Source organism: Arthrobacter sp. NPDC058192, assembly GCF_042883665.1.
Classification (GTDB): Bacteria; Actinomycetota; Actinomycetes; order Actinomycetales; family Micrococcaceae; genus Arthrobacter.
Genome location: NZ_JBHVVJ010000018.1, coordinates 56,022 through 113,692, shown reverse-complemented (window position 1 = coordinate 113,692; position 57,671 = coordinate 56,022). Strand labels below are relative to the sequence as shown.

General features: G+C 64.0%; 44 protein-coding genes, 2 tRNA genes and 1 pseudogene (1 of these 47 only partly in view). 16 read left to right on the top strand and 31 right to left on the bottom strand.

Going from position 1 to position 57,671, the window contains the following annotated elements:
* Positions 1 to 165: 165 nt before the first annotated feature.
* A tRNA-Ala gene (locus ACFVVK_RS17545) sits at positions 166 to 238 on the top strand.
* A 177-nt stretch (positions 239 to 415) separates the two neighbouring features.
* On the opposite strand, the gene ACFVVK_RS17540 is transcribed toward ACFVVK_RS17545, so the two are convergent.
* From ACFVVK_RS17540 to mobF, 3 genes are all read right to left on the bottom strand, one after another.
* Entirely contained in the window at positions 416 to 1,435 is a 1,020-nt protein-coding gene (locus tag ACFVVK_RS17540) for a tyrosine-type recombinase/integrase (protein ID WP_390269747.1), read from the bottom strand.
* Positions 1,436 to 1,603: 168 nt separating this feature from the next.
* Complete coding sequence (locus ACFVVK_RS17535) at positions 1,604 to 1,816, bottom strand: helix-turn-helix domain-containing protein (RefSeq protein WP_390269744.1); 213 nt, start codon at positions 1,814 to 1,816, stop codon at positions 1,604 to 1,606.
* 114 nt (positions 1,817 to 1,930) lie between these two features.
* A complete protein-coding gene (gene mobF / locus ACFVVK_RS17530) occupies positions 1,931 to 5,242 on the bottom strand; it encodes a MobF family relaxase (protein ID WP_390269741.1) in 3,312 nt (1,103 codons plus the stop codon).
* Positions 5,243 to 6,770: 1,528 nt separating this feature from the next.
* Between mobF and ACFVVK_RS17525 the strand changes: the two genes are divergently transcribed.
* The 4 genes from ACFVVK_RS17525 to ACFVVK_RS17510 all read left to right on the top strand — a co-directional run bounded on the left by ACFVVK_RS17525 (position 6,771) and on the right by ACFVVK_RS17510 (position 10,735).
* Entirely contained in the window at positions 6,771 to 7,022 is a 252-nt protein-coding gene (locus ACFVVK_RS17525) for a hypothetical protein (protein WP_390269738.1), read from the top strand.
* Between the two features lie 36 nt (positions 7,023 to 7,058).
* Complete coding sequence (locus ACFVVK_RS17520) at positions 7,059 to 7,592, top strand: flavin reductase family protein (protein ID WP_390269735.1); 534 nt, start codon at positions 7,059 to 7,061, stop codon at positions 7,590 to 7,592.
* 591 nt (positions 7,593 to 8,183) lie between these two features.
* The gene (locus ACFVVK_RS17515; protein WP_390269732.1) at positions 8,184 to 10,100 is read left to right on the top strand and encodes an ATP-binding protein; all 1,917 of its coding nucleotides are present in this window, start codon (positions 8,184 to 8,186) and stop codon (positions 10,098 to 10,100) included.
* The gene (locus ACFVVK_RS17510; protein ID WP_390269729.1) at positions 10,097 to 10,735 is read left to right on the top strand and encodes a response regulator; all 639 of its coding nucleotides are present in this window, start codon (positions 10,097 to 10,099) and stop codon (positions 10,733 to 10,735) included. Before ACFVVK_RS17515 ends, ACFVVK_RS17510 begins: the two co-directional genes overlap by 4 nt.
* Before the next feature lie 390 nt (positions 10,736 to 11,125).
* On the opposite strand, the gene ACFVVK_RS17505 is transcribed toward ACFVVK_RS17510, so the two are convergent.
* From ACFVVK_RS17505 to ACFVVK_RS17470, 8 genes are all read right to left on the bottom strand, one after another.
* Positions 11,126 to 11,857 (bottom strand): fumarylacetoacetate hydrolase family protein, encoded by a 732-nt coding sequence (locus ACFVVK_RS17505; RefSeq protein ID WP_390269726.1) that lies wholly within the window; start codon positions 11,855 to 11,857, stop codon positions 11,126 to 11,128.
* Between the two features lie 348 nt (positions 11,858 to 12,205).
* Positions 12,206 to 12,739 carry an NADPH-dependent FMN reductase gene (locus ACFVVK_RS17500; RefSeq protein WP_390269723.1) on the bottom strand — a complete coding sequence of 178 codons (534 nt, stop codon included), beginning with the start codon at positions 12,737 to 12,739 and terminating at the stop codon, positions 12,206 to 12,208.
* Between the two features lie 35 nt (positions 12,740 to 12,774).
* Positions 12,775 to 13,587: a carbon-nitrogen hydrolase family protein gene (locus tag ACFVVK_RS17495; protein WP_390269720.1), complete on the bottom strand. Its 813-nt coding sequence runs from the start codon at positions 13,585 to 13,587 to the stop codon at positions 12,775 to 12,777.
* A gap of 60 nt (positions 13,588 to 13,647) precedes the next feature.
* Positions 13,648 to 14,304, bottom strand: a complete 657-nt coding sequence (locus ACFVVK_RS17490) for a GntR family transcriptional regulator (protein WP_390269717.1) — start codon at positions 14,302 to 14,304, stop codon at positions 13,648 to 13,650.
* A gap of 140 nt (positions 14,305 to 14,444) precedes the next feature.
* The gene (locus tag ACFVVK_RS17485; RefSeq protein WP_390269714.1) at positions 14,445 to 15,563 is read right to left on the bottom strand and encodes an LLM class flavin-dependent oxidoreductase; all 1,119 of its coding nucleotides are present in this window, start codon (positions 15,561 to 15,563) and stop codon (positions 14,445 to 14,447) included.
* Positions 15,564 to 15,668: 105 nt separating this feature from the next.
* The gene (locus ACFVVK_RS17480; RefSeq protein ID WP_390269711.1) at positions 15,669 to 17,045 is read right to left on the bottom strand and encodes a purine-cytosine permease family protein; all 1,377 of its coding nucleotides are present in this window, start codon (positions 17,043 to 17,045) and stop codon (positions 15,669 to 15,671) included.
* Positions 17,046 to 17,239: 194 nt separating this feature from the next.
* Entirely contained in the window at positions 17,240 to 18,178 is a 939-nt protein-coding gene (locus tag ACFVVK_RS17475) for a cyclase family protein (protein ID WP_390269709.1), read from the bottom strand.
* 2 nt (positions 18,179 to 18,180) lie between these two features.
* Positions 18,181 to 18,480, bottom strand: a complete 300-nt coding sequence (locus tag ACFVVK_RS17470; protein WP_390269706.1) for a Dabb family protein — start codon at positions 18,478 to 18,480, stop codon at positions 18,181 to 18,183.
* A 127-nt stretch (positions 18,481 to 18,607) separates the two neighbouring features.
* Here ACFVVK_RS17470 and ACFVVK_RS17465 point away from each other — a divergent pair, with 127 nt between their 5' ends.
* Entirely contained in the window at positions 18,608 to 19,522 is a 915-nt protein-coding gene (locus tag ACFVVK_RS17465) for a LysR family transcriptional regulator (RefSeq protein ID WP_390269703.1), read from the top strand.
* 854 nt (positions 19,523 to 20,376) lie between these two features.
* Here ACFVVK_RS17465 and ACFVVK_RS17460 read toward each other — a convergent pair.
* Positions 20,377 to 22,383 (bottom strand): hydantoinase B/oxoprolinase family protein, encoded by a 2,007-nt coding sequence (locus ACFVVK_RS17460; protein ID WP_390269700.1) that lies wholly within the window; start codon positions 22,381 to 22,383, stop codon positions 20,377 to 20,379.
* A gap of 3 nt (positions 22,384 to 22,386) precedes the next feature.
* Positions 22,387 to 24,441 (bottom strand): hydantoinase/oxoprolinase family protein, encoded by a 2,055-nt coding sequence (locus ACFVVK_RS17455; RefSeq protein WP_390269697.1) that lies wholly within the window; start codon positions 24,439 to 24,441, stop codon positions 22,387 to 22,389.
* A gap of 156 nt (positions 24,442 to 24,597) precedes the next feature.
* On the opposite strand from ACFVVK_RS17455, the gene ACFVVK_RS17450 reads away from it, so the two are divergent.
* Complete coding sequence (locus ACFVVK_RS17450; protein ID WP_390269694.1) at positions 24,598 to 26,205, top strand: helix-turn-helix domain-containing protein; 1,608 nt, start codon at positions 24,598 to 24,600, stop codon at positions 26,203 to 26,205.
* Between the two features lie 325 nt (positions 26,206 to 26,530).
* Here ACFVVK_RS17450 and ACFVVK_RS17445 read toward each other — a convergent pair whose 3' ends face one another.
* The 5 genes from ACFVVK_RS17445 to ACFVVK_RS17425 form a co-directional block, all read right to left on the bottom strand.
* Positions 26,531 to 26,731: a 3-hydroxyacyl-CoA dehydrogenase family protein gene (locus ACFVVK_RS17445; protein WP_390269691.1), complete on the bottom strand. Its 201-nt coding sequence runs from the start codon at positions 26,729 to 26,731 to the stop codon at positions 26,531 to 26,533.
* Entirely contained in the window at positions 26,680 to 27,075 is a 396-nt protein-coding gene (locus ACFVVK_RS17440; RefSeq protein WP_390269688.1) for a 3-hydroxyacyl-CoA dehydrogenase family protein, read from the bottom strand. The genes ACFVVK_RS17445 and ACFVVK_RS17440 overlap by 52 nt, the downstream gene beginning before the upstream one ends.
* A 181-nt stretch (positions 27,076 to 27,256) precedes the next feature.
* Positions 27,257 to 28,741, bottom strand: coding sequence for an aldehyde dehydrogenase family protein (locus ACFVVK_RS17435; protein ID WP_390269685.1), 1,485 nt, complete (start codon positions 28,739 to 28,741; stop codon positions 27,257 to 27,259).
* 62 nt (positions 28,742 to 28,803) lie between these two features.
* Positions 28,804 to 29,979: an acyl-CoA dehydrogenase family protein gene (locus ACFVVK_RS17430; RefSeq protein WP_390269682.1), complete on the bottom strand. Its 1,176-nt coding sequence runs from the start codon at positions 29,977 to 29,979 to the stop codon at positions 28,804 to 28,806.
* A gap of 31 nt (positions 29,980 to 30,010) precedes the next feature.
* Entirely contained in the window at positions 30,011 to 31,399 is a 1,389-nt protein-coding gene (locus tag ACFVVK_RS17425) for an aminotransferase class III-fold pyridoxal phosphate-dependent enzyme (RefSeq protein ID WP_390269679.1), read from the bottom strand.
* Positions 31,400 to 31,511: 112 nt separating this feature from the next.
* On the opposite strand from ACFVVK_RS17425, the gene ACFVVK_RS17420 reads away from it, so the two are divergent.
* The gene (locus ACFVVK_RS17420) at positions 31,512 to 33,041 is read left to right on the top strand and encodes a PucR family transcriptional regulator (RefSeq protein ID WP_390269676.1); all 1,530 of its coding nucleotides are present in this window, start codon (positions 31,512 to 31,514) and stop codon (positions 33,039 to 33,041) included.
* Here the strand turns inward: ACFVVK_RS17420 and ACFVVK_RS17415 are convergent.
* The 6 genes from ACFVVK_RS17415 to ACFVVK_RS17390 form a co-directional block, all read right to left on the bottom strand.
* Positions 33,010 to 34,245: a CaiB/BaiF CoA transferase family protein gene (locus ACFVVK_RS17415; RefSeq protein WP_390269798.1), complete on the bottom strand. Its 1,236-nt coding sequence runs from the start codon at positions 34,243 to 34,245 to the stop codon at positions 33,010 to 33,012. The genes ACFVVK_RS17420 and ACFVVK_RS17415 overlap by 32 nt on opposite strands.
* Before the next feature lie 1,014 nt (positions 34,246 to 35,259).
* Positions 35,260 to 36,018 (bottom strand): hypothetical protein, encoded by a 759-nt coding sequence (locus ACFVVK_RS17410; protein ID WP_390269673.1) that lies wholly within the window; start codon positions 36,016 to 36,018, stop codon positions 35,260 to 35,262.
* A 1,515-nt stretch (positions 36,019 to 37,533) separates the two neighbouring features.
* On the bottom strand, positions 37,534 to 37,944 hold the full coding sequence (locus ACFVVK_RS17405; protein WP_390269670.1) for a cupin domain-containing protein: 411 nt from the start codon (positions 37,942 to 37,944) through the stop codon (positions 37,534 to 37,536).
* Positions 37,945 to 38,069: 125 nt separating this feature from the next.
* A complete protein-coding gene (gene selB / locus ACFVVK_RS17400) occupies positions 38,070 to 39,875 on the bottom strand; it encodes a selenocysteine-specific translation elongation factor (RefSeq protein WP_390269667.1) in 1,806 nt (601 codons plus the stop codon).
* Positions 39,876 to 39,878: 3 nt separating this feature from the next.
* Positions 39,879 to 41,210 (bottom strand): L-seryl-tRNA(Sec) selenium transferase, encoded by a 1,332-nt coding sequence (gene selA, locus ACFVVK_RS17395; protein WP_390269795.1) that lies wholly within the window; start codon positions 41,208 to 41,210, stop codon positions 39,879 to 39,881.
* Between the two features lie 37 nt (positions 41,211 to 41,247).
* Positions 41,248 to 41,342, bottom strand: a tRNA-Sec gene (locus ACFVVK_RS17390).
* A 44-nt stretch (positions 41,343 to 41,386) separates the two neighbouring features.
* Here ACFVVK_RS17390 and selD point away from each other — a divergent pair.
* Positions 41,387 to 42,412, top strand: coding sequence for a selenide, water dikinase SelD (gene selD / locus ACFVVK_RS17385; protein ID WP_390269664.1), 1,026 nt, complete (start codon positions 41,387 to 41,389; stop codon positions 42,410 to 42,412).
* A gap of 15 nt (positions 42,413 to 42,427) precedes the next feature.
* Here the strand turns inward: selD and nrfD are convergent, their stop codons facing one another.
* The 3 genes from nrfD to fdh form a co-directional block, all read right to left on the bottom strand.
* Positions 42,428 to 43,516 carry an NrfD/PsrC family molybdoenzyme membrane anchor subunit gene (gene nrfD, locus ACFVVK_RS17380; protein ID WP_390269661.1) on the bottom strand — a complete coding sequence of 363 codons (1,089 nt, stop codon included), beginning with the start codon at positions 43,514 to 43,516 and terminating at the stop codon, positions 42,428 to 42,430.
* Positions 43,513 to 44,526, bottom strand: a complete 1,014-nt coding sequence (locus ACFVVK_RS17375; RefSeq protein WP_390269658.1) for a 4Fe-4S dicluster domain-containing protein — start codon at positions 44,524 to 44,526, stop codon at positions 43,513 to 43,515. Before ACFVVK_RS17375 ends, nrfD begins: the two co-directional genes overlap by 4 nt.
* A 104-nt stretch (positions 44,527 to 44,630) precedes the next feature.
* Complete coding sequence (gene fdh / locus ACFVVK_RS17370) at positions 44,631 to 47,966, bottom strand: formate dehydrogenase (RefSeq protein ID WP_390269655.1); 3,336 nt, start codon at positions 47,964 to 47,966, stop codon at positions 44,631 to 44,633.
* A gap of 287 nt (positions 47,967 to 48,253) precedes the next feature.
* Between fdh and ACFVVK_RS17365 the strand changes: the two genes are divergently transcribed.
* The 4 genes from ACFVVK_RS17365 (at position 48,254) to ACFVVK_RS17350 (ending at position 50,552) form a co-directional block, all read left to right on the top strand.
* Positions 48,254 to 48,520 (top strand): GlsB/YeaQ/YmgE family stress response membrane protein, encoded by a 267-nt coding sequence (locus tag ACFVVK_RS17365; protein WP_390269652.1) that lies wholly within the window; start codon positions 48,254 to 48,256, stop codon positions 48,518 to 48,520.
* 115 nt (positions 48,521 to 48,635) lie between these two features.
* The gene (locus ACFVVK_RS17360; protein WP_390269650.1) at positions 48,636 to 49,685 is read left to right on the top strand and encodes an NAD-dependent epimerase/dehydratase family protein; all 1,050 of its coding nucleotides are present in this window, start codon (positions 48,636 to 48,638) and stop codon (positions 49,683 to 49,685) included.
* Between the two features lie 27 nt (positions 49,686 to 49,712).
* Positions 49,713 to 50,183, top strand: coding sequence for a GatB/YqeY domain-containing protein (locus ACFVVK_RS17355; RefSeq protein ID WP_390269647.1), 471 nt, complete (start codon positions 49,713 to 49,715; stop codon positions 50,181 to 50,183).
* Positions 50,184 to 50,228: 45 nt separating this feature from the next.
* Positions 50,229 to 50,552 carry a hypothetical protein gene (locus tag ACFVVK_RS17350; RefSeq protein WP_390269644.1) on the top strand — a complete coding sequence of 108 codons (324 nt, stop codon included), beginning with the start codon at positions 50,229 to 50,231 and terminating at the stop codon, positions 50,550 to 50,552.
* Positions 50,553 to 50,576: 24 nt separating this feature from the next.
* On the opposite strand, the gene corA is transcribed toward ACFVVK_RS17350, so the two are convergent.
* Positions 50,577 to 51,572, bottom strand: a complete 996-nt coding sequence (gene corA, locus ACFVVK_RS17345; RefSeq protein WP_390269641.1) for a magnesium/cobalt transporter CorA — start codon at positions 51,570 to 51,572, stop codon at positions 50,577 to 50,579.
* Between the two features lie 7 nt (positions 51,573 to 51,579).
* Positions 51,580 to 52,128, bottom strand: a complete 549-nt coding sequence (locus ACFVVK_RS17340) for an Lrp/AsnC family transcriptional regulator (protein WP_390269638.1) — start codon at positions 52,126 to 52,128, stop codon at positions 51,580 to 51,582.
* Positions 52,129 to 52,302: 174 nt separating this feature from the next.
* On the opposite strand from ACFVVK_RS17340, the gene ACFVVK_RS17335 reads away from it, so the two are divergent.
* Positions 52,303 to 53,544 carry an MFS transporter gene (locus ACFVVK_RS17335; RefSeq protein ID WP_390269635.1) on the top strand — a complete coding sequence of 414 codons (1,242 nt, stop codon included), beginning with the start codon at positions 52,303 to 52,305 and terminating at the stop codon, positions 53,542 to 53,544.
* Between the two features lie 14 nt (positions 53,545 to 53,558).
* On the opposite strand, the gene ACFVVK_RS17330 is transcribed toward ACFVVK_RS17335, so the two are convergent.
* Positions 53,559 to 54,056 (bottom strand): Lrp/AsnC family transcriptional regulator, encoded by a 498-nt coding sequence (locus ACFVVK_RS17330; protein ID WP_390269632.1) that lies wholly within the window; start codon positions 54,054 to 54,056, stop codon positions 53,559 to 53,561.
* Between the two features lie 151 nt (positions 54,057 to 54,207).
* On the opposite strand from ACFVVK_RS17330, the gene ACFVVK_RS17325 reads away from it, so the two are divergent.
* The gene (locus ACFVVK_RS17325) at positions 54,208 to 55,353 is read left to right on the top strand and encodes a trans-sulfuration enzyme family protein (RefSeq protein ID WP_390269793.1); all 1,146 of its coding nucleotides are present in this window, start codon (positions 54,208 to 54,210) and stop codon (positions 55,351 to 55,353) included.
* Here ACFVVK_RS17325 and ACFVVK_RS17320 read toward each other — a convergent pair.
* Positions 55,313 to 56,596 (bottom strand): MFS transporter, encoded by a 1,284-nt coding sequence (locus ACFVVK_RS17320; RefSeq protein ID WP_390269626.1) that lies wholly within the window; start codon positions 56,594 to 56,596, stop codon positions 55,313 to 55,315. The genes ACFVVK_RS17325 and ACFVVK_RS17320 overlap by 41 nt on opposite strands.
* Positions 56,597 to 56,705: 109 nt before the next feature.
* Here ACFVVK_RS17320 and ACFVVK_RS17315 point away from each other — a divergent pair.
* Positions 56,706 to 57,671: pseudogene (locus ACFVVK_RS17315) on the top strand (LysR family transcriptional regulator) (it continues 32 nt past the right edge of the window).

Here is a 57,671-nt window from a genome sequence, read left to right as displayed (position 1 = left end):
GCCCCGGGTTGCGCTGCGGTAGCCTCGTGCTGCTGTCAGGCCAAGATCTGGTGCCCGAGGCGCGACACGGCAACGCGACATTCCGGGGCTGGCTGGAAAACATCGCGGATACTTTGTAGCCTAGGGATACCGGCAACGCCGTTCCGTCAGGACCGGCGTTGCTTCGGGGCTATAGCTCAGTTGGTAGAGCGCTTCGTTCGCATCGAAGAGGTCAGGAGTTCGAATCTCCTTAGCTCCACAGTGAAGGCCCTTTGACCTGCGGAAACGTTGGGCGGAGGGTCTTTTTCAGGCCAAAAATGGGGCCAACCCATCGTTTACTCATCGTTTTCGGGTGAAAAGCATCGGGTGGTGATGGGCCCTCGGGGATGTTGGAATGCGGTTGCGCCGGCACAACGCGCGGCCGACTAACCGGTTTCTACATCGTGGGACCATCGACGACTTCGTGGCCGGCGAACTGCTCAAGCGCCTTGGTGAGGTCTGGGGATTCCGTGGCCCTGGCAATGTAGTGCTTCTCAGTGATGGCTGTGCCGGAGTGACCAAGCTGGGCTGCGGCATCCTTGGAGCTGTACTCTCGGTCGATCAATGTCGCAACTGACTTTCGGAAGACGTGTGGTGTCACCCATTCGTACTCAGACCCGGATCGCGCGTCCCGCCATTGGCGTCGGAAGTTGTTCGGGCTGCGCACCGTTCCTGTTGAGGATGGAAACAGCATGGCGTCGTCTGCTGGCTGCTCGACAATGTACTTGCGCCTGAGGGTTTGCTCGGCGAAGGGAGGCAGCTTCACCGTCCGGAAGCCGGCCTTGGTCTTGGGTTTGGCTTGCCGGTAGGTGTCTCGTTCCCTTTCCATGACGACTGTCCCCGAGATGGTGATGGTGGCGGGGCTCGCCTGGAGGTCGACATCTTGCCAGCGGATTGCAAGGACCTCGCCAATTCGGGCGCCGGTTGCAAGGAAGATGTTCACAACATCCAACAGGTCGGATGCTCGTGGCCGTCCTCGATGGTCAGAGTCGTCCTGCCATTGACGGATCACAGCGCGAAGCTTTAGAACATCCTCTACGGACAGCGCCTGCACGTCCTTCGTGGCGACTTTGATCCGCGCGACCTCGCGGATCGGATTACTGTGTATGGCGTCGTGGCGCACGGCAAGTCCGAGAATTCCTGTGAGGACGACCTTTGAGTGGCGTGCAGTCGCTGGGTGGTCTGCAGCAACATTCTTCAAGAACCGGTCGAGCCTGCCTGTGCTGAGCTCGTTCAACCGTAGTCCAGCCAACGCTGGCGAAATCACGCGACGGTACGTGTCCTTGTAGCCGTCAATGGTCCGGCGGCCGGCGCGGCCGTTGCTTTCGATTTCCTCAAACCACAGGGTGCTTAGCTCGGACAACCGCATGCTGGGTGACACTTCGGATTCCAAGGGCGACTGGCGGTCCTTCAGCATCGTCACGAGGCTGCGCTCGGCCGCTGCTCCTGTGTCGCCCCAAACTTCAACGAGGCGAGTTATTCCGTCGGTGTCCCTGAATCGCGCCCGGGCACGCCACCGCCCGCCTGGCTCCTTGATCCGGAGAATCTTGCCCCAGGTCCCAAGAGGAAGCGGCTGTCTGGGCATCTAGGACTCCATGTGGGAAGACAGCCAGGAATTGAAGTCACTCCGGCTGATGCGGAGATGCCGGCCGATCCGGTAAGCGCGGGGGCCGAGGTGCTTCACGCGCCACTGGTAGAAGGTCTGCTCAGGAATCCGAAGCTCGGCACAGATCTCCTTTGGGGTCAGCCACTCTTCCCCGACACTCTCCGCTGCCCCCACCTTTGACGCGTTGTTCATCAGAGTCTCCCTTGTAACCGCCGTTTTATCGTGGTTGACATACCAGTTTTTCCTTGTTCATGGGAATGGAAGAGTTGCACGGCATGACGGGCAGGAACCGCGTCAATATTCGGTTCATAATTGCCAACCCGTGCTGACTGGGCCGGGGAGACCCGCAACCGCTGCTTCGGGCCACGACCCAGGCTGCTGTTGTTGGGCGGGGCGAGAAGCGGTCTGGTGGATGAGGTCTTGAATGTTGTGGTGCTGCGCTTTCCGTTCCCACTCGTGATCCGCTGGTGTAGGTCCCAGTGGGAGGGGGGAATCGTCAATGCCCCACCTGTCCCTGTAGATAGCGATCCTTCCGATGAGGTAGCTGGTGTCTTCCGCGCTCGCAGGCGGTGGCAGAGCATCCACGAGGTTTCGTTTCCAATCAGGGTCCTGCGTAAGCGCAGCGTTGATGACGGAAACCGCCCTGTGTTTGATCCGGGCTGTTGCTTGTTTGATCATGTTGGCGAGGTCCGGTCGATCCGTGTGAATGGGGTTGGCGGCGGCGATCTGCGCCAGATAGTCGTATTCGGCATACAGCCGTTCCAGGCTATCCGCGCTGAGGCGCTCGGACGCCTGGAATTCGTGGGCGGTTCTTTCTGCACCTTCGGACGCTAGGACTTCACCCAGGATTTCTCGCCACGAGGGCTGCACGGTCGGGTCAAGGGGCTCGTCAACGCGAGGATCATTTTCGCTGACGTATGCATAGTTGCCTCCGCGGCCCCGGGTCATGCTCACATACAGCAGCTCACGCGCGAGCCCGCCCTGCGTGACCACGGTGTGTCCGGCGTCGACCGTGATCCCCTGGGAGCGGTGGGCTGTCGTCGCATAACCCAGCTCGACCGCGGACTCAACATAGTCGCGCCGCAGCATGACGGTCGCCCCGGTGTTCCGGCGTACCGCTTCGAGGGAACCATCACGCCTTCCGCCGCGGACGATGTCGAGCAGGGTGCCATTGCGGACGAAGTCACCGTTGCTGTCCGCAACAGTGCGGTCGTTCCGGCGAGCGATTACAATGTCGCCGCGGCCGGCCCACTGCCCGTCCCTCAGGAAGGCTGGCTGCTCAGCATCCACGGAACCTTGGACCACACGGTCCGCCTGGGCCCGTTCGTTGAGCATGCTGACGGCCTCGTTGTCCGCGGCAATAAGAATGGACGACCTTCCCTGCGCGATATCGTGCTGCCAGGCCCGGTAGGCCTGGTCGACCATGTCGGAATAGACGCCGTGCCGTATCCGCTGATGCACGTCGTATTCCTCGACCGCGGCGAAGTTCCCTTCTCGAAGTTTCAGCGAGGCGTCCCGTTCCCAAGAGTGCTCGAACCGCCAGACGGTGCTCAGCCGTGCGGTTTTGCCCTGCCGGTCCACCCAGCCGAGCACACCGCCGGCGTCGATGGCATCCAGCTGGGACGGATCGCCGACCAAGAGAACTTTGGCGCCCGCATCCCGGGCCTGGTGGACCAGGGCCGACAACTGCAGGGTGGACACCATGGAGGCTTCGTCGACGACCACGAGCTGATTCGGATGGAACCGCCACCGCTCTTGCTCTGCGGCAAGCCGGGTTGCTTCCTGGGCCAGCCGGGTACTTTCGACCCCAAAGTTCAGTAGGCGCTGCTCGACGGCGAAGAACCGCTCAGCCCGCTGACCCGCACCCATGCCGACCGACTCGTAGAGCCACTTGGCGACATTCTCGGTGACCATCGACAACTCCCGTCCGAGAACCTCGGCGCTCGCCGCAGCGGGTGCCAGGCCGACGACGCTTCCGGGCCCGAATTCCGATTCCCAGGCAGCTTTGACGGCGCCGAGCGTGGTGGTCTTTCCGGTGCCCGCAGGACCGACGACGGCGTCGAGTCGGTTGCCGCTCAGCAGTACTTGGGAGGCCGCCGCGCGTTGATCGGAGTGCAGCTCAAACATGCCGTGGTGCTTGTAGCCGGCGAGTGCTTCCATGGCGACCTTCGCACGGACGACCGGGCCGCCGTCGTCGTCCCTTGCCGCCATCACCGCCTCTTCGGAGGCGAGGATCGTGGTGTCGGTGTAGAGGCGCGATCCGTGGAAGTCGAAGACGCTCTGGGCGCCGCGCCGCAGATCGGGCAGTGCGTTGGCGGGGATGCTGTAACGGCACTCGTTGATTGGGACCGATCGGGTCTCGGCGGCGGTGGCGACGGCGTCGATCATCGCGGTCCGGTCTTGCGGCGTTTGGCAGCGGATCGCGGCGCAGACCCGTTCGGCTTCCGCAAGCAGGTTCCATCGGTTCCAGGTGGCGCGTTTGGCCGCCACCCGGTCCCGAGTGAGCATCGCGACGGCGTCCAGCCAGTCCGGCGTGAAGTCGGCGGAGCGGAAGGGTTCGGTTCGTGAGCGGTGGACAGTGGTGGAGAGAACGTGTTCGGGTTCAAAGCCCCGTTCGAGGGCGCGCGCCCGCCATAGGGCCGAAAGCTCATGTAGTGGTCGGATGACTTCTGATTTATGCTTTCGCGTCGAGAGGGTGGCTTGCTGGCGCAGTTTGACTGTTTGGGTTGCGGTGGGTCGGGTCCCGTGGGTAGTTGTCCATTCGTCGACCAGGCGGTCTGTTTCGAGATCGATGAGACGGGAGCGGTGCGAGAATTCCCAGATCAGGTCGTCGTCGATGCCGCTAAGTTGCGGGCTGGGGTTGTGCGTGGTGTTCAATGGTGCTCGGATGTCTGTGTCGGTGCCGAGATGGTTCTTGAGGGCGTCGAAGAGCAGCCCGTTGTAGTGCTCGCTGGCCGCGACGGCTGCCTTGTAGAGGGTCCGGGAGTCCAGCGTGCCCCAGGCGCCGTCGGTTATGCGCTGAACGCGGTTGGCGATGACAACGTGGGTGTGAAGCTGAGGATCTCCGGCCCGGGACTCCCAGTGGTCGAAGGCCGCCGCGACCGCGCCCCGGGTTCCGAGGTGCGCGACACCGTTGTGCCCGGCACGGGTGTGGATGACAAGCTCTTCGAGCCAGTCCAGGGTCGCGTTGACGGCGTCGTGGTGGAGTTGGAGGATTCGGTTCTGCTTGTGGCGGGGGCTGAGAGCCCAGATCACCGACACCGACTTGGGGACGCTGAAGGTCAGGTCGAACCCGACGACGGCCCGGCGGGTGGTGGTCTGTCCTCGATTGGACTGGACGATGGTGGATTGGCTGTACGGCCGGCCCAGGGCAGTGCCGGTGTCGGGGTGCGCGGCTTTGTCGAAGACGGCTTTGGCATCTGGTTCGGTGACGAGGTCGCCGGTCTTCCGGGCGATGCCTTGTAAGCCGCTTCCGATCCAGCGTGCCTGAGGTGTGCCCGCCTTCATGTAGTAGGTGGTTGCGTCCGTGGGCGTGACAGTAAGGTCATCCATCATGGTGGTCTTGAACAGGTACCTCAGGCCGGACTGTGCCGAGAGCCGGGCGACGGACATGGTCATGGCTGCCGACTGCTGGTTTGGATCCAGGCCGGTTCCCAGCGGGGCTGGGCGCAGCGGGTTAGGCAGCACCGCTGCGAAGGCCGATTTACGTCGATACCGCGATCGCACCCGTCACAGATTCTCGCGTACACGTCAGTTCATGCGTGCTGAACCTCGTGGCGGCATGACCTGCCGTGAGTCCGTGCTCACGGCGGGCACCGACGGTGCCAGAGGTGTGAGGGATGGCGAGGTGCAAAGGATGGTGACGTGCGAAGGAGGGGAGGTGCCTTCTGGGTTTCAACGAGTGGGAACTGCGGAGTGCGGGGGATGGGTATTTGACGAACTTGCCCGAATGAATGAGAAGCGTGCAGACGGGCAAGTGACACAGCAAGCTCTGGCGCGTGCCAATCCAATCAATTTGGGGAACGGGGACACGCGAAGTCGGCGCGCATAAATCTGCCCGCCGTCTTCTGCCCCAACGTCACGCTGCGGTTGGAAATCGCGCCACTAGGGTCAGATTACGGTCTAAGACTTCGTCGAGAGCCGTGTCTGGAAAGAAGAATCCAACCCTATTCTGGCAGCCCCAGACCCCCTGCCTGACGTCAGGTTAGGGTGTACTTCAAATGGGTGCTCTCGCCGAAGCCTACCTATACGTGGTGACAGCCGGCTCGCCGAGCTAGCGCCCGTCTAGATCCTCGATTTGCCGAACGGTTCTGTTGGCCACACTGCAACCACGACCAGCTGATGACCTTTCCAAAATGCTTCGACTAGTGGGGGAGACCGCCCGGTCGGTTACAACGCCCCGCTACTGACTCGGGTCCATCTCAGCCAGGAAATCGTAATGATTCCAAGCCGGAGGCTCTCCCGGACTGTCCAAAAGTGGCATACACGGTTGTTCGTGAGCCGGGGAGTTGCCGGTGGAGCGAACACCGGTGGTAGCTCAGGTTAGGGAACTGGTTGAGGGCAGGGACTTAGAATTTGATAACTGATGTGTGCATAGTTTGTGCAGGCGCAACTGTCGTCCTTGCTTCGCTCCTCTGTTGCACGCATGGCCTCGACTGGGATCCCGTTCAGTGCGGCGAGCCAATAGAGGTTTTCCGCTATCTTCTCTGAGTCGTGTCCACAATCAGGACACACATTCCTGCCTAGCCCCTTCCCATCAGCCAGTTCAAGTCGCCAAGGTGCGAGCCACAGTAAGAAGCGTTTCATTGGCCTAGGGGTGGGTTGGGGCAAAGCCATCGGCTGCGGACCTCCTGGACAGATTGTTTCCGGTATAAGCCGGACGGTACGTTTAGCGTCACTTGGCCCAAAGACCGATATTGCCGGGGCGCCTCCCACGGATGCTGACTTGCTCCAGCAGATCACGGCCTTTAGGGAACTTGCATCATCCTTTTGGTCGGAAAAAGACCATCTCATCGGAAACCCAACCGGCCGATGTGTGCCACATCACCTCACGAAAGAATTCATTGTGCCTAGGCAAAACAGGCCCTGCTTATCCCCAAGATTTCTGTCCACGTTATTGGTAGCTCGCTTCAAGGAGGAAGCCGTCATGTCAATCACGTTCCAACTGCCCATGGCTTTCCGGGCAAAGCGGAGGGCCATGCCCGCTTCAAGCGTCGACCAGTCTTTTCCGACTGCAGAGCCGCGCCAGGCCCTTGTGGCACCCGGACAGATCAGCTCCTTTGCCTGGGAGGGCGCCTACATCGAGCCAAGCGATCAATCTGCCGAGTCAATGGCCCGGGGAACGCAGCCCAACCCCGAACTTGAACGATTTATCGCCAGCCTCATTTACGGCGAATAGAACGACTATCCACATCGCACAATGGAGTTGAGGAAAATGACAGTCACTCTCGACCAGAAGACGGCCCTTGAACCAGTGTTTGATCCACGAGTGTTCCGTGACACGCTCGGGCACTACGCTTCCGGCATCACCATCATCAGCGGCATCGACGAGGACGGCCCGATCGGCTTCACGTGCCAGTCCTTCTACTCCGTCTCGACCGAACCCCCGCTAGTCTCCTTCAGCGTCATGACCAGCTCTACGACCTACCCGCGGCTACGCGAGACCGGCAAGTTCGTCGTAAACGTCCTCGCCCACGACCAGGACAACGTCTCAAACCAGTTTGCCCGCAAAGGCACCGACAAATGGGCCGGAATCGACTGGTCACAAACTAACGCAGGCAACCCCATCATCGCTGGCACCCTGATGTGGCTCGACTGCGACATCTGGGCAGAACACGAGGCCGGCGACCACTACATCGTCATCGGACGTGTCAACGAAATGAGCCCAGCCACCTGGCACAAAGAAGAACCACTGCTCTACTTCAAGGGTCAATATCGCCACCTCCGCGGTATCGACGACAAGGTGTAGACCTCATCCGAGTTATCCCCTAAGGTGTCGCCCTGCCGACGACGGTCAAATCAGGAGGGCAGGGCAGGCAGTAAGCCCGCACTAACTGAACTGCGTGGTCTCCGGACGGGGGCTAGGGCCAAGAAGGTACGACCAACCAACTTTGGATTGGCAATTGCAGAGGTACTTATATGTCGCTTTGGCGCGAGAAACGAAAAACGAAACCGGCAAGAGCCGTTGCCGACATCCTCCGGGAGCGCAACGAAAGAAGGACGGCGGCCCTCATTGCCTGCATCACGGAGATAAGTGGTACAGGAGGCCCCGGAACCGTCACACATTCTCTTGTGGCTGAGCGGGCTGGCCTTCCGCTGCAATGGGTCGAATGGCAATACCCGTCCCGGGATAAGCTTCTTGCCATCGCAGGTAGGTAGCTACAGCCCGCCATGTTTCGTCGGCCTGGTCCTGGACGGACCAGGCCGACTTCCATGCCCACAAGAGAACTGGAGGTCCAGCGTTGAGTACAACGGAGGCGCTTATGTCTAATCCGCTGATCCATAAATTATTCAACACGGCACCTGCCGGCATGATTGAGCACCGTGAGAGACTAGTGCCGTGAGCCCCGACGAGGCCCTTCGCCTGCTGAAACAGAGCGCTTTTGACGCGGCCCCGCTGGCCACTGCCATCTTTCGTAAAGAATCCCCTACAGAGCTGGTGTTCCTAGGAGGCAACGGCAAGCTCGATGCATTGCTGCACGACTCAACCGAGCCTGCGGTTAATCCGGATGATGTCCCAACACCGGCCCTGATACAGCTCGTTGCGACATCGCTTTCTGAACCGGCGGACGATCAAACCATGACGGTTCATCTGGGCGAGCAGCTGGCTGCCTTCCGCCCCCAAGTCAAGATGTTCAACGTACCCGGCGATCCTGCGGACTATCTGGTGGTTCAGTTGGCTGCGCTGGCGGAGCCGGATTCCACCGAACACGACTTACACTCCACGATCAGGCAGTTGAAGGATCTATTAGATAATTCAGCCGCCCTCATGTATGTCAAAGACCTAGACGGCCGTTACCTAATTGCCAATCACTACTACGCCCGACACCTTGGGGTCACAGCAGAATCAATCATCGGTCTGACTGATTATGACCTGTTTCCCAAGGCCGTAGCTGACAACTACTCCAACAACGATGACATGGTCATCAGGACCGCCAGCTCAATCGAAGTCGAGGAACTCTTGGCGACAGACCGGGACCAGTCCGAATTGGATGAAGACAGCCGTTGGCTGTCCATAAAATTCCCGCTTCTGGATGACGCCGGCAAGCCATACGCTCTGGGCGCGATCTCCACGGACATCACTGACCGGAAACGGGCAGAAAGGGCTGCGCGGGAAGCGATGCATGACGCGGAGCGTGCTAACCGCTCGAAAAGCGAATTCCTATCAAGGATGAGCCACGAGTTGCGGACGCCGCTGAACGCCATATTAGGGTTCGCGCAACTGCTTCAGGATTTGCCCCTCAGCCCCCGCGCAGCCGAGAGTACAAGCCATATCCTCGATGCCGGCAAGCACCTCCTGGCACTCGTTAATGATGTTCTGGACATCACTTGGATCGAGGCTGGCGCCCCTGGCATTGCCTCCGCTCCTGTTCCGGCAATCGACTCGATCCACCAGGCCCTCGAATTGGTGCGCCCCCTGGCCGCTGCACAGGACATCGAGATCGCTAGCGATTTGCATGGCGCCTTGCACCGTTACGTCCTAGCTGACACTCAGCGGCTAAGGCAAGTCTTCATCAATTTGCTGAGCAACGCTGTGAAGTTCAACAACCCCCAGGGTGCTATAAGGGTCTGGTGCGAGGTAGTGGACGGGGCGCTCCGCTTCTTGGTCATGGACACAGGCCCTGGGATGTCCGAGGACGACGTCGAGCGGCTGTTCAAACCATTTGTGCGCCTTGATCAATCGGCCTCCATTGAGGGGTCCGGCCTGGGCCTTGCCCTTTCCCGGCGACTTGTGGAGGAAATGGGCGGCTCCTTGGGCATTGAACACACCGCTCCGGGCGAGGGGTCAACCTTTTACGTGGACATGCCGCTCGCGCCTGCACCGGAGGAGGATCTCGACACGTCGGTCCCCGAAAAAGATGCTGTCGACACCAGCGACGCTGCTCATGCTAAAATCCTTCAGATCGAAGACACTTACGCGAATATCCGCTTGGTGGAGAACATCATTTCCGGGATGGGCGGGCTGGACCTTATTTCGGCTACAAGTGGTGAGTCCGGGGTAGCTTTGGCCCAGGACCAAGCGCCTCAGCTTATCCTGTTGGACGTGAATCTCTCCGACATGTCAGGGGTTGAAGTCGTAAAACTCTTGCAGCAGGACCAGCGTACGAAGGACATTCCGGTGATTATTCTTTCCGCAGATGCAACTCCGGCGCGCATAGCCGAACTCCGGAGTATGAAAATCGTTGACTACCTAACGAAACCGTTCGATATCGAGCATTTTGCGCGGACAGTTCGCCAAACGCTAGCTCTGGCATGAAGGCCTTCACCGTCTTCATCGCCGACGACCACCCGGTCTACAGGGAGGGCCTCGCCCAGAACTGGAAGAACGTGCCTCAAATCGAGGTTGTGGGCTCCGCCGGAGACGGCAAGAGTGCACTAGCAGCGATCCGGGAACTGAAGCCAGACGTGGCAGTTATGGATTTACAACTGCCTGAACTCGACGGCATGGAAGTTCTGGAGACGCTGTTCGCCGAAGCGGCACCGACGAGCATTCTTGTCTTGACCGCATACATGGACAGCAAGACGGTCTTCAGGGCCTTCACGCATGGAGCCCGCGGGTTCCTGGAGAAAGCGGCGTCCTTTGATGAGATCACGGATGCAGTCCTGCGCATTGGTGCCGGTGGAACCATCATCGCCCCGTTCGCGCAGGACGTTCTCGCCCGAGAACTAAGGACCCGCCGGGACACGCCTAACAGGCCGACGCTCACCGCCCGCGAGGTCGAAATTCTTCGTCTTGCAGCAGACGGCCATTCGGGTCAGAAGATTGCCAACGAGCTGCACATCTCTTTGACGACCGTTAAGACGCATCTGCAGCACATCTATGAAAAACTCGAAGTATCGGACCGGGCCTCCGCGGTCGCCCAAGCCATCCGACGCGGAATCCTCCACTAATTTGCCACAGTGAGCCCGTACCGGAATTGAACGGGCAGAGCAACCCAATATTGGCGAAATGGTGGCCCTGGTTGCTTGAGGGGAGTCGTCACCATTAGACAATCTCAATAGTGTCGTCTGGGATAACAATCCAAACTCTGGAGTTGAGTTGTGCAGACGGATTGAGATGATCCTGTCCCGGCTGCACTTTTCGCGCATGCGTGGCACGTCCTGACTTGGAGGCAGAAGCTCCGTAGCCTGCACCGTCCCCTTTTCTCCAAGCTTGAAAGGTTTCCGGGGAGCCCCACTCACATGAGTTGCCCAGACCGAAAACAGTGTTTCATTCGGAGCTTCTTGCCTGATTGCCGTTCTCCTACTGCCTAAGAATAGAGGCATGTATGCGCACGAAGATCAGGCAACAGCGTTGACCAAAGTCCCGATCCCATCAATCGTTATGGCCACCGTATCTCCGGGCTGGACTCCGACAATTGTGCCGGGGGCTCCGGTCATTACGACATCACCGGGTTCCAGTGCCATCCACTTCGTCACGTGGACTAAGCACTCCACCACGCCGGAGATAAGGCTGAAGGTGCCTGAGCGGGCTTTGGCCCGGTCGTTGACCGCGACGTCGATGCCCAGGTTCCCCGGATCCGGGATATCCGTTTCAATCCACGGTCCCAACGGGGTGTAATGGGTTCCTGATTTGGCTTGAAAGAGTCTTTCGTCAATCACCGCCTGGGTGGCGTTGGTGACATCGTTGGCGATGGTATAGCCCAAGACATGATCCAGAGCATTCTCCGCCGTAAGGTCAACGGCACTCTTACCAATAACGACGGCAAGTTCACCTTCCACATTCACAGCGCCCACCCGCCACGGCGGCTCGATGACATCATTCGGGCCAGCAACAGTGTGGACTGACTTGAGCCAAGGCTGTATAGGCAGCGGGTGATTATCGTCGTTGTGCCCGATTCCGACAATAACTGCCGGGCAAGTTGGGGCTAGCAGTGTTGCCTTCCCGGCCGAGGTTACTGGACCCAGGAACGTTGGAACCGGAGCAAACGGATCATCTATGTGATGCCATTCCTCATTCAGGTAGACGGCATGCCGAATGCCTTCGCTCGTCAATAGTCGTGCGATTCGCATTGCATTCTCATTCTCTCGCCCGTGCTCCGGAGCCTCAGCGCTAGTCGGGGCAGGCCCAACCCTGTGGAAGCGGCACAGTAGTGGTGGGATCAATTGGCATGGGGGTCAGTGATGTGTAGACGCCTCGGCGCCGTTGGGAGTTGGTCATGACGCTGAAGGGGTCCGGGGGCGGCTCGGTCGAGACGGAGTAGAAGGACTGGCAGGTGAAGCCGATCGCGCCGGCCTCGTCATGCCGCTGATGATGGTGATGCCGGAAGCTAGTGCCCGAGCGTGTCACGGAAGACCCGCGGATCAACGCAGGATCTGAACACTGGCAGGGTTTGGGCGAGAGACGTGCTATTCCTTCGCTCAGGCAACCGGCGCGGACAATGACGCGGCGATGTTAGCGGCACGGCTGAGATTAGCCGTGTACTCCGCCGCCGCCTGGGCAGTAATTTCGTCGAGGTTCTCCATCTGGCTGGACACAAAGTAGAAGCCGCGGCCCGGGACGACCGCGCCGAGTTCGACCAGAAGCGGTGCGAGGCTTACCGACGGACCCAGGGCGTGGGTGAGATCGCCTCCGGTATGGACCGGAATTGCCGTCACCCCGGACAGGCCATTCGTCGGATACCTGTCCAAGAAGGCCTTGAGAAGACCCGTGTAGGTGGCCTTGTAAGTGGGAGACGCGAAGACCACGAAGTCGCTCTCCGCGACGCGGTCGTTCAAAGCCGCCATCTCATCGGAGGGCCACGCGAAAATCTCCGCCGTGTGGTCGGCCAGATCGATGATCTCCAGCACGTAACTGCCCGGCACGAGGAGCTTCTCGACGAGGCTCTTCGCTACTTCCAGGGTCCGCGACTTGGGTTTGGGGTTGCCCACGACGATCGTTGCCTTTAGTGTCATTGTTTGTTTCTCACTTCTTCCTAGTCAGTACATATTTACGGCTTAGCAGAGGCCTGGAATTGGCGGGCGTTGGCCAGCACTGGAAGTTTGCCGCGGACGTCGTTGACCTGTGACGGTTCGATGTCGACAACGATCAGTTCAGGCTTGCCCCCAAGTTTCGCCAGTTCGGTTCCCAGCGGAGAGATCACCGCGCTGCGCCCGATCCCGGTGGGAGCAGCGCCCGCGGAGCCGGCACCGATAGTTTCGGGGTCCCCTTGGCCGCAGGCAACCACGAAAGTCGTGCTGTCCAGTGCGCGGGCCCGGACCAGCAGGTCCCACTGCTCAGCCTTGCCTTCACCTGCACCCCAAGAGGCACACACGATATTGACCTGGGCTCCCGCTCTGGCGTTGGCCGAAAACAGGGCCGGGAAGCGCACGTCATAGCAGGTGGCCAAGCCGAAAACCGTCCCATTGAATTCAAAGGTCACAGGACTCTCGCCGGCCTCGACGCTTTCGGACTCCGCGAAGCCAAAGGCATCGAAGAGATGTACTTTGTCGTAAGAGGTATTCACCCCCGGTCCTGTGACCAGCAGGGTGTTCCGTACGCGTCCGCCCTGTCCGGGCGTGAACATTCCGGCCACGATCGCAATGCCCAGTTCCTTGGCGATCCCGCGCATTTCCTCGGCCCAGGGACCGTCGAGAGGCTCAGCGACATCGGCCAGGGAGTGGCCAAAAGCCCGCATGACTGCCTCGGGGAACACGACGAGCTCGGCCCCGGCCGTTTTGGCTTCGGCGGCACAGTCCCTGACTAGGTCGAGGTTTCCCGCCGGGTCGGCGCCGCTGATGATCTGGGCGACTGCGAGACGCATGGAGGAGCTCCCATCTGTTGTGTGCAATTCGAGATGTTAAAGGGGACGGAAGTATGCCGGTCACGTTCGCAGCAGAACGTCCCGGATCGCGGCGAGATGCTCATCGATCGCCTTTTGCGCCTGAACAACTTCGCCTGCCACCAGGGCGTCGAGAATGTCCTGATGTTCGGTACATACGGCGTTGCGGCGACCGACGGCCCGGCACACGGCCGAGACTCCCGCCAGGGTTTGCCGGACTTGGAGGTTGCTGTAAGTACGGGAAATCAGTTCGCTTCCTGCCGCATCGATGAGTTGTTGGTGGAACAGCGTGCCAAGCCGGATGAAATGGCGGGCAGACTCCGGGTCGTCGTTGTCCCGGATTGCCGCCTGGAGGTCGAGTGTGTCCTGCATCCGGTCCGCGGGAACCCGCTGTTCGGTAATTACCCACCGCGAGGCATGGCCTTCCAGGACGCTGCGAAGTTCCATCAGTTCGCAAATCTCCCTGCCGGAGATGGCCGGCACGTAGGCGCCACGTTGTGGAATCAGCTCGACCAGCCCTTCGGAGACGAGAAGCATGAGTGCTTCGCGTACCGGGGTGCGGGAAATGCCGAGGTCGGCGGCGAGGTCCGCTTCCTTAAGGAATTGACCCTGCAGTTCCGGATCAGTTAGGACGTTTTCGCGCAGGTGCACATACGCCTTGTCACGGCCGGACGTAGCCGTGCTCGAGATCTTACCCATACCGAGGCCTTCGAATACGCTACGTGGATACATGGCATGCCCGGCCGGCGCAAAGGCCTACCCGGGCGATGACCCTCCAGGCGGCCAGGCGAGGCACATCACGTGCTCGTCCGACCGCCTGGAAGGAAACCTCAGCCGCCTTATGCTGGCTGAAGCGCGGCGTGCTTCTCGCGCACCAGAGGCAGTACCTTCTCGCCGAATATCTTGATGTCGGGGACGTAGTCGACGAACGTCATGAGCACGCCGGCGACTCCCGTATCGCGCTCCATTGTCGCGATCTGTTCGGCCACGTTCTCATAGGAGCCGTGAATCACAGGGAAGCTCATGAAGGTCAAGTTGCCCTCTTCTGGAGGCGCAGTGAGCCCCGCAAGGAAGTGTGCACTCGTGCCCCCGGTCTGAGGATCGAGGGCAGCACTGCCGGCAACGTTCTTCAGCGCCTCCATGTCCCGACCGTCGACAATGTGCTTAGTCTTTGCGAACGCCTCTTCGTCGGTCTCCGCAGCGATGACCGTAAAGAGCGCATAGGTGCCGACCTTCCGCCCAACACGCTCTGCTTCCTCAAGCATCGGCTTCGTGATCTGGGGCAGCAGCTCACGGTCGCCGAAGACGAAATTGTAGTCACCGTGGTGCGCGGTATACACCTGCCCCTTCTTGGACTGGCCAGCCGTGACGATGGGGAGTTCACGACCCGAGCTAGGCAAGCAGGTAGCGTCGTTGACGTCGAAGAACTCTCCCTTGAACGTGGTGCGCCCATCCCGCCACAGTCCACGCAGGATCTGTACGTACTCCGAGGCGTAGTCGTAGCGCTTGTCGTAGTATTCGTCACCGGGCCACAAGCCCATAGGGTCGTATTCCGGGCGGTTCCAGCCGGTGACGAGGTTCACTCCACCGCGACCCTTCGCAACCTCATCGAAGGTCGCAAGCTGACGGGCTGCGATCACTGGAGGAATACCGAGGATCGGAACCGTGGCGAATACATCGATCTTGCTGGTCTGGGCGGCGATGCCAGTAGCCAGGACGACCGAGTCGAGGCAGCCGTCCCAATAGCCGGTCTTGCCGCCGAAGCCGTGATACTTGATCATCGAGAGAACAAAGTCAAGGCCTACGTTCTCGACCTCCTTAGCGATCTCGAGGCAGTGCTCAAAGGAGGGCTCGTACTGCGGCGAGTTTTCCGAAATGATGTATCCGTTTTGGCCATTCGGAAGGAAGACTCCGAGTTTCATTGCTGGTTCTCCAATTTCATTGTTGGTGGATTGCATGCGCGTCAGATTTGTGTTTGACGAACCGCACGCGATTAGTCGGATCGTCCAGGAGGACGGGCGGGGCCAGCAAATCGTTGGACTACCCCGCCTCCGGGCTTCCGCCTATGCCGGTGTACCGGCCTCCATGGGGGCATGCAGGGCGCTGTGCTGCTTGAATGCTCCCCGCAGCGCTGCGTACAGACCGCTGGCTACAACCACGGTTGCGATTGGGCCCCAGGTCGCACCCCAAGGGAAAGTACTGGTGAGGAAAATACCAACCACCGTGGCCACAGCCCAGGCGATCAAGCCCGGGTAGTGGACCTGCCGGTAGTGCTCGTCTCCGAGCAGTCCGTGTTCTTCCTTCCGTGTCCGGTTGAGAAGAATGTGCGTGAGGGCGATTGAGACCCACCCGCTGACCAGAACTCCCTGCCAGGCCAAAGCAAGGAGCAGGTACTGGATGATCGGCAGCAGCATCAGCAAGTAGATGATTACCGAGGAAACGATCACCCAGAATGCCGCCGGAAGCTTGACGCGGAACAGTCGTTCGCCGAATTCCTGCACGTTGGCTGCGCCCATGAAGTAGTTCGCCGTGTTGATTCGGGTTTGGAAGACCAGTATGAGCAGTAGCCCGATTGGTCCCATCAAGTTCACCAAGCCCCCGGAGAGGCCCGCCTCCGAACCATCCAGCCCGGGAATGGTGAATGTCAGGAAGATGCCAACCAGAGCATTTACACCGTAGGTAAGTACCCAGAAAACCCAGGTGAAGGTGAACTTGGTGTGGAAGCCGGTGTCTTGGCGCTTGCCCAACGCTGCGTAGTCCATGACGTACATCATCAGCACCCAGACGCCCAAATACGCCGCGAAGGTGGCAAGCCAGCCAGGGCCACCGGCAGCGAGGGGAAGCTCCGGTCCGGGGGTGTGGGTCAGCCACGCATCCGAGAACCCGTACTTGATGCCTGCCCAGGCCACCATGACGACAAGTCCAAGGAAGTACAGCGGAAGCAACCAGCCGTTGAGTTTGTCCAGGAAGCGCCGGACTCCACCCATGATCAGGGGGGTGGAGTAGGCCACGACCACGAGGCTCCAGACCCAGTTTTCCCCGCCGAAAGCCGTGCGGAACGCGTGCACGATAATGAGGCCCTCAAAGACGGCGTAGTAAATGGCCGTGAGCGCCAGAATCACGCTGGCAATGATGGTGCCGGCCTTGCCCAAGATGGTCCGTGAGAACCGAGCTACCGTGGTGCGGTTGTTGATTGAGTGCTTCGCAAGCACGCGGTTAATCAAGCTGTACACGACGATGGTCAGCACCAGGCCGATGATTGCGTTCACCGTGCCGTAAGCGACCGCCATGGCCGAGCCGATGTAGAGCATGAACATGGCGCTGGCGATGCCGTAGAAGGCCATCAGCAGTGACCATTTTCCCATCTGGTCCTCGTCGGAACCAGTTCGGTATAAGGCGTCCGTCACCTCGACGGTGTTGTTTGTGCCCCTGAGATCCAAGAGTTTCTCCTTTGAAACGTGGAACTTATAGCCCGTGATGGTGACCGGCTGCGCAAAACCGTAAACGTGTGGAGGCGCTGCCCCCGCTCCAGTTCCGATCTGCAAGTCGTACTTGGGCTCACCTGTGATTAATTGGATTGTTGTTCAGGTCCTGCGGGGACCTGGACGGTTGGACTGATTCTAATCGGGCGGAGTCAGTTCAGTTTCAAAGCCATGGGCCGAATGGGCGCACCTGTTGCTCCCTTGAGACGGATCGGGGCTGCGATCACGCAGAACTCGTTGACGTCATCCGCCGAAAGCTCTTCAAGGTTCAACAGCTCAATCATCGGTACACCGGCCTCCGCGAGGAAGTGGCAGTGACCCGGAAGCCAGTTGTCTTCATGGTGGCTTGGGCCAACCTCCACGCACTCCTGGTCTGCGCCAATGACACTGATTCCCTGTGCGGTGAGCCAACGGGCAGCGTCCAGGCTGAGGCCAGGAGGGTTACCAAGGGCCTTGCTGCCGTCCGGCCAGAAGGCCATCCGACCTGTTCGGACGAAAACAACGTCACCCTGCCCGATGGTCAGACCCGTGCGCTGCAACTCGTCCTCAATATCCGCGACCGTGATGGCGTAGGAGTCCTCGAGGCACTGGACACCTTTGAGTTTGGCGATGTCCAGCAGCACGCTGCGGGCGATGATCGGCGGGATCGTGTCCACGCCGCCCTTGGTCCAGTTGCGGCTCCCCAGGTGTTCCTTTGCTGTGAAGCCGTTGTAGATGGCGCCGTCGACGCCGAAATGGTTGAGGGCATCGATGTGCGTTCCCGTGTGGGTGTACAGGAACACGACATCGCCCGAGTAACAAACGTGCTGGTTGACCTGGTCCCCGGCGCCGTTCAGGTTGTCCACCACCGTGCCATCAGGCGTGTGGCTCATGAAAATCTGGTAGGACGGGTCGCCGGCCGCCTGGAAGCTGGGCATCCCAACGAAGTAGTCCACGCTCAGGTCATAGACCTTTGACGTATCTACACGTCCCAAGGCATTAGCCTGGGCCGCCAGAGCAAGAGTGTTCAGCGCGCCGAGCTCGTCGTCAGCACCATAGGGGCTGGTGGCGACCTTGATGCCGGCCTTCTCTTCTGCTATGTTCGCCGTCACTGTTACTCGGCCTCGCGAACGAAGTCGACAACCGCGCGACTGCGGACCATGGGCAGCAACTGCTGTACGATCTCTTCGTGGAACGGGTCCGACGAGTAGGCTTCGAGGTCGGCCCAGGAATCGAAGTCCGTGATCAGGACGCCGTCCCAAGGGTCACCGTTCTCGTTGGGTTCTCCCACGTGGCCGCCCAGTTCCCAGCTGCGAATCATGGTCAGCTTGTCGGAAAGCTGGGTCAGAAGGTCAAGGATGGCCGAGTTTTCAGCCGTTTCTGCTGCCTGCCAAATGAATACGTGCCTAATCAAAACTGATCTCCTTCTCGATCTGAAGACCACCGCTGCTGCGTTCCGATAGCTTGTACGCCTTGTGTACTGGTGGTCTTTTTCTTGTGTATTGCAATCTTGCTTGCGACTTCGTCTATGAGTCCAACACATGCTTGTCATCGGTCCTATCTATGTGGATCATGAATGCATGGAGCTACAACAATTCCGCTACGTCGTGGCCGTGGCCGAGGAAGGCAACTTCACCCGGGCCGCCGCACGCTGCTTCGTGGTGCAGTCAGCACTAAGTCACCAGGTCAAACGCCTAGAGGAAGAATTGGGCGTCACCTTGTTCAACCGGACAAGCAGGCGCGTGGAACTTACCCCGGCAGGCACGGCCTTTGTGGCAGCGGCGCGTTCCACGCTGCACGCCGCGGAACGGGCAGCTGTGGACGCCGCAGCGGCCGCCGGCCACATAACAGGACGCCTAAGCGTAGGAGTCATTCCCACAGTGACCGCAATCGAAGTTTCGGCATCGCTTAAGGCCTTTCGAGAAGCTCATCCCCAGATCCACATAATGCTGCAGGTCGGGGGCAGCGACGAACTGGAGGCCGCGATTATTCGAGGAGATCTAGACGTTGGCTTGCTCGGGCTACCGGAAAACCGGCAACCACGCGGCGTAGCTTGGCGGCATCTGGGCTCGGACCCGCTGGTTGCTGTCGTCAGTCAGGAACACCGACTTGCAGACTCGCACGAGGTACAGCTAGGAGACCTGGCCCAGGAGACATTCTCCGACTTTCCCAGCGGCACCCCCGCACGGGAAGAAAGCGATCAGGCCTTTGCCGCCGCGAACATACACCGTGAAGTGGCCTTCGAATCAATGGCCACAGATCTCACAGTAGATCTGATTCGCCACAACCTGGCCGTAGCTCTCCTTCCAGCCGGATACGTGCCCCGCCATCCCGCCTTGGTCAGCATCGCTATTGCCGATGGGCCGTCTCGATCCGAATACGTGGCCTGGAGCAGCTTCAACCCCAGTCCAGCGACGCACGCATTCCTCGAGATCATCACCCAGAACGGAAGGTGAGGCTCTTTATCGAGCAGGCCGCACGCATGTCACGGGTACGGATCTACGCCGTGCCTCCCTGGTGGCTAATTCATCCGTACAAGCAACGGCACTGCAGACTTCCCCGACAGAGCCGGCTGCCGCATGCTGGGCCGCCGAGGAACTGGGATGGCGGACGCAGCGCTACTCGGGAGTCCGCTAAGCGAGCAGCAGACCGAACCTCCGAAAGAGCCCTCTTCTGCGGCCCCTACCCTTGCGGTGGCGATATGTCCTTGACCGGCCCCTGCGGTCGCCGGGGTCGCAACTGGCCGCAGGGCACGAACTGCTCCCAAGGGAAGCCAACGGGTTCGCTGCCTGCCCCAGCACAGCGGCCGAGGAGTTCCGCCCGTAGTCTGGCGGCCGTCAAGGGTGAGCGGAAGCCGGCCCCCGCCGCCCACCGTAGGGGCCGTTTCGTTGAGACGGCCCCGTTGGGCAGTGGCCGCGGCCGGAGCAGACCTTATTGCCGGCCCTGGCCCTTCCCACATTGTCCACGCCGGCTACGCAGTGGGTTTCATTCAGATCCCTGACGGAACGCAGCCCATCGTACTGCCTCGCGCGGCCGTCTCGGGCGGAGGCGACACCACCGGGGACCGATCATCACTGCGGACATGAAATCTGCTGGCCCGTTCAGCCGCGGGAATCGTGACGCAATTTCATGCAGTGACCATAGATCAGGCACTGCCCACACGTCGGGAAGATGCCGACCGGCTGCAGGACCCGTCAGCTGCCATGTCCGCCTAACGAACCTCAGCCTCCAAGGGGCGGAGAGACCGGCCCGGCACCTAGGGCGCCGGGCCGGTCTCCTGTATAGCTAGGCCTCGCTAGGTGCGGCTGTTTCATGCCCAGTTGGAGGCCGAGCGGCGTTGCATACTCGCACGGAACTGGGCGGTGGTTTGGGGGAAAAGCTCTCCAGTTCCCCAGTCCAGGATCACACCGTGGCGGCGGATGACGTCCAGAAGGTCCAGTTCGCCAGCGCGGTAGCGCTGGGACACCAGTGCGGGATCGGCGCCCAACCAGCCATGCCGCTGCGAGCGGATGTGCTCGCGAAGTTGCTTGCTTTCGGCCTCATCGACTTCGAAGAGATCCAGGTCCTTGTCGATCTCGCGGATGACCACGCCGTAGTCCTTGGCAGCACGTTCGAGAGAAACATACTCGTCGATGACGTCATCCAAAACTTCACTGCAGGGCCGCTCGAGGGGGTCGCCGTAGCCGCCGCCACCGGCGGAGGGCCGGGTGAAGGAATCTCCTGACTGCAGCGGTACTGCCGAGAAGTTGGAGCCGAGGAATTTCTCGTGCTCGGTGCCCTTGTTCATCCATACGCCATGCGGGATGGATGGGAGGCCGCCCTCGATGCCCCAGGTGATGGAGCGTGCGCGGTCGCAGCAGTAACTGACTACGGTATTTGTGGCGTCCACCAAAGTGCCGCCCTTCTCGATGCCAAGACCGCCCCGGAAACGCCCCGGTCCGCCGGAGTCGATGCCCATCTGATGGACGGTTGTGAGGACGGGCGAGAGACGTTCCTGGCCTTCGACGGGTTGGACAGCGAGACCCGGGCCGAAGACCGGTGCCGTGGCGCTCGAGCCGTCTTTGCTGGCGCGGCCTCCCCAACCACCGGCCATCCAGTCGTACCACATGAAGTACGGGTTCTCGGCGGTGCGTCCATCGCGGCCACCAACGAGCAGGTATTCCAGATTGAACGCACACGCCATCGCGCGCTCGGGCATGATTCCGGACCACAATTCGAAGATGCCGTTCATCAGCTTCTCGTATGGGCCGGAACAGAAGCCCGTCACGGCGTAGGGCCAGCCGGCGTTGACCACGGTTCCCTCGGGGCCAATGACGGCCTCGACCGCAGCGTAGAAGCCGGAGTTCAGAGGCACATCGGGGAAAAAGGTCTTGGTCCCTGCATAGATGGCAGAGTGTGTCGTTCCATAACCCGAGTTGAGAAAGGTTTCGACTGCCGGGGCGGAGCCCGTCAGGTCGTAGTGGATCCCCTTGCCGTCCAGGGTCAGTTTGATGTTGATGGGGACCAGGCCTTCGCCCTTGCCCGGGTCGAAGTCGATGTAATCGGTGGTTTCCCAAACGCCTTGGGGAAGGTTTTCCAGCCGGCGTCGGACGATCCGTTCGACATAGTCTTGGGTCTCCTGCATGGCAGCGACCACAGTCTGCTTGGAGTATTTGTCCACCAACCGCAGGATCTCGCGTTCGCAGACTGCCGTCGCCTCGGACTGTGCGTGAAGGTCACCCATGGCCTGACGGGGGGCGCGGGTGTTGGATACGAGGAGTTGGGCTACGTCGTGCAGGAACGTCCCCTTCGACCAGATCCGGACCGGGGTGATGCGCAGGCCTTCGCCGAAGTGTTCCTTAGCGTTGACGTCGAAGGAGCCCGGCACGTTGCCGCCAATATCGGCCCAGTGTCCCTTGTTCTGCGCGTACGCGATGATCTCACCGTCCGAGAAGATGGGCCGTATGAAACTGACGTCATTGAAGTGCGTCCCGCCTCTGTACGGGTCGTTGATGGCGAAAACGTCACCGGGGTGGATGTCCTGATCGAATTCTTCGATGATGGCCTTGCACTGGAAGTGAAGGGTGCCGACATGCACGGCGATGTCGCCACTGCCCTGCATGACAGTGTTCCCTGTGGCGTCGCACAGTGCGGACGAGAAATCGCGGGAGTAAATGACAAATGAGTAGCAGGTCCTGAGGATCTGTTCACTCATCAAATCCACGCTGGTGACAAACGCGTTCTTGAGGACCTCGAAGGTGACGGGATCAAGGCCGGACGCCTGGCGGGCGCCGGAGTGCGGTGCGCGCAGGTCCGGCGCGGTGGCTACATCGGTCATGGGTCAGCCTTCCTGCTGGGTAGCGAATTCGGTCAAGTGGATCCGGATGTTGAGCCAGTCATCGATCTCGGCTGTCGTGCGTGGCGGCACCACCGTAGTGGAGTCGAGCTGGTCGATGATGGCAGGTCCGGAGAAAGTAGCGCCGGCGCCGAGTTTGGTGCGGTCATACACGGGGGTGTCTACCCAGCCGTCCTCTCCGAAATACACGGGCCGTATCGTCTCAGGCTCACCGGGCTCAGTTACGTGTTGCCGCGCCGGGGCAAATGCCGGTTTGGGAGTCTTGCCGATGGCAGAAAGCTGCAGCTGGTAAATTTCGACGGGCTGGTCGTCCTGACGGAAGGCGAACTCCCGTTCATGCTGCTGGTGGAAGCCCTGGATGGCCTCCTCCAAGGCGCCCTCGCCCGAGCCGATATTGACCGCAAGAGAACGCCACTGTCCCTGGTAGCGCATAGATATAATCCGCTGGAGTACCGAGTTCTCCTCGGCCACACCTTCGTGCCGAAGCCGTGCGGCGGCTTCTGCTTCGAGAGACGCGAAATGCTTTTCCAGGTCCTCGGGGTCGGCTTCAGTGGCCAGGGCCGTGTACATAGATGACAGATCGTGGCGGATGTCCACCAAAAGACAACCCATGGCCGAGGTGACACCGGGGTTCGGCGGGACGACAACGGTGGGAATGTTCAATTCCTTGGCCACCTCGGCCCCATGCAGTGCCCCCGCACCGCCAAAGGCGATCAGCGCGAAGTCGCGGGGGTCGTAGCCGCGGCGGATGGAGATCAAACGGACGGCATCCGCCATGTTGGCGTTGGCGACCTGCAAAACGGCATGGGCAGCCTCTTCAGTGCTCATCTCCAGGGGCTCGGCGATGACCTGCTGGATCGCCGTCTGCGCTAGTCCCTTGTCGAGGGTCTTGGCTCCACCGGCAAGCGTTGATCCGAGCCTATTCAAAGCGACGTTGGCGTCACAGTTGGTCGGCAGGGAGCCGCCCATGTCGTAGCACGCCGGCCCTGGGTCCGCGCCGGCGGACTGTGGGCCATTGCGCAGCGAACCGGCGATGTCAATGTGGGCGATCGAGCCTCCACCTGCCCCAATCGTCAGAACCTCGATACTGGGGAAGACGATCGGGTGTCCGTACTCGACCTGCCATTCCTTGGTAATCCGAAGCTCTCCGTCCGCGACGAGCGCGATGTCGGTGGATGTGCCGCCCATGTCCAGACCGACCGCGTTCTCGTAGCCGCACTGCTGGGCTATGTGCTTGGCCGCGATCGCACCGGCGGCGATGCCGGACGCGGCGAGGCGAACAGGGTAGCGCTTGACCATTCGTGGTGTCATGGAACCGCCGCCCGAATGCAGGAGCAGCAGGTCGCCGTCGTAGCCGCCGTCTTTGAGCTCATCCGCGAGCCGATTGACGTATCCGGAGACCAGCGGCCCCAGAACGGCGTTCGAAACAGCGGTGTTGAACCTGTCATGTTCGAAGATCTCCGGGAGGATCTCTGCCGATGTGGACACTGTTGCTTCGGGAAGTTCCTCTTCGAGGATCCTCCGCATCCGGATTTCGTGTTCCGGGTTTGCGTAGGAGTTGATGAAACACACGGCCACGGTGGCGACGCCGCGTTTGCGCAGTTTTGCTGCCAGACTGCGGGCCTCGGCCTCATCTAGAGGGGTGACGACGTTTCCGGCGAAATCGATCCTCTCCGTGACCTCGAAGCGGTCGCGACGCCGGATGTAAGGGCCGCTTACGTCGTTGTAAGCATCCCAAAGGTCGTCCTTGGTTCCGTCACGGATCTCGATTACGTCCCGGAACCCCCTGGTGGTGACCATGGCTGCTGCCGGAAAATTACGGGTAATCAGGGCATTGGTGGCGACGGTGGTGCCATGGGAAAACAGGGTGACATCTTCGAGGTTGATCTGAGCACGCTCCACCCCGTTGAGGATGGCGAGCATGGGATCGGCGGGGGTAGAAGGTACCTTGGTGACCCGCATGCGCTGCGAGTCTTCATCGAAAATACACACGTCCGTGAAGGTACCGCCCACATCGACGGCAACTCTGACATTGGACATCTAGTTCCTCCAGGGTGGAATTAATGGGGTAGGGACAACCTTCCGCTGTGACATTCATCTCTGTCACTGGCGTAAGTAAAATGATCCGCAGGATCCGTTGTACAAATTCCAAAAGTTTCTCCGGATCGATTGCACGCCCTAGTCGGAGGCCTCCTATTGACTGCTGCCAGACCCGTCGTCACCCTGCATGACGTCGTTACTGAAGCCCACCTTGGCTTGTCCCCGATCGTGCCGGGGCGTCCGGAGATTGTGATCACCGGCGCCCACACCAGCGACATCCACCACCCTGGGGAATGGCTCGCGCCCAACACGGTATTGCTGACCACCGGCCTGCGGTTCGTGAATGCCCAGCTGGAGGAGCTATTGGCCGTAAAGCTGGTCGATGAGCTACGGAAGGCCCGGGTTGCTGCGCTGTTTTTCGGCGTCGGTGTGTACTTCGAGGAGGTTCCGGCTCAGCTAGTCACCGCGTGCCACCAAGTGGGATTTCCGCTATACACGGTGGCCCATGAGGTGCCGTTCTTCCGCATCGAGAACTACATCAATGAGTCACAAACCGCACCGGATGCTTACGTTCAAAAGCGCGCACTATGGCTGAGCAACGATCTGATGCAGAGCCTCTCGGCGGAGGATCCAATCAAGTCGCTTATCTCACGGTTAGCCACCGCATGCCGGGGCACCGCGGTGCTCTACGACGCGTCCGGCCGCATCGTGGAGTCGTCTGGTGACGGCCCGCTTCATCTCATTTGGAAAGAGATCCAGGCGGGTGACAGTGTCGCGGAGCTGATTGAAATAGGGCGGTGGGCCGCCATGGTGAGTCCCACGGTGCTCAAGAGTGAGAGCTACACCCTGGCAGTGGCCAGCATGAACCACCGCGTGCTGCGTGACTTGGGTGAGTTGCTGCTGGAGACCACCCAGCGGCTTCTGGCGGCAATCCACGGTGTTGCCCAGTTTTCGGATACGCGCTCCCGTCACGAAAGCATGCAACTTTTGACCATGCTCCAGGACGGAGTCGCGCCCGCCCGGGAATTCCGGCACTGGGAGAGAATGCGGGCCTTCAGGTTCATCCCGTATCAGCATGTGCGGGCCCTGGTCGCCTCCAATGTCGACGATGCCGTAATGGACCCGGTGGTTGCTGAACTGCTCCAGCGCCGCGGAGAGACCAGCGGCCTTGGCCTGCTCCTGGCCGAGAACGGACGGAGCCCGGACAGCCCACCGGGATTTCACGCAATAGTGTCCGATTCGGTCGCCCTCGAACCATGGCTGGAGTTGCTGGGTGACATGGTGTTTGTGGGCTTGTCGGAGCCGTTCGCGGACCTCGTTTCCACGCCGGAGGCCTTCCTCGAAGCTGAAGCCGCTGCCGGCATAGCTCGTAGACAGGCACACGCCATGGTTCGTATCGGCAGACCGCTCTGCGGACGGACAGTGCGCTTGGATGATGTTGACCCGGCAACCTGGCTGCTGGGCCGCAAGCTCTCCTCCAAAGACAGAAGCAAACTGAATTCCTTCACACGTGCCATTGATGGCGACCAGGAGTTGAAAGACACTCTGGTGCGCTACTTCGCCGATGACCTCGATGTCGCCACCACCGCGGCCGGGCTCTTCGTCCATCCCAACACCGTCCGCTACCGCCTGCGAAAAGTTGAATCCCTTATCGGCGGTTCTCTGTCAAACGCTCATGTCATCACGAACCTCTATCTGGCCTGTCACGACGACATCATCGCTCTGAGGTCCGAGTCGTCATCCTTGGCTGCCATTGACTCGTGATTAGGTGGAGTAATAAAGGGGGAACTCATAAGACGTTAAAAGTCAGGATATTGCACTTCGGGAGCTCGCAATTACGGAAGGGGCGACTTCCGAAGGAGCGTCCAGATGATCCGTCACCCGTTCAGCGGCGGCATGATTTTCCCTTGCTGCAAGTAACAGGCCGGCCAGGGATCATTCTCGGGACACCACCAACCGCTGGAAGGCGCATGGCGCCTGTTTTTGCGGGGTGCACTTAGGTCCACCGACTCATCAAGGCGGCCTTTACGAAGTCGCTGCCTCTTCTAAAGGGCCGATAATGGATCTCTCGTCGGCCTGGTGGATCAGCTCAAATGGTCCCATCGAAGCCGCAGCGCCGTTTTTGCGTAGCGTCGATGTCTTCCATGCTGGCCACGCCGCCAGCCAGTAGCGCGAGTGCCTCCTGCTGCGCGGCGCCCACCAGCCGGTTGGCGACGAAGCCCGGGACCTCCCGGTTGATCAGCACCGGCGCCTTGCCCAGGCTGCCGGCGAAGGCAAGGGTGGTGTCCACGATCCCCTGGCCGTTCCGGCGTGCCGCACTACTTCAACGCATTCCATGACGAGGACGGGATTGAAGAAGTGCATATTGCACACCTGTCCGGGCCGGCCGCTGGCCCCGGCCACGGCGGAGGAACAGATGGTGGAGGAATTGATGGCCAGGATGGCGTGCGGCGGGGCAAGCCGGCCGAGCCGGGCGAAGATGGCCTTCTTGATGTCCAGCCGTTCGGTGGCGGCCTCGATGACGAAGTCGGCAGCGGGTGCCACCGCGTTCAGGTCGGTGCTGAAGTCCAACAGCTCATGGGCCTGCCCGGCCTGCTCCGCAGCCAGTCTGCCGGACGCCACCATTTTGTCCATGCGGTCACGCAGTCGGGCGGTGACGTCGTCCAGCTGGCTTCGGACAGGTCCTGGACGGTGGTGGGGTACCCGGCCAGGGCGGCGGTCAGGGCAATCTGGGACCCCACGCCGCCGATGACGAGGACACGGGTGACGGGGTGCTGGACTGGATGGTCACGCCGGTTCCGTAAGGAAGGTGGGGCTACGCGGGCTGTGCGCCGGCCAAGGCACGGCCGCCGCGGAAGTACACGGTGGTGGTGTGCGTGTAGAACTCCCTTGCGGCCCGCCCCTGTTCCTTGGGTCCGTAACCGCTCTTCTTGGCTCCGCCGAACGGGACGTGTGGGTCCGCGCCGGCCGATTCTGAGTTCACGTGCAGGATTCCGACGTCGAGCTCGTCCATACCCTCCAGCGCCAGGGTGACATCCTGGGTGAAAAGCGCCGCCGAGAGCCCGAAGTCGCTGTCGTTCGCCAGGTCAAAAGCCTCCTGCGTTGTGGCTGCCCGGCGGACACTGAGCACGGGGCCGAAGAGCTCATCGCGCCAGACATCCGCACGGCGTGCGCCCGTCAGTTCCAGGATGGTGGGGGCCACGAAGTGGCCGTCGGCCCGTGCCGCATCGGCATAGGGCACACCCCCCGTCAGGAGCCCGGCGCCCTGGTCCAGCGCCGCGGTGATGCCGCGCTGGATGGATGTCCGGGCGTCGCCGCTGATTACGGGGCCCATCTGGGTGGACGGGTCCGCGGGATCGCCCACCAGCAGGGACTGGGCCCTGGCGGACAGCCCGGCGAGGAATTCATCGGCGACTGCGTCCGCCACGATCAGCCGCGACGTCGCCGTGCACTTCTGCCCGGTGGAGCGGAATGCGCCGAGCATGACCTGCTCCGCGGCAAGTTCGAGGTCCGCGTCGGCCAGGACGATCGCAGCGTTCTTCCCGCCCATCTCCGCTTGGATCGGCACGCCCCGGCCCGCCGCCGCGGCGGCCAGCATGCGACCAACACCGGTGGAGCCGGTGAATGACAACCCGTCCAGCGCCGGATGCTCCACCAGCGCGGTCCCGATGGACCCGGGGCCGATCACCAGATTCAGGACGCCGGCGGGCAGGCCGGCCTGCTCCAGAGCCTGTGTCAGCCGCATGGCCAGCAACGGCACCATGCTGGCCGGCTTCCACACCACGGTGTTGCCGTACGTCAGGGCCGGCGCGATCTTCCAGGCCGGGATGGCGATGGGGAAGTTGAACGGCGTCACCACCCCAACGACTCCCAGCGGCTTGCGAGTGACAAAAATTTTCTCGCCCCGGCGCGGGGAGGAGTAGACCGTCCCTGCCTCACGGTCGCCGTCGTTGCCGTAATACCGGAAGATCTGCGCGGCGCGCAGCACTTCACCCTGGCCCTCGGCCAGCGTTTTTCCCTCCTCACGGGCCAGCTCCAGCCCCCAGGCCTGCGCGTTCGCCTCCAGGATCACCGCCGCGCGCAGCAGCACCGCACCGCGTTCATGGGCCGGCGTGCGGGCCCAGCCATGCTTCGCTGCTACGGCGCTGGCCATGGCGCGGTCGACGTCGGCCGCGCCGGCCTGCAGGCCGCGCGCCACGGTTTCGGCCGGGCGGGCGGGATTGACGGAAGTGATGATGCCTCCCTCGCCCTGGCACCAGGTGCCCGCGACGTAATGCTGGAGTTCGACTGCTGTGCTCATTGCCCGAGTTCCTTTACTGGCGGTCCTGGCCGGCGGTCCTGCCGCCGCGTTCTCGCGGCGGCTCAGCGGAAGGCCGAGATGCCCGTGATGTGGTTGCCGAGGATCAGCGTGTGGACCTCGTCAGTGCCCTCATAGGTACGCACCGATTCGAGGTTGTTGGCGTGCCGCAGCGGCGAATAGCCGAGGGTGATGCCGTTGCCGCCCAGCATGGCGCGCGCATCGCGGCAGATCCGGATAGCCTCGCGGCAGTTGTTGAGCTTGCCCACGGAGATCTGGTGCGGCTTGAGCTCGCCTGCTTCCTTGAGCCGACCGATCTGCAACGCCAGCAACATGCCCTTGTTAATTTCCAAGGCCATGTTGACCAGTTTCTCCTGGGTCAGCTGGTAGCCGGCCAGCGGCTTGTCGAACTGCAGCCGCTCCTGCGAGTAGCTGAGGGCGGCCTCGTAGCTGTCCCGTGCGGCCCCCATGGCACCCCAAATGATGCCGTACCGGGCCTCGTTGAGGCACTCGAACGGGCCGCGTAGCCCCTTGGCATTCGGCAGCATCGCGACGGCCGGGAGACGGACCTCGGTCAGTTCGATATCGCACTGGATGGAGGCCCGCATGGAGAGCTTGGGCTCAATCGGGGTGGCCTGGAACCCGGGGGTGTCGGTGGGCACGATAAAGCCGCGCACGCCGTCGTCCGTCATGGCCCAGACAATGGCGATCCCGGCGATCGAGGCCAGGCCGATCCAGCGCTTGGAGCCGTTGATGACCCAGCCGTCACCGTCGCGGCGGGCGAAAGTCTTCATGCTGCCCGGATCGGAGCCTGCGGTGGGCTCGGTCAGGCCGAAACAGCCGACGACGTCGCCGGCGGCCATCCTGGGCAGCCACTGGTTCTTCTGCTCCTCGGAGCCGTGCTTGTGGATGGCGCTCATCGCGAGCGAGCCCTGCACGCTGACGAAGGTGCGCAGGCCGGAATCGCCCGCCTCCAGTTCCATGGCGGCGATGCCGTATTCCACGGCGGACCGTCCCGGGCAGCCGTACCCCTTCAAATGCATGCCCAGCAGGCCCAGCCCTGCCATGTCCTTGATGATCTCCACCGGGAAGACAGCCTGCTCATACCAGGCGGCGATATTGGGCCTGATGGTGCTGTCCACGAAGGACCGCACCTTGTCCCGGATGGCCAGTTCCTCGGCGCTGAACAGGGAATCGATGTTCAGCAGGTCAGAGTTCGGCAGGTCATGGGAATCGTTCATGGTGTTCTCCAGGAGTGTGCGGGGGTTGGGCTTAGACGGCTGACAGGGCAGTGGCGCCGGCAGTGTTTTTCTGGGCATCATTGGCGGCCACGATCGCACTGCGGAGCACGTCCAGGCCGTCGCGCACCAGTTCCGGCCCGGTAACCAGGGGCGGCAGCAGCCGGATCACGTTGCCGTGGGTGCCGCAGACCAGGACCAGGACGCCCTGCCGGTGGCAGGCGGCCGCCACTTGGGCCGCAAGATCGGCGCGCGGCTCCAGCGTGTCCTTATCTGCGAATTCGACGGCGAGCATGGCACCGCGGCCGCGGAACTCCGCAACGATGGCCGTGCTGTCCACGAGGGGCTCCAGCACTTCGCGGGCGGTAGCCTCAATGGTCAGGGCGTTCGCCAGCAGCTTGCCGTCTTCGAAGGCCTCGAAGACCCCGAGGGCGGCGGCGCAGGCCACCGGGTTGCCAGCGTAGGTGCCGCCCAGGCCGCCGGTTTGCGGGGCGTTCATGAGCTCGGCCCGACCCGTGACGGCGCTCAGCGGCAGGCCGCCCGCCAGGGCCTTCGCGGTCAGAGTGAGGTCGCCGGCGACGCCCTCGTGCTCGCTGGCAAAGAGCGTGCCGGTCCGTCCCATGCCGGTCTGTATCTCGTCCATCACCAGCACAATGCCGTGCCTGGTGGCCAGTTCCCGCAGCCCGGCCAGGAAACCCGGGGCGGGGACCAGGAAACCGCCTTCACCCTGGATGGGCTCGACCACCATCGCGGCGAAGGACGTGGGGTCGTTCTCGAGCAGCAGGGCCTCGACGCCGGCCAGGGCGGTGGCAGCGGTGGTTTCCTCGCGACCTGCAGCCCACAGCCGGGTGGCCGTGGGGGCGCGGAAGACCTCGCCCGGGAACGGGCCGAAGTTCTTCTTGTACGGGTTCACCTTGGCGGTCATGGCCATCGTGAGCAGGGAGCGGCCGTGGTAGGCGTCGTCGAACACCAGCACCCGCTCCCGCCCCGTGGCGGCGCGGGCAATCTTGACGGCATTTTCCACGGCTTCCGCGCCGGTGGAGAAGAGTGCGGTGCGCTTCGGGAAGTCTCCGGGGGTGTGCTCATTCAGCCATCCGGCCACCTGCGTGAAGGAATCGTATTCAGTCACCATGAAGCAGGTATGCGTGAAGCGGTCCATCTGGGCGGCCACTTGCGCCTGGACCCGGGCGTTGGCGGCGCCCACGCTTGTCACGGCGATGCCGGACGCGAAGTCGATGATGCGGTTTCCGTCAACGTCCTCCAGGACGCCGCCGGACGCGCGGTTGATGAAGACGGGCAGGGCCACGCCGAAACCCGAACTGACCTGATCTTCCCGCTTTCGGTGCAGCGCTGCGGAGACGGGGCCGGGAATGGCGGTGGCGAGGTGGCGGGTCTGGGGGAGGCTCTCAGCGGAACTGGTCATGTAGACAAAGTAATGTCCCCGTTCCCGGCTGCCATTGGATGATCCGTCCACCGTGGATCACTAATTGGTTAGACTGTCCAAAAAGTCGGCGTCTGTTCGGAAGGGACCCCCCGTGATCAGCCTGGCCCAACTGCACAGCCGACTCGGCAGCGACCTCCGCCCGGCTGCCGGCGGCACGGTGGCCGTGCGGCAGATCTCCGGCGTGCACATCTCCGAGCTCGACGATCCCACACCGTATCTGGAGGGTGGTGAACTCCTCCTCACCACGGGCATGCCCGTCTCCCGCGGGGCCACCAAGGTGGAGGCCTACGTCCGGCGCCTTGTGGAGCGCAACATCGCTGCCCTCGGCCTTGGCCTGGGGGCCGGCGTGGACGAGGTGCCGCCGGCGTTGAGTGCCGCCTGCGCCGAAGCAGGACTCGAGCTGCTGGTGGTGCCCGACGGCACGCCGTTCATGAATGTCTCCCGCGCCTACTGGGACCTCGTAGGCCGGGAAGGCCAGGCGGACCTGGCCGCCAGCCTGGGCACGCAGACAGCGCTGGCCCGTGCGGCGACTATGCCGGATGCGCTTCCATCCGTGGTCAAAGCCCTGGCCCAGGCGCTGGGCGGCTGGGTGGCGTTCCTTCCGGTCGACGGCGGGGCGGAAACGCTGTGGCCGCAAGACAACCACGCAATTGTGGGGCAGCTGCGCCGGGAGACATCGCGGCTCGGCATGGCGGTGACGCACTCGGCGTCGACCTTTCAGATTCACGGCACCGACGTCGTAGAGTATCCCGTCCTGGTGGGGCGGCGGACGGCCGGGTTCCTGGCCATCGGCGCCGGCCGCAAACTGACGCGGGCTGACCGGCAGGTGATCATGACCGTGTGCGTTCTGCTCTCGCTCAAGGCCGCCCAGCAGCAGGAGAGCGACGCGACCGCAGCCGCGCTCGGGGCGGCCGTGACAAAGCTCCTCCTCACCGGTTATGTGGATGCCGGCCGGGCACTGGCCCCGGATCTGGGCATCGTCGTGCCCACCGGGGCCGTGCGTCTCCTGGTAGTACACGGCGAGGCCGGGGACGCGGCGGCGTCCTCTGGGATTGACCAGGGCCTGGAGTCGCGGCTCCGGGCCGGGACCGGCTGGCCGGAAGCCAGCGGCGCCCTGCGTTCCTGCCGGCTGCGCCATGCATCCGGCGGCCTCAGCTACTACCTGCTGGATACGGAGCACCGCGACGCCGGAACACCTGTCAGCGGCGACGGCAACGCGCCGTCAGGCCCGTACGACGGCGGCGAGGCGGGCACCCCTATGCTCACTGCCGTGCTGAGCCGACCGATGCCGCTGGAACGCGTGCACGATGAGGCCGGGCAGCTGGCCGCCATGGCCCGCGCGCTGCCGGCCGGGCAGGTTGTCTCCGCCCCGGAAGGAGCCCTGGACCCGCGGGCCCAGGGCTGGGTGGCTGCGCTGCAGGGGTACCAACGGGCCAATCTGGTCCGCACCGTTCGCGCCTATCTCCGGCACCGGGGCCAATGGGAGGGTGCCGCCCGCGAGCTAGGGATCCACCGTAACTCCCTGCGCCACCGGATGGGAATCGCGACGGAACTGCTGCGGGCCGATCCGGACGATCCTGACGTCGCAGCTAGCCTCTGGCTGGCCCTGCGCTGGGTGTAGCGTCTGCCAGCCACGCCCGGACGGTGTGGCTGTGTTCGCCCAGCGACGGCGGCGCCGCCGCGGGTGCCGCGAATGCCGGCGTCCAGCTGATGGGATGGCGGATCTGCCGCCCGGCCGGCTGGCCCGCAGCGTTGCGGACCTCGATGGTCGGTTCGAGCCCCAGCGACTCGGCGTACTGAATCCCCTCGTCGATGCCCGCCACATGGCCGGCCGGGACGCCGGCGTCGATCAGCTTGTCCTGCCAGATCAAGGCGGAGGACGCGGACAGGGCCTCCTCCAGCAGTGGAATCAGTTGCGCCCGGTGTTCCACGCGGGCATTGTTGGTGGCAAAGCGCGGGTCCCCGGCCAGCCCGGGAACGCCCAGGACCTGGGCAAGCTGGGCGAACTGTCCGTCGTTGCCGCAGGCCACCGCCAGCGGCGCGTCAGCGCACTGGAGCAGTTGATACGGCACAATCGAGGGGTGGGCGCTCCCCATGCGGTGCGGAACCTGGCCCGCACCGAGAAAGGCCTGGCCCTGGTTGGCCAGTGCGCCCTGCAGGCTGGAGAGCAGGTTGAGCTCCAGATGGGCTCCGCGCCCCGAGACGTTCCGGGCCGCCAGGGCGGCAAGGATCCCGATGGTGGTGTCCTTGGCCGTCAGGACGTCGACCAGCGCGACGCCGACCTTGGTGGGGCTGCCGTCATTCTCGCCCGTGATGCTCATGAGCCCGCCCAAGGCCTGGACGATGAAATCGTATCCCATGAGATTGGCTCCTCCGGCGGAGCCAAAACCCGTGATCGAGGCGTAGACCAGGCCGGGGTTGGCGGCGGATAGGTCCGCATACCCCATGCCCAGTTTGGCCATCCCGCCGGGCTTGAAGTTTTCCACCAGGACATCGGCACGCCGGGCCAGTTCCCGGGCCTGTTGCAAGTCTTCGGCGTCGGCAAGGTCCAGGCAGACCGACTCCTTGTTGCGGTTCGCGCTCTCAAAGTAGGTTACCCCCGTGGGGGAGTACGGCGGCCCCCAGCTGCGGGTGTCATCCCCACCGCCGGGGCGTTCCACTTTGATCACGCGGGCACCCAAATCGGCCAGCGTCATGGTGGCCAAGGGGCCGGCCAGCACACGGGAGAAATCGGCCACCAACAGTCCCGACAGCGGTCCGACAGGTAGGTCAGCAAATCCTTGGGCGGTGTCCCCGTTAGTAGAACCAGGCTGGGGGCCGGACATCGGAGTCATTGGGGTCCCTTCGTGGATTGCTCGCGGCCCATCATGCCCGGGCACCGGATCAAGGACTCGAAGCCTAACAAGGGGTAACCCTCCGAACATCGGATGAACCGACCAAGTATTGGTCGCTCCGCACAACAGGGATGCGCCAATGAGGACAATTGAAGGAGCCGGTAATTCGTGAATTCTGCATCCTGAGTGCCACGGAAAGCTGCTGGGTCTCTCGTACAACCCATACCGCATGACGCCGCCAACGATCCGGGCATTATCCTGCGGCCGGACGGAGCCGCTGTGGCCCTCCCTCGCCGATCTTCAAGAGCCGATAATGGAGATTTCGTCAACCTGGCTGAGCTCGACAAACTCGTTCCCGTGACCCTGATTGCATCCGCTGTTGGGGCCAATTCGGGCTATCCACGGCATACTATTTGGGAGCCGTAAGGGTAGCTCCCCTAGCAGTAGTAGGGGTCGATAAGCCTGAAAGTTTTCCCGCTTGTGGACGATGGAACCGGGATCGAGGTCGACCGCAAATCAAATCCCTCACTTCTGATGACCACACCCTAGGCGCCACCTGTCAGCTTGGGGTGCGGTCCAACCTGAGTCCGCAGCGGACCGTCCACGATCCGCCGAAGTGGCTGAGCATCCCGTACCCCATGATCTTCAAGTCCTGCCGCCCGTCCGGCCGCACGCGCCGATGTCCAGAACCCGGCTGGCAGACGGATGCCAGGACGGTCATTCTAGTCCGGTGGTGCCGTGCCGGTGAGCGCCTGAATCAGGACGGTTACTGCTGTGGGGAGCGTGCGTGCCATAGATTGGTCGAGCTGGGTCCTCCAGTTCAGGTCGGCATCGGTGATTGGTGATTGGCGCTGGTGCGTGGGCTGACGCCGGGTGCCCCCGGACCGCCGATTCGGGTGGGACGGCGACTCCGAGGTTCCCCTAAACGAGTTCCAGGGCCATGGTGAAGCTGACGAGTTCGGTATCGATGGCCGCGTCGCGGGCAATGGCCAAAGGTTGCGGAGACTAGAGCGACATGGTAGGCGGGTAGTCCGTGCCGCTATCCCATAGGCGATCGATCTGCTCCTTAAAGTGCTTGAACCACTCCTTGTCATCTCTGTCCAGAAGGAAGATCGGCGCACGTTCGGATTTCCCTTTAAACTCGTACATCTGGACCATGATCAACGCGTCCGGCAAGTCGACGTCCATGGCATTGATTCCGATATGTGGCACGAAGTCAATAGTGCGGATTTTGACGTCGCCTTTGCCTGGTTCCAGCTCTTGGGCGAGCCGCAGCGCATTCTCGATGTCGGCCTTGATGCCTTGGGCATCCTTGGTGGGATGAGTCTCGGCAATTATCTCTAACAGGCGCTCATTACTGGGGTTTGGTAAGAGCATTTGAACTGAACCGCGGTGTTCCAGGATGCGCGTGAGGTGCTCGTGCATGTTCGTTATCGTGCGTCGCATCGTTGCACCCGTGTAGAAGTAGCTGTGTGAGACGTTGGATTGAGCATCCAAATATCTTTGCGGGAACTTGGACGAAAAGAGGCCAGTCCTTTCCCGTTTCCACATTTTGACCTCGTCCACGACATCTGCACGATTTCTGAATTGGGATACCGCGAGCAAGCCAAGCAGTGCAACGATGATGGGGATTAGTTCCTCGTATCGCTTGCCCGTCAAGCCTGCGAACGTGAAATAGGCAGCAGCCACGATCAGGGCCCAGAAATCGATGCGCTTGAGGAATTTTTTAAGTGCATGTAGTGCCCAGGTGCGAACTGCCCTCAACGCGATACCCTCATCCTGAGTTCCTGCTCCAAACGACGAAGGAGCCCCTTCTTCTGCTCATAGCTGAGTGCGGGACGCTCGTATGTACTCGGGCGGATTTCATCCGATGCGTACATTGTGGCCCGTGCCGACACTGGGGGAGATGTGAGCAATAGAGTCGCAACGAATGACCTTTCCCCTATGTGCGTTTCGTGGGGGACATCTGCGGGAACCTCGTGAAACCCACTCCCGGAAACATTGGTCGTCAGAACCGGCCGAAGAAACGCTTTGCCGTGCGCGGTGAAAGTATCTTTGTCGACTAGGTAGTCGATGTCAGCGCTGTGGTATTCCGTGGTTCCGCTCACCCCGGGACCTGACGTCTCATAGAGAGTCTCGGAATAGGTCCCAACCAAGATGCGGCTGCAGAGGTGCCAAACATGAGTATGAACCGGGGCGTCGTCGAGCCGCCTAACCCTCTCAGTGTCCGGCCAAACATGGAGGCGCAGTTGTCCAAGGTCGTGATGATCGTCCACATGAAACACCGCAAAGCCGTTGGGGTGCCACCTGCTGTCCAACGAAAGCAGGTCCGTAAACGAATTGGCGAGTAGGCGATCCGCGGTGCGTTCCAGAGCCAAGCGCGCCAATGCGCAGAATGCCTCATAGTCCGCATGTTCACGTATGTGTTGCATCTGCGCCCCTATTCGCTCTACTTCGACAAGCCCTACGAATAATAGCGTCCCGGCTTGAGTTGCCGGAGTCCGGCTCGGCAGGTCGTCAGCGAAACACCGATTAGTCATGGAACAGGAGCCCTCGCAGCTACTTCTACTCCCGTAGTCAAGACGCCGATAACGGACGTTTCGTCAGCCTGTGCGGGGGTGGTGACGGCACGCTCCGTGGTCATTCGTTTCGGCGGCGTTCTGATAGGGGATCCATCGCTGGGTATGAGGGGCCGGAGTGCAACTTGGGGAACCGTGAGCGGTCCAAACATTTGCGAGGAAATAAGCGACTTCGGAGCGCCGAGCGAAGTTTTGGGCAGCCAACGGCGCGAAGCGCCCTGTTGCGCGGAGGGCACGCCCAGCGACGATCGGATATCAGGATGCCAAACAGAAGATGCAGCTGGTCGGTCGATGATTTTCAACTGTCGTGGAAGAATGAGAGGCCCGAACACGACGAACGACCCACGTCCGCCGGTTGCCGTGTGGGTGCCAAACCGCAAGATTTTGGGTCGGATCATGTCCGGTCAGGGTGCCGAATCCACTCATCGTTTACTCATCGAAAACGATGAAAAACAGTGACATCTCGTTGACCGTGGGGGGCGTTAAAAACCCCTAGATTCCGCAGATTTTCGGGATAGTACAAGGTCTTGAAATACGCCAAAATGACCCCTTTTAAGAGAAGAGGTCAGGAGTTCGAATCTCCTTAGCTCCACAATTTTCAGGGGTTTTTGAACCCTTGAGCCATGACTCCCGCAATGTAAGCAGCCGATCCACGGCGCCCAGGGTCAGCCGCCGCCGGCCGGCACCGAGGATGGGCAGGTCAAGGAGTAAGCGGCGGTCCCAAGATCTCGATGTTATGGCGGGCGGCAATGCTGGCCAGTACGTCGCCGTCGATAGGGGCGGGTTCCGGCAGTTCCCTCCGCGCTGCAGGTACTCCCACCTCGGCGGTGAAGGTCTCGAAGCCGGCCGGCACAGTGATCACCAGGCAGCGGAAGGGCTCCTGAGGTCCCGCCAGAAACGAGTGGGTGGAACCTTGGGGAAGAAAGGCGAAATCGCCGCTTTGCACGGTGAAGCGCTCACCGTCGCTCTCGAAGAGAGCCGAACCGGAAATAATGTAGAAGGATTCATCCTCGACCAAATGCCGGTGCATCGGCGGTGAGTAGCCCGCCCGATGCAAAATCTCTACAACGGTCAACCGCTGCTTCGTCTCGGGGCCGCCTGCCTTGACCATGACCAGTGCGTTCGTGAACCACAGTGCGGTCCCCTCGTCGGCTGCGAGCTTGTACGCCCCGCGCTTTACGCTGGTGGCCTCTCGCCGCGCCTGCAGGGGGCTTATCTGCCACGAAGACTTCCCGTTCAGCCGGATCTGTGCACCACGGTGCGGTGACCGGCATCCAGGCGCCGAGTCCAGCCGCGTGAGTCGAGATATTCAAGCAGCGGAACCGCGACCCGTCGTGTGGTCCCGAGCGCCTGGCGTGCCTGGCTCGTGGTGAAGGGCTGCTCCAGGCGGGCCAGCTCGCGCATCGCGAAGGCCGGCGCTGTAGGCAGGAGCACCACCCCGTCGCGCAACCGCAGCACGCGGCCGGTGCGCTCGGCGGCAGCCAGCTCGCGGGCGCCCAAGCCCAGCGCGGCCAACTCCGAGGCCTCCGGGGCATGGAACGCATCCGCGGTGAGCCGGCGCTCCAACTCGGCGACCGCCGAACCGGCGGCGCCAAGGTCGCCGTCGGTGCCTGGGAGCCGGATATGGCCGCTTTCCTGTTCCAGGCCTGCATCCTGGACGACGGGGGCGAGAAGGCCCTCATCGGGCAGCCTGAGTAGGTCCCGTGCCGCACCGCGGGAAAGGCCTGGGGCCAGGGGATCGCGTTCATGCAACGCCTGCAGTGCCATGCGCAGCCGATGCTGCCATGCCTCGAAGACGGGAGCATGCACCCACCAATCGCCGAGGACCCGGACGCCGGGGGGCGGCTCCGGGTCGCGCGCAGGCAGCAGTCCGAGCCGACGCAGATGTTGCTCCTGCACGGCCCCGCGGCGGGCCACTTCCCCCAGCACGTCTCCGGCGGCGTCCATGCCTGTGAGCCGCTCTGCCCAGTGGGCGCCGTCGCCGCGCCGCCGCAAGGCCGGGGGATCGGCGTCGAGGATCTGTGCGCCGCCCAGCACCGAACGGCTCCCGGGGTCTCGCAGCACCAGACGGTCCCTGAGAACGAGCGGCAGGCGCCTGTCGAGGACAAGCCGGGCGTGGTCGGCATCAAAGGGACGCAGCCGGGCCGGCACAGCGGCAGTGCCGGCATGCACCATGAGCTGTTCCGGTACATCCGTATAGGCCGCACCGGTGGTGCGGCGGATGCCCAAGACCGCCGTGACGGGCCACGCATCGGGGGTAACCAGCGCATCTCCGCGGCGGATGTCCGGGGCGGAAACGTCGCGCAGGTTCAACGCCACCCGGCTGACCGGCTCCACCGAGGCGTATGAGGTGTCGCGGCTCTGCAGGCCACGGACCACGACGGGCCGGGAACCGGCGTGACCGAGCAGCTCCAGCCGGTCGCCCTGAGCCAGGGTTCCTGCTGCCAACGTTCCGGTCACCACCGTTCCGGAACCGGTAATCGTGAACGAGCGGTCCACCCACAACCGGACCCGTCCGGTGGTGGCTGGGGCAGGAACATGGGCCAGAACGTCGTCGAGCGCGGCACGCAGGTCAGCCAGGCCGGTCCCGTCGATGGCCGACACAGCTACTGCAGGCGCGTTCTGCAGACCGGTCCCGGCCAGCTCTGTGCGGGTCCTGGCGAGTACATCCGCAAGCCGCTGCCCGGATGCCCTGTCCGTGCGGCTGAGGACTACGACGCCATGTTCGATGCCCAGCGCAGCGACGGCATCCCGGTGATCACTTGACTGAGCCTGCCAGCCCTCGTCGGCGGCGACGACGAAGCAGACAACGGGAGCGGGACCGATTCCAGCAAGCATGTTGCCGAGGAAGCGTTCGTGGCCCGGCACATCCACGAATGCCACGTCCTGTCCGGACGGCAACGTTGTCCAGGCATAACCCAGGTCAATGGTTAGCCCGCGGCGCCGTTCCTCCTCCCAACGGTCCGGCTCCATACCGGTAAGGGCGCGAACCAGGGTGCTTTTGCCGGAATCGACATGTCCGGCTGTGGCAATGACGTGCACTGCTCAGCCCGCCCTGCCTGCATCCGCAACCTGCAGGGTTGCCAGCGCCTGCCGCACGGCGTCCAGTATCCGGTCATCATCAGCTGCGGGCACGCAGCGGAGGTCGACCAGGCAGGAGCCGTCGTGGACGCGCGGCAGTACTGCCGGGTCGCCGGCGCGCAAGTAACCGGCAAGTCTTTCAGGGAGCAGGAGCGCCCATCCCGGCAGGGGAACACCGGGGGCACCGCCGCCGCCAACCCGGCCGTCATGGGCCACGACAGGTACCCCGAGGGCTTGGGCGAGCCTGTCGGTGCGGCGCCGCAATTGCCCCAGATCGGCGTGCAGCGACTGGACAACCGGCGGCGGTCCGCCCGCCACGGTCGCCTCCAGGGCGGCGAGGGCGAGTTTGTCGGCCCGGACCGCCCGGGCGAGCGGGTGGCGGGCCAACCGGGTGATGATCTCCTTACGGCCAAGCAGCAAGCCGGCCTGGGGGCCGCCCAGCAGTTTGTCACCGCTGGCGATGACGACGTCGGCCCCGCTCGCCAGGGCGGTGGCAGCATCGGGTTCATCGGGCAGGTACGGGTCGGGTGCCAGCAGTCCACTGCCCAGGTCGCCCACGAGTGGTACCCCGTTTGCCACCGTCAGCTGGCTCAGTTCGTGCAGCGGAACAGCGGACGTGAATCCGTCAACCCGGAAGTTGCTCGGATGGACCTTGAGTACGCAGCCCGTGTCCGGCCCCAGAGCGCCGGCATAGTCACGCAGATGGGTCCGGTTGGTCGTGCCGACCTCGCGAAGTGCCGCGCCGGTCGACTCCATCAAGTCGGTCAGCCGGAAGCCCGCGCCGATCTCAACCAGCTCGCCGCGGCTCACCACCACCTCCCGGCCAGCGGCCAGGGCCGTAGTGGCCAATACCAGCGCCGCAGCTCCGTTGTTGACCACCAGGGCATCCTCGGCGGCGGGACAAGCGGCGAGCAGGGCGGCACGCGCGCCTGCACCCCGGTGGGAGCGGCTGCCGTCTGCCAGGTCCAGCTCCACGTCGACGTAGCCGCTGGCCGCGACAACAGCTTCCACCGCGCCTGCAGAAAGGGGTGCGCGCCCGAGGTTGGTGTGGACGATCACGCCGGTTGCGTTCAGCACAGGGCGCAGGGTTGTCGCCTTCCGTGCAGCAATGGCGCCCAGCAGAGCTGATTCCACCTGTCCGGGAGGGAACTCACCGCGCCGGGCCTGCTCCTGGACCTGCCCGACGAGTTCGCGGATGACGCGCTCGTTTAGGCGTGTCCGGGCCTCGCGGACGGCCGGCAGCGCCAGCAGGTCATTCGTTCGCGGAATCAGGCGGCGCGGATCGACCTTGTCCAGGGTCCCTCCTCGTTTCGCGGCGTTCCGTGCCGGTAGTTGGCGGTGGCGGACGGGAATCGAACCCGCCAGGCCGAGATGCTCAGCCTCACCGGTTTTGAAGACCGGGGGGCCCACCAGGACCCGGACGCCACCGCGCCTCAATATAGCAGGTTGCCCTGAAGGGGTACGCTAGGCGGGTGAATGAGGCCCAGACGTCAGTTCAGCGACTCGATGATGGTGCGGCCGGCGCACTCCGGCTTACCGATTATGCCCACGGCGGGGGCTGTGCCTGCAAAATTCCGCCCGGCGAGCTCGAAGATGTGGTCCGCGGACTCATGGGCCAACCCGGCGCAGACGTGCTGGTTGGTCTCGACAGCGGTGATGACGCGGCAGCGGTCCTGGTGCGCGAGGACCTGGCCGTACTCACAACCGCCGACTTCTTCACGCCCGTCGTCAACGACGCTTTCGACTGGGGCCGCATCGCTGCCGCCAACGCCCTCTCAGACATTTACGCGATGGGCGGCCGGCCGGTCACAGCTATCAACCTCGTGGGTTGGCCCCGCGGTGTCCTGCCGTTGGAGTTGATGACCGAAGTCCTCCGCGGCGGCCTGAGCGTGGCGTCCGAGGCCGGCTGCCCCGTGCTTGGCGGGCACTCCATTGATGATCCGGAGCCGAAATACGGCATGGCGGTAACCGGCGTCGCCCATCCCGACCGTTTGCTGCGCAACGACGCCGCCCAGCCGGGGCTGCCCATCACGCTCACCAAGCCGATCGGCGTCGGCCTCCTCAACAACCGGCACAAGCAGACCGGTGAGGTGTTCGCCGAAGCGGTAGAGACGATGGCGGCCCTCAACCGCGACGCGTCCGAGGCCGCGGTTGCCGCCGGCGCCAGGGCAGCGACGGACGTGACGGGTTTTGGCCTGCTTGGACATCTGTACAAGATGGTCCGCGCCTCGGACGTGGGTGCAGTGATCGAGCTGAACGCGGTACCGCTGATCGACGGGGCGCGGGAGGCGCTTCGTGATGGCTTCGTCTCCGGCGGGACCCGGCGCAACCTCGACTGGGTGCGGCCGCACGTGGGCGCCGCTCCCGGGGTCACTGAAGACGATCTGCTGCTTCTGGCCGATGCGCAGACCTCCGGCGGCCTGCTCGTGGTCGGCGAACTGCCCGGGCATCCCGTGATCGGGTACACCACCGCGGGCCAGGGCATCGAGATCCGCTAGACCACGGCCGGTGCGTCAGCCGGCAGTGGTGATCGAGTCGCCGGTGACGCCCGCCGCGCGGCGGGCGGCGAGCCGGTTCTTCTGAGGCTCGATCGTGTAGCGCGGGTCCCGGGCCGAGGCTAGGCCGGCCTCGAACACGCCGAACCGGGTGAGGGCCGAGGCAGCCAGCAACGCCAGTCCCGAGGCCGCGGCCACCGCGCGGTTGCGGCCGGCCAGCAGCGACCCCAGCCCGCCCGCGACCGCCAGCCGCTCGCTCCATTTCAGCATGGCCCCCGCCTTGCCCTGATGCAGGGGCTCGGCTGCGACCGGGTCCATCCGGTGCTCCATCACCCGCGTAGCCACCAGGTCGCCCAAGACGCCAAAGGCGGCGAGTTTCCGGGCGGGACCTGCCTCGTGCACCGGGGTCGTGATCATGGCGAGCCCGGAAGAGGCGAGGGCCGCCGAACTCACGAAAACGAAAGGCAGTTCCTCATGCGCAGCGTTCCACGTCGGTGTGGCGGTGTCACCGAGCAGGACCGCCGTGTATGCCGCCAGCGGTCCGGCGAACAACGCCGCCTCAAATCCGGCTGGTCCCTCGACAGCCTGCAGCACCTTCCGCAGTGGACCCAGCGGAAGCCGGGTCCCGCTCAGCCGGTCGATTTCCGCCACCGCCGAGACGGCTGTACCGGCGCTGAAGGCGCTGAGAATCCACGAGCCCACACTCATCGGCGAGGTGACCTTGAAGGTCCGCAGCATATTCAGAAAGCGCTCGGGCCTGCCCAGGTCCTTCACCAACGCCACAGCGCCGAGGCTCACCGCCGTCAAGGCGCTCAGCCGGGCATTCCGGCGCAGCGTCGGGCGCCCGGTCAGCTGCCCGCCGAGGCCAAGCAGTGCGGAACCCCCTGCGACGCCGCCAAGGAACAGGTAAAGAGCGACGTCGTCGCCCCAGGGCGCCGGCTTGACCACAGGACGGCCGTAGTACGAGGTGAATTCCGGCTCCGGAACCATGGGCATTTCCCGGGAGCCGTCACCGCTGTCGCGGCGGCCCGGGCCGCGCTTGCCGCCGGTGCGGCGCCGGCGCGCAGGCTCGGGTGGCCGGAAGCTGTCGAAGTCTGAGTGGGTCACGCGCGTCGTCCCAGGAAAGCCACGGCAGCTGCGGCTACCATGCCGGCGACGGCCATGCCGGCGCGCCGGTACATCCGCGGCAGATCGGCTGTGGGCACCCGCGGGTCCGGCGGGAGCCCGTAAACCTCCGGTTGGTCGAGCAGGAGGAAGACCGATCCGGTTCCGCCAACGCCGTCGAGCTCGTTCGCACCATAGAGCCTCGCTTCGGTCAGTCCTTGCGCGTGCAGCGTGGCGACCCGTTCCCGGGCCGTCTCCACCATGTCGTCGTGGTCGCCGAACTTGATGGACGTCGTCGGGCATGCCTTGGCGCACGCCGGTGTCTCATCGGCGACCAGCCGGTCGTAGCACAGCGTGCACTTCTGGGCGATGCCGACGTTGGGGACAGCGGGATGCTTGGCGTGCTGTTCGTCCCTGCTGGTGGCGACTTTGACACTGCCATCGCTGCGGCGCTCGATGACGCCGAAGGGGCACCCGGCCACGCAGGTTCCGCAGCCGTTGCATACGTCGTCCTGTACCACTACGGTGCCGAATTCGGTGCGGAAAAGCGCTCCGGTGGGGCAGACGTCGAGGCATCCGGCGTGGGTGCAGTGCTTGCAGACGTCGGAGGACATCAGCCACCGGAAGTCTGCCGTATCCGGCGGTGTGGTGTCTGCCTGCGCCAGGTCCGTGACAGCAGGCGCTGCCGGGGCGGGAGGACCTATGCGCGGCATGCCCAGATTGACCAGGGCCCGCCCGGATTCCCGCGCCTCGATAATGCGTTCCTGGCCCTGTTCGATGAATGCGACATGCCGCCAGGTACTGGCCCCCAACGCCCCGGTGTTGTCATAGGAGGACCCGAGCAGTTCCAGGTTTCCGTCCTGCGGATTGTGGTTCCACTCCTTGCAGGCAACTTCACAGGCCTTGCAACCGATGCAGATCGAAGTGTCGGTGAAGAAGCCCTTCCGCGGATGGTGGTTGTGCTCCCAGTGGGCATCGGCAGTGGGATCGGTCGGTCCGGACAGCTGGCCCATCTAGTCCTCCAACGTCGGGTCGGTGCCCGGCGCGCTGCCGGCAGGCAGCGGCAGTCGGGGCGGGGCATTGTGTGCTTCGGCTAAGGCAGTAGCGATCACGTTCATCAGCGCGGCCCACCATCGGTGCGGCCATCCTCAGCCGGGCCGGGTTCGATGCCTTCCGCCGCGGGATCGGTGACGGCGCGGTTACCGGTCTCGATGGTCACTCCGGCCCGCGCCTGGTACTCAGCAACCAGGGCCAGCAGTTCCTGTCCGCGCGGCCGGCGGCCCGGGCGGATGTCGCAGGACGCGACCTTGGATTCCTGGATCTGGACGTTGGGATCCAGCGTCACACCGAGCAGATCGTTGGCCGCGTCACCGCTGACGACGGCATTATTGCCGACGCCCCAGTGGTAGGGCAGCCCGATTTGATGCACGGTATGACCGCCAACGGCCAGGGGCCTCATCCGGTCAGTGACAAGCACCTTCGCCTCGATGGCGGAGCGGGCCGAGATAATGGTGGCCCACCCGTAGGGCTCAAGTCCGCGCTCGGCAGCCAGTTCGGGCGAGACCTCGCAGAACATCTCCGGCTGCAACTCCGACAGGTACGGGAGCCACCGGCTCATCCCGCCGGCCGTGTGGTGCTCGGTGAGGCGGTACGTGGTGAAGACGTACGGGTAGATGTCCGCGCCACTGGTACCGGCGCTTGGCGCACTGAGGTTGTCCGCGCGGGGGAACACCAGCCGCGCCGGATTTTGCTGTTGCGGGTAAAGCGCGTTGGCCACCGGTGATTCCTGAGCCTCGTAGTGGGTGGGAAGGGGTCCGTCCATGAGGCCCTTCGGCGCGAACAACCAGCCCTTGCCGTCGGCCTGCATGATGAAGGGATCATCTCCGCTGAGCGCGGCCGGTCCACCGACAGAGGGGTCCGGGTGACTGCCCGGTGCCCGGTCAACCGGGAAGTCGGGCACGTCGTCTCCGACCCATTTGCCCTGTTCCTGATCCCACCAAATGTATTTCTTCCGCTCGCTCCACGGTTTGCCGGCGGGGTCTGCCGACGCGCGGTTGTAGAGGATCCGGCGGTTGGCCGGCCATGCCCAGCCCCATTCCGGAGCCGCCGGCCCCTGTTCCTGGCCCGGCTTACGGTTGGCGGCATGGTTGAAGCCGTCGGCGTACACCCCGGTGTAGATCCAACAGCCGGCCGCCGTGGAACCGTCGGCGCGGAGTTCGGTGTATGCGGAGAGGGGTTTGCCGGCGTCGGGACCAGCCAGATGACGGCCGTTAATCTCCGCAAGCACCGCCTCGGCATCCGGATCGCCGTGGTCATCCGTGGGATAGTTCCAGGTCAGATCGAGCAGCGGACGGTCGCGTTCGTCCTCGGAACCGGCCAGCTTCTCCCGGATCCGTTGGCCCAGCTCGTAGAAGAACTGCAGTTCGCTTTGGCACTCCCCGGGCGGCGCCACGGCCTGGTGCCGCCACTGTAGCAGCCGCTGGGTCTGCGTGAACGAGCCGGCCTTCTCCACATGGGTCGCTGCCGGCAGGAAGAACACCTCGGTCTCGATGTCCTCGGTGCGCAGTTCCCCGGATTCGATTTCCGGGCTGTCCTTCCACCAGGTTGCCGACTCGATGAGGTTCAGGTCGCGCACCACGAGCCACTTCAAATGAGACATGCCCAGCCGTTGCATCCGGCCGTGGGCCGAGCCCACGGCAGGATTCTGGCCGAGCAGGAAGTACCCCTCTACCTCGTCCTTGAGCATGCTCATCACCGTCTCATAGGTGCCGTGTGCTCCGGTCAGCCTCGGAAGGTAGTCGTAGGCCCAGTCGTTGTCCGCGTTCGCGGCGTCACCCCACCAGGCCTTGAGCAGGCTGATGGTGTAGGCGTCGGCGTCGGCCCAGAAGCCCTTTTGCTGTTTCGATCCGATAGCTGCCAGATACTCACTGAGGCTGTCATGGCGGCCGGCACTCGGCATGGGCAGGTATCCGGGCAGCAGGTTGAACAAGGTGGGAATGTCCGTTGAGCCCTGGATGCTGGCATGGCCGCGCAGGGCCATGATGCCGCCGCCCGGGCGTCCCACGTTTCCAAGCAGTAGCTGCAGGAGGGCCGCGGCCCGGATGAACTGCGCTCCCAGGGAGTGCTGGGTCCAACCCACGGCGTAGGCAAAGCAGGTGGTCCGCTCACGTCCCGAGTTTTCCGTGATGGTACGGGCAAGATACTCGAAGTCCGCAACGCCGATGCCGCACATGTCCCTGACCATCTCCGGGGTGTAACGGGAGTAGTGGCGCTTTACGATCTGAAAGACGGTGCGGGGGTCCTGCAGGGTGTCGTCACGCTGCACTTCTGCATGCTCCAGAGCCGGGCCGCCGCTGCCGAAGGTGTCGCCGGCAGCACGTGCGGACGCGTCGGCGCCGTGTTCGGAGCGAGGCCCCGGCTCACCAATCGCGCCCTCACCTCGTTCCGCGTAGGCCCACGATGAAGTGTCGTACGCCCCCTTCTCCGGATCGAAACCGGAAAACAGCCCGCCCAGGTCCTCGGCGTCGCGGTAATCCTCGTGGACCAGCGTGGCGGCATTGGTGTACGCGCTGACGTACTCCCTGAACCAGAGGTCCTTGCTGATGACGTAGTTGATAAGGGCGCCCAGAAGCACGACGTCAGAGCCGGCCCGGATCGGGATGTGCTTGTCCGCCACCGCCGAGGTCCGTGTGAACCGGGGGTCGATGTGGATGACCTTCGCTCCGCGCGCCTTCGCCTCCGCGACCCACTGGTATCCCACAGGATGGCACTCAGCCATGTTGGAACCCTGAATGATGATGCAGTCGGCGTTAGCCATGTCTTGCAGTGATTGAGTCGCACCACCGCGTCCAAACGAGGCTCCCAAACTGGGAACCGTGGAGGAGTGTCAAATGCGGGCTTGGTTCTCGATCTGCACTGCCCCGGCAGCCGTGAAGAGTTTCTTGATTAGGTAGTTTTCTTCGTTGTCCAGGGTTGCCCCACCAAGCGAGGCGATGCCCATCGTGCGGCGCAGCAGCCGGCCCTGGTCGTCTTCCTGCTGCCACGTCCTGCGGCGGGTCTCGATAAAGCGGTCCGCCACCATCTCGACCGCTGTTGCCAAATCCAGGTGTTCCCACTCGGTGGAACGCGGCGCACGGTAAAGCACTTTGGTCTGCCGGCCCGGCGAGTTGACCAACTGCTCACTGGCAGAGCCCTTGGGACAAAGCCTGCCTCGGGAGATCGGCGAATCGGGATCGCCCTCGATCTGGACAACCTTCTCGTCCTTGACGTAGACCCGCTGTCCGCATCCCACGGCGCAGTACGGGCACACACTCTGCACGACGCGGTCCGCGGTGGCCGTCCGCGGGGCGATTGCCCTCGTCTGCGGCGAGGTCACTGCCGGCCCGCGGCCCAGCAGGTCGCCCGTACTGAACTGACGGACGACCGGCCATTGAAGAAAACTGCGCCGTGCCATGGCGTCGAGCTTACCCAATCCGAGTCCCAGGCAACAGGGAGACGCGGTGAAATCTGCCGCGCAGACAGCAATCCTGCGAAGCGGACGTCCAGCGCCGCGGATGGTGCTGGGGCTCGGTCGAGAGACGGGCAACGGATGCTCTCGGTCAACCGGGGCCAACCGGCGCTGCCGGCAGCTCCTCCTTTACGCAGGCTTAACCAAAAAGTGCTTGAAAATAAGTAAGCGTGCTGATTAACTCACGAGTACGGGCGGCCAATCCGGCAACGCTCGGCGAAAGGAGTGAAGTCATGGGGATCCTCGGTTGGATCGTGCTTGGGCTTGTTGCGGGAGCCATTGCTAAGGCTATCCTTCCCGGCAGGCAAGGCGGGGGTTGGCTCATAACGCTCGTTCTGGGCGTGGTCGGAGCGATACTCGGCGGATGGATCGGCTCGCTGATCTTCGGCGGAGGCCTGGGCGATTTCTTCGACCTCAGGACGTGGCTGCTCTCCATTCTGGGCGCCATCATTGTGCTGCTGATCTACGGGGCCATCGCTGGCCGCCGTAGCCGGGTCTGAGCCTGCGGTGGCGCGTCCCTGCGGGTCACAGACCCGCAGGGCATGCCTTTGCCGCCGGCCCTGACGCACGGCTCAAGCCCCAAAGGCCGGGCCGGCCGCGGTTGAGAGGTGTCTCATGCGGATAGCGATCACCGGCGCCAGCGGAAACGTCGGGACGGCGCTGTTGCGCCGGCTTCACCGTGCGCGCAGCGAGGGCCATGGGGAGTTGGAATTGGTCGGCCTCAGCCGACGGGCCCCGGACCCCTCCCAAGCGCCCTACGCCGGCGTCCGGTGGCATGAAGCGGACGTCGGCCAGCCCGGCGGAACCGAACTTGAGCGCGCGTTCGCCGGTGCCGATGCGGTGGTTCATTTGGCGTGGCAGATCCAGCCCAACCATGATTTGGCCGACCTGTTCAGGACCAATGTGACTGGGACCGCCAACGTCCTGGACGCGGCCCGGAATGCGGGTGTGGGCCACGTGGTGTGCGCGTCCTCGGTCGGCGCCTACAGCCCGGCCGGCAAGCGGGTCCGGACAAATGAGGCGTGGCCCGCAGAAGGTATCCAGAATGCGCACTACAGCCGCCATAAAGCCGAGCAAGAGCGTCTCCTTGACCGTTTCGCCGGCGCAAACCCCACCGTCACGGTCTCCCGGTTGCGTCCGGGGCTGATTTTTCAGGCGGACGCGGGCGCCGAAATCGGCCGGTATTTTCTGGGGCCCTACATTCCCAAAGCGCTCGCACGCCTGACGTTCCTGCCGCTCGTTCCGATCCCGCCCGAAATCGTCTTCCAGGCCGTACACGCCGACGACGTTGCCGACGCTTATTGGCGTGTGCTGAAGAGTGGTGCCGGCGGGGCGTTCAACATCGCAGCCGAGCCCGTCATCACTCCGGAGATCCTCGCGGGAGTGCTGCGCGCGCGCCGCCTGTTCCCGTTACCTCTCGCCGTGCTCCGCGCGGGAGCGGCTGCATTGTGGCGGCCGCGGCTGCTTGCCGCCGACTCGGGCTGGGTGAACATGGCGGCGGGTGCTCCGGTGATGGACACTTCGCGAGCCAGGGAGGTCCTCGGCTGGGCGCCGCAGCGGACGTCGCTGGACGCCATCGCTGAAGTGTTGGATGCCCTTGCGGCCGGCAGCGGTATACCGGCCTCACCCGTCCTGCGGCCCCGGCGCCGGCTGCTGTCTGGCTAACCCGGCCGCGCGCCCCAGAGGAGAATCATGACCACCCTGAAGGAGCGGCTCCACGCCGACGTCGTGAGCCACATGAAGGACGGCAACAAAGTTGCCCTGACCACGGTGCGTAATGTCCTGGGGGAGATTGAAACCCGCGAAAAATCCGGCAAGACGCCGGTCGTCCTGGACGATGCCCAGGTAACCGCCCTCCTGCAGAAGGAGGCCGCGAAACGCCGCGACACCGCCCGCATCTACGCGGAAGCGGGGCAGGACCAGCGCTCCGCGGCGGAAATAGCCGAGGCGGAGGTCATTGAGGAGTACCTGCCCAAAGCCCTCACCCCGGCCGAGGTCGAGGCGATAGTCGATGAGGTCATCGCCGGGCTGAAGGCCGACGGCGTCGAGCTCGGCCCCCGCCAGCTGGGGGCCGTGATGAAGCCCGTCACCGCCAAGGTCGCGGGGCGCTTTGACGGCAAAGCGGTGAGCGAGCTCGTGAGGCAGCGGCTCGGCCTGGGCTGACCTGAATCCCGGGCATCCTGGCCGGAAACGCGGGATAATGGGAGCATGACCGCACAGGACCAGGACCGGGACCCGTGGGAGGAATTCGACAGGCTAAAGCCCGGCGGACCGGATCGCGTGGCCGGATACCCGGGGGGTGAGCCGCAGGGCTTCGGCTTCCGCACGGGCGTGCGCAGTGCGCGCGTGGCCGCCGGCTTTGCCGTCTACGCCCTGGTCCTTGGCACAGTTTTGGTACTCACCGGCGCCGCCGTGTTCGTCGCCGAGGGGCAATGGCTGATGCTCGGATTCCTGGCGGCGGTCGAGTCGGTATTCATCCTTGCGTTCATGTGGCTGCTGGCACAGGCACGGAACCGTCGCACCCCTCGCTGACAGCCCGCGGGCCGCGGCAGCCCGTCAGAGCCAGCCCTTGCGCTTGAAGATCGCGTACATGAGCGCCGCCGAGCCGGCCATGAGCCCGATTGCCATCGGATAGCCCAGCGCCCAGTGCAGTTCCGGCATGTGGTCGAAGTTCATGCCGTACAGGCCGGCCACAAAGGTCGGGGCGAAGAAGATCGCGGCCCAGGACGAGATCTTCTTGACCTGCTCGTTCTGCTCCGCGCTGGCCTCGTTCTGCCGGTTCGCCGTCAGCGTTCCGTCGAGGGTCAGGGCGTTCTGGAGGATGTCGCGGAAGGAGTCGGCGCGGGAGATCAGACGTTCCACGTGGTCCTCTACGTCGCGCAGGTTGTGCTGCAGATCCTTGTCCACCTGGTACTTCTCGAAGCCCCGGCGGAGCTGCCCGATCATATCCGGCAGCGGATGGATGGCCCGCTGGAACTGGATGACCTCCCGGGCGAGCTCGTAAATCCGCCGCGAGACCTTCGGATCGCCGCTGAAGAGCTGGTCCTCAATCTCATCGATATCGTTCTCCAGCCCGCTGACCACGGGGACGTAGTCATCCACCACCTGGTCCATGAGGGCGTAGAGGACCGCCTCCGGGCCGTGGCGCAGCAGGTCCGGGCGGCGCTCCAGCCGGCGCCGGACCTGGCCGACGACGGCCGACTCCGCGTGCCGGACGGTCACCACGAAATTCCGGCCGGTAAAGATGTGCAGCTCGCCGAACTCCACCGACTCTGATTCGTCCAGGTACCGGGCGGGCCGGAGCACGGTGAAGAGGTTGTCGTCGTAGCGTTCGAGCTTGGGGCGCTGATGAGCGGAGATCGCGTCCTCCACGGCCAGGCCGTGCAGGCCGAACTCCGCGGCCACCGCCGCCATTTCCTCCTCCGTGGGACGGTAGAGGCCGATCCAGGCCATGCCGCCTTGCTCGGTGAGGGACTCAAAGGTCTGCTCAAGGCTTTCGGGCTCGGCGCTCCGGATGCCTTCAACGTATACGGCGTTGTCGATGATAGTCACCGGGCCATTATCCAGCGTCGCCCTGGCGATCAGCGGAAGCGGCCCGGCGCGCGGCCCGGCGCGCGGGCCGGCCGGGGGCCAGTGCGCTGCCCTGGGCGAGCCTGCCGATGAGCGGTTCGGCCCGGTAGGGGATATGGGTGTGCAGGGCCAGGACGGTTTCCGTGCGGATCACGCCCTTGATCCGCAGGATCGACCGGAGGGCCGTCTGGAGGTTGTGGGTGTCCGTCGCCACGACACGGCACCAGACATCGCCCCGGCCGGAGATTTCGTGGACCTCCAGGACCTGGGCGATCAGCCGCAGGGCGCCCACGACGCCGTCGAGCTCGCGGTGGTTGACCTCGATCGTCACGAAGGCGACGACGTCGTAGCCCACCGCTTCCAGATCGATCTCGCGGCCGCCGTCGTGCAGTATGCCCGAGCGCAACATGCGCCGCACGCGCGTCTGGGCGGTGTTCCGGGCGATGCCGAGGGCGTCGCTGAGGTCGCCGATCTGGATCCGCGGATCCCGGATCAGCTCCAGCAGGATCTTCAGGTCGGTAGGGTCCACACTGTTCAAATCATCACTCCGGTTCACTTTAACAGTTCGAGAATGACTGTTTTGCTCAATTTTCGCAGAAAATTTAGCCGCGGGGCTCATTGGTGCCGCATTCTGTAGCTACCAATCTTCGACCGGCCCGCCGTGTTCGCCACAATGAACAGCGGCGGACCGACACCTTGCAAGGGCACGGCCATGACAGTTTTCAATGAACTCCGCATGCGACCGGCCACAGCTGACCGCTGGGCCTGGGATGCATCCACCACCGCGCGGCTCGTCATGGCCGGGGTCGTGATCTTCACGCTGCTCGTCGGTGCGAACCTGGCGACACCGCTGTATCCGCTGCTGCAGGCAAAGCTGGGGATCACGCCCCTCGACGTCACTGTGGCGTTCTCCGCCTACGTCCTGGCGCTCGTGGCCACGCTTGTCCTGGCGGGCCACTGGTCCGACCATATCGGACGCCGGGCGGCCCTGGTGCTGGCCGTCCTGGTGGGTCTGGCCGGCGGCTTTGTCTTCGCCACGGCGGACAGCCTCACGGCGCTCACCGCCGGCAGGGCCCTGCAGGGCATCGCCGTAGCGCTCGCCACCGGAGCGAGTTCCGCCGCCCTCCGCGAGCTCCTGCCCAGCCGGCCGGAATGGGCCTCCCGGTTCACCCTTCTGGCCTCCGCCGGCGGGGTTGCCGCCGGCCCTGTGATCGGCGGCGTCCTTTCGCTCCTGCCCGGCCCGACGTCGACGCCGTACTACCTGCACTCCCTGGTCCTCGCCGCCATGCTGGTGCCGCTTTACCTGCTCAAGGCGCGGCCCGCGATCAGCCTGCATGGCGGCCCGCAGCCGCTGCGGGTCCTGGCGCCGCGGCGGCCGTCGGTCTCCAGCGACGCCCGCGGCGCCTTCTGGCTGGCTTCCTCCGTCGGCTTCCTGAGCTTCACCGTCTTTGGCTTTTGCCTCTCCCTCGCACCGGGCTATTTCGCGCAGATTGTCAATGCGGACTCGCGGCCCCTGATCGGCCTGCTGGCCGGGCTGACGCTGGGTTCCTCGGCCCTGAGCCAACTGCTGGCCGTCCGGGGACGCTTTGCCGTGCCCGTGGGCCTCGCCGTGCTCGGCGTCTCGGTCCTGCTGATCGCCGCCGCTGCCGCCTGGAGCAGCCCGTGGCTGCTGATTTCCGCCAGCGTTGCTGCCGGGGTGGGGCAGGGGATGGCCTTCCGGACTGTCTTCAACGACGTCGCCGGCAAGGTGGAGGCTGCCCGGCACGCCCAGGTCATCAGCACGGTCTACGTCATCACGTACCTCGGCAGCGCCCTGCCGGTGATCGGGTTGGGGCTGGCGGCAGGGCTGGTCGGGCTGCAGACCGCCGTCGCCGGGTTCGTCATGGTGTGCGCTGCCGCCGCGCTTACCCTGGCAGCCATCACGCTGCGGGGCGCACTGCGCCGGCGCGTCTAGCGGGGCAGCACGCCTTACGGCAGCGGGCCGTGGTTGCCCTGGATGTGGTCGAAGACCAGCGTGGTTTCGGTGTGGCCCACGACGGGGTCGGTGGCCAGGTTGTCCAGCACCCAGTCCCGCAGGTCCTCCGTGGTGGCGACTGCGATGTGCAGCAGGTAGTCCACCGAGCCGGACGTGTGGAAGGTCGAGAGCACCGCGGGCAGTTTTGGAACCCGGGCCGTGAAGCGGTCGATCTGCTCGCGGTCGTGGGCGCGGAGCCGCACGGCGATGAGCGCCTGGACCGATCGCCCGATCGCGGACAGGCTCAAATTAGCCTCGAAGCCCTCGATGATGCCGCGCTCCGACAGCGCGCGGGTGCGCATCAACGCCGTCGACGGCGCGATCCCCACCAGCTCCGCCAGCTGCTTGTTCGAGATGCGGGCATCCGCGACCAAGGCAGCGAGCAGGCGCTCGTCGATCGCGTCCAGCGGCTCGCTAGCCCCCGGCCGAACATTCTTCGCGCCAACGTTCACGGATCCTCCTCAAAGTAGTGTCTGTTCATCATAAACGGCTTAAACACGCCGTTCCATTCGCGACCCCTACAAATGCTCGAATTATTGTCTAATGCTTACGGGATTCAATGGCGAATATTCGTAAGGAGTAGAGGTGCTCTCTCAAGATTCAATGGCGGTGCACGCCGGCAGGGACGGCCTGACGCAACTCGGCGTCCACGCGGTGCCGATCGATCTTTCCACCACAGCACCGCTTCCCTCGGTGCACGACGGCGGCCTGGCCTATGAGCACATGGCCACCGGCGGCTCGCACATGGAGGGGCAAAGCACGGTCTACCAGCGGCTGTGGAATCCCACGGTCGCACGCTTCGAGTCGGGCCTCGCCGTCCTGGAAGGGACCCCCGAGTCAGTGGCCTTTGCCACGGGCATGGCGGCCCTCAGCGCGGTGCTCCTGGCAGTGGTGGCGGCGGGCAAGAAGCACGTCGTGGCGGTGCGGCCCCTTTACGGCGGCAGCGACTACCTGCTCGCCTCCGGAGTGCTTGGCAATGAAGTCACATTTACGACGCCGCAGGGCGTGCCGGCGGCCCTCCGGCCGGACACCGGCCTGGTGATCCTGGAGACGCCGGCCAACCCGACCCTCGAGCTTGTCGACATCGCCGAGATGGCCGCCGCCGCGGACGGCGTGCCGCTCCTGGTGGACAACACGTTCGCCAGCCCTGTGCTGCAGCAGCCCTTCAGGCACGGTGCCGCGATGGTGCTGCACAGCGCCACGAAGTTCCTGGGCGGCCACGGCGACGCCATGGGCGGCGTGGTGGCGACGGCCTCCGAATGGGCGGGGCGTCTGCGCCAGATCCGGGCGGTGACCGGTGGCATTCTGACCCCGTGGCCGGCCTACCTTCTCCACCGCGGGCTGGCAACGCTTCCGGTCCGGGTCCGCGCCCAGCAGGCCAGCGCCGAGAAGGTCGCGGTGGCCCTGGCCGGGCACGGACTGGTGAAGCGGGTCTATTTCCTCGGCCTGGCCGAGTGCGATCCGGGGGGCCTCATCGGCACGCAGATGTCCGGACCGGGGTCGCTCCTGGCCTTTGAGCTCACCAGCGCCGGGCACGCGGAGCGGGTCCCGTCCGCCGTCCGCATGATCACCCACGCCGTGTCCCTCGGTGGCATTGACACTCTCATCCAGCACCCGGCGGGGCTAACGCACCGGCCAGTGGAAGCCGGCGCCAAGCCGCACGCGAGCCTGCTGCGGGTCTCGGTGGGGCTGGAGGACCCGGCCGACATCATCGAGGATCTCGTGCAGGCGCTGGAGGCGGCCCACTAGCCCGCGCCGACCGTGGATGCGCGACGGCGGTGATCACCGCCGTCGCGCATGCCAGCCCGATGACCGACAGGGCAAGGGCGGTCCAGCCGAGCCCCTGGAAGACCAGGCCGCCGGCCCAGCCAAGCACGCTGGAGCCGAGGTAGTAGGCGAGGTTGTACAGCGAGGCGGCCTGCGCCCGGCCAGTCGAGGCGATCACTCCGGTCCAGCCTGAACCGATGCTGTGGGCCGCGAAGAATCCGCCGGTGAACACCAGCAGTCCCAGCAGGATCGGGACCAGCAGTTGGGTGAGCGTCAGGGCCAGGCCGGCCGCCATCAGTGCCGTGCCGGCGATCAGGACGCTGCGCCGGCCGAACCGCACAGTCAGCCCCGCTGCCCAGCGCGCCGAGACCGTTCCGGAGAGGTACGCCAGGAAGATCAGGCTGATCGCCGTGGCCGGCAGGCTGAAAGGCTCCCGGGAGAGCCGGAATCCGAGGTAGTTGTAGACGGCCACGAAGCCGCCCATCAGCAGGAAGGCCTGGACGTACAGGGCCAGCAGCCGGGGATTGCGGGAATGGCCGCCGAGTGTCCGCAGCGCCCCCCGGAAGCCGCCCGCCGCCGCGGCCGAGAAACCCTGTGCCCGCGGCACGAGTACGAGGAACAGGACCGCCGCGGCTGTGGCCAGAACGGAGACAGCCAGGGCCGCGGCCCGCCATCCCCACAGTTCGCCGGCCGGTCCGGCGACCAGTCTGCCGGCGAGGCCGCCCAGGGTGGTGCCGGCGACGTAACTTCCGGCCGCGAGGGCGGCGTGGGCCTTATTGACCTCCTCGTTGAGGTACGCGATCGCGATGGCCGGGATGCCGCCCAGGGCCATCCCCTCAAGCATGCGCAGACACAGCAGCACGGGGAAGCTGGAGGCCAGGGGGACCGCCAGGCCCAGGATGGTGGCCGCGGAAATGCCCCACATCATCGCCCGGACACGGCCGATCCGGTCGGCCAGGAAGGACCAGGGGAGGACCGTCGCGGCCAGTCCCACGGTCGCCAGCGAGATCGTCAGCGCGGCCTCGGCAGCCGAAACCTGCAGGTCCGCCGCGAGGAGTGGAAGCACTGCCTGCGTGGAGTAGAGCTGGGCGAAGGTTGCGACGCCGGCGAAGGCAAGCCCGGCGAGAATCCTGCGGTAGGCCTTGGAACCCTTTGGATGGCCGGCCCAGGCGGCGGGTTTCGCCGCACGGGTGGGGCTGGCAGCGGCCGAGGGCAAACGTGGCATGTTTTCAGGGTAGAACCTGCGCAGGAATGCTTCCAATGCATGATTTCCATAGAATAGATAGCAAATATGGAACGATGCCCGCGTGTCCGGCAGTGCCAGGGGAGGTCAGATGGACGTTGAACACAAACAGCTGGTGCAGCTGCTGCCCCTCCTGCCGCTGCTGGCCGAACTCGGCCGCACGGAGCACATTACCGAGACAGCCGAGGTCCTGGGCCTGCCGCAGTCAACGGTGAGCCGGGCGATTGCCCGGGACAGCGCCATCGTGGGGACCGACCTTGTGGTCCGGACGGCCGCGGGGTGCGGCTGACGCCCGCGGCGAAGGCGCTGCTGCCCCATATTGATGCCGCCCTGGGCGAGTTCCAGAGCGGACTGGATATCGTCCGGCACGAGTCCGAAGTGGTCCGCGGCCGGATCGCGATCTCGTTCCAGCACACGTTCGGCGAGGCGATGCTGCCGCTGCTCATCAGTGCGTTCCGGAGCCGGCATCCCCAGACGGCCTTTGACCTCAGCCAGGGCGCCCGGGACGGCTGCCTGGCGGAACTGGCCGCCGGTTCCGCGGACCTGGCGCTCACGGCCCCGGTCGCCGCACCGGGCCGGGCCATCGGCTCGGCGGCACTGTACCGGGAACCGCTCCGACTCGTGGTGCACCACCGGCATCCCCTGGCTGGCCGGGCGCGGACGAGGGTGGCCGACATCCGGCACGAGCCGTTTGTGGCGATGGGTTCCGGGTACGGCATGCGCTCGCTGACCGACGCGTTGTTCCGGGAGGCAGGGTTCCGTCCCCGGATTGCCTTCGAAAGCCAGGACTCGCACACGGCCCGCGGTCTCGTCTCGGCCGGGCTGGGCGTCAGCATCCTGCCGCCCGGCGGCTCGGCCCCTGGCCGCCAACTGCCCGCGGACGGCACGGGATCCAACGACGGCGGGCCGGGGTGGGTGGAGATTCCGCTGGATTCGGCCTTGGCTTTCCGCGAGATCGGCCTCGCGTGGCGCGAACGCCGCGGCACGGCCGATACCGAACCCGACCCGGTGCGGCTGTTCCGCGAACTCGTGCTGCGTGACGGGCCGTCCCTGCTGG

Coding starts and splice junctions, on each gene's coding strand:
- ACFVVK_RS17540 (WP_390269747.1), bottom strand. CDS start 1,435: ATGCTGAAGGACCGCCAGTCGCCCTTGGAATCCGAAGTGTCACCCAGC.
- ACFVVK_RS17535 (WP_390269744.1), bottom strand. CDS start 1,816: ATGAACAACGCGTCAAAGGTGGGGGCAGCGGAGAGTGTCGGGGAAGAG.
- mobF (WP_390269741.1), bottom strand. CDS start 5,242: ATGACCATGTCCGTCGCCCGGCTCTCGGCACAGTCCGGCCTGAGGTAC.
- ACFVVK_RS17525 (WP_390269738.1), top strand. CDS start 6,771: ATGTCAATCACGTTCCAACTGCCCATGGCTTTCCGGGCAAAGCGGAGG.
- ACFVVK_RS17520 (WP_390269735.1), top strand. CDS start 7,059: ATGACAGTCACTCTCGACCAGAAGACGGCCCTTGAACCAGTGTTTGAT.
- ACFVVK_RS17510 (WP_390269729.1), top strand. CDS start 10,097: ATGAAGGCCTTCACCGTCTTCATCGCCGACGACCACCCGGTCTACAGG.
- ACFVVK_RS17505 (WP_390269726.1), bottom strand. CDS start 11,857: ATGCGAATCGCACGACTATTGACGAGCGAAGGCATTCGGCATGCCGTC.
- ACFVVK_RS17500 (WP_390269723.1), bottom strand. CDS start 12,739: ATGACACTAAAGGCAACGATCGTCGTGGGCAACCCCAAACCCAAGTCG.
- ACFVVK_RS17495 (WP_390269720.1), bottom strand. CDS start 13,587: ATGCGTCTCGCAGTCGCCCAGATCATCAGCGGCGCCGACCCGGCGGGA.
- ACFVVK_RS17490 (WP_390269717.1), bottom strand. CDS start 14,304: ATGGGTAAGATCTCGAGCACGGCTACGTCCGGCCGTGACAAGGCGTAT.
- ACFVVK_RS17485 (WP_390269714.1), bottom strand. CDS start 15,563: ATGCAATCCACCAACAATGAAATTGGAGAACCAGCAATGAAACTCGGA.
- ACFVVK_RS17465 (WP_390269703.1), top strand. CDS start 18,608: ATGCTTGTCATCGGTCCTATCTATGTGGATCATGAATGCATGGAGCTA.
- ACFVVK_RS17460 (WP_390269700.1), bottom strand. CDS start 22,383: ATGACCGATGTAGCCACCGCGCCGGACCTGCGCGCACCGCACTCCGGC.
- ACFVVK_RS17455 (WP_390269697.1), bottom strand. CDS start 24,441: ATGTCCAATGTCAGAGTTGCCGTCGATGTGGGCGGTACCTTCACGGAC.
- ACFVVK_RS17440 (WP_390269688.1), bottom strand. CDS start 27,075: ATGGACAAAATGGTGGCGTCCGGCAGACTGGCTGCGGAGCAGGCCGGG.
- ACFVVK_RS17435 (WP_390269685.1), bottom strand. CDS start 28,741: ATGAGCACAGCAGTCGAACTCCAGCATTACGTCGCGGGCACCTGGTGC.
- ACFVVK_RS17430 (WP_390269682.1), bottom strand. CDS start 29,979: ATGAACGATTCCCATGACCTGCCGAACTCTGACCTGCTGAACATCGAT.
- ACFVVK_RS17425 (WP_390269679.1), bottom strand. CDS start 31,399: ATGACCAGTTCCGCTGAGAGCCTCCCCCAGACCCGCCACCTCGCCACC.
- ACFVVK_RS17415 (WP_390269798.1), bottom strand. CDS start 34,245: ATGTCCGGCCCCCAGCCTGGTTCTACTAACGGGGACACCGCCCAAGGA.
- ACFVVK_RS17405 (WP_390269670.1), bottom strand. CDS start 37,944: ATGGTCAAGGCAGGCGGCCCCGAGACGAAGCAGCGGTTGACCGTTGTA.
- ACFVVK_RS17375 (WP_390269658.1), bottom strand. CDS start 44,526: ATGGGCCAGCTGTCCGGACCGACCGATCCCACTGCCGATGCCCACTGG.
- ACFVVK_RS17365 (WP_390269652.1), top strand. CDS start 48,254: ATGGGGATCCTCGGTTGGATCGTGCTTGGGCTTGTTGCGGGAGCCATT.
- ACFVVK_RS17360 (WP_390269650.1), top strand. CDS start 48,636: ATGCGGATAGCGATCACCGGCGCCAGCGGAAACGTCGGGACGGCGCTG.
- ACFVVK_RS17355 (WP_390269647.1), top strand. CDS start 49,713: ATGACCACCCTGAAGGAGCGGCTCCACGCCGACGTCGTGAGCCACATG.
- ACFVVK_RS17350 (WP_390269644.1), top strand. CDS start 50,229: ATGACCGCACAGGACCAGGACCGGGACCCGTGGGAGGAATTCGACAGG.
- ACFVVK_RS17335 (WP_390269635.1), top strand. CDS start 52,303: ATGACAGTTTTCAATGAACTCCGCATGCGACCGGCCACAGCTGACCGC.
- ACFVVK_RS17325 (WP_390269793.1), top strand. CDS start 54,208: ATGGCGGTGCACGCCGGCAGGGACGGCCTGACGCAACTCGGCGTCCAC.
- ACFVVK_RS17320 (WP_390269626.1), bottom strand. CDS start 56,596: ATGCCACGTTTGCCCTCGGCCGCTGCCAGCCCCACCCGTGCGGCGAAA.